Annotated in this window: 54 protein-coding genes (1 of these 54 cut by a window edge); 33 read left to right on the plus strand and 21 right to left on the minus strand. The window is 73.2% G+C overall.

Annotation, left to right across the window (positions count from 1 at the left end):
• Window positions 1-129: 129 nt before the first annotated feature.
• The 3 genes from CG747_RS25565 to CG747_RS25575 form a co-directional block, all read right to left on the minus strand.
• On the minus strand, window positions 130-327 hold the full coding sequence (locus CG747_RS25565; RefSeq protein ID WP_100604182.1) for a DUF6126 family protein: 198 nt from the start codon (window positions 325-327) through the stop codon (window positions 130-132).
• A gap of 61 nt (window positions 328-388) precedes the next feature.
• Window positions 389-1,018 carry a helix-turn-helix domain-containing protein gene (locus tag CG747_RS25570; protein WP_100604183.1) on the minus strand — a complete coding sequence of 210 codons (630 nt, stop codon included), beginning with the start codon at window positions 1,016-1,018 and terminating at the stop codon, window positions 389-391.
• A gap of 69 nt (window positions 1,019-1,087) precedes the next feature.
• A complete protein-coding gene (locus CG747_RS25575) occupies window positions 1,088-1,474 on the minus strand; it encodes a VOC family protein (RefSeq protein ID WP_100604184.1) in 387 nt (128 codons plus the stop codon).
• A 181-nt stretch (window positions 1,475-1,655) separates the two neighbouring features.
• Between CG747_RS25575 and CG747_RS25580 the strand changes: the two genes are divergently transcribed.
• From CG747_RS25580 to CG747_RS25590, 3 genes are all read left to right on the plus strand, one after another.
• The gene (locus tag CG747_RS25580) at window positions 1,656-2,087 is read left to right on the plus strand and encodes a ribonuclease (protein WP_100604358.1); all 432 of its coding nucleotides are present in this window, start codon (window positions 1,656-1,658) and stop codon (window positions 2,085-2,087) included.
• Window positions 2,088-2,428: 341 nt separating this feature from the next.
• Window positions 2,429-3,097: a bifunctional 4-hydroxy-2-oxoglutarate aldolase/2-dehydro-3-deoxy-phosphogluconate aldolase gene (locus tag CG747_RS25585; RefSeq protein ID WP_100604185.1), complete on the plus strand. Its 669-nt coding sequence runs from the start codon at window positions 2,429-2,431 to the stop codon at window positions 3,095-3,097.
• A gap of 138 nt (window positions 3,098-3,235) precedes the next feature.
• Window positions 3,236-4,078, plus strand: coding sequence for a transporter substrate-binding domain-containing protein (locus tag CG747_RS25590; protein WP_100604186.1), 843 nt, complete (start codon window positions 3,236-3,238; stop codon window positions 4,076-4,078).
• 22 nt (window positions 4,079-4,100) lie between these two features.
• Here the strand turns inward: CG747_RS25590 and CG747_RS25595 are convergent, their stop codons facing one another.
• Window positions 4,101-4,481, minus strand: coding sequence for a VOC family protein (locus CG747_RS25595; protein WP_100604187.1), 381 nt, complete (start codon window positions 4,479-4,481; stop codon window positions 4,101-4,103).
• A gap of 68 nt (window positions 4,482-4,549) precedes the next feature.
• Window positions 4,550-5,443 (minus strand): LysR family transcriptional regulator, encoded by an 894-nt coding sequence (locus CG747_RS25600; protein WP_100604188.1) that lies wholly within the window; start codon window positions 5,441-5,443, stop codon window positions 4,550-4,552.
• A gap of 61 nt (window positions 5,444-5,504) precedes the next feature.
• Here CG747_RS25600 and CG747_RS25605 point away from each other — a divergent pair, with 61 nt between their 5' ends.
• From CG747_RS25605 to CG747_RS25680, 16 genes are all read left to right on the plus strand, one after another.
• Window positions 5,505-6,860, plus strand: coding sequence for an MFS transporter (locus CG747_RS25605; RefSeq protein WP_180985705.1), 1,356 nt, complete (start codon window positions 5,505-5,507; stop codon window positions 6,858-6,860).
• 81 nt (window positions 6,861-6,941) lie between these two features.
• Window positions 6,942-7,703, plus strand: coding sequence for an SDR family oxidoreductase (locus CG747_RS25610; protein WP_257980713.1), 762 nt, complete (start codon window positions 6,942-6,944; stop codon window positions 7,701-7,703).
• A 203-nt stretch (window positions 7,704-7,906) separates the two neighbouring features.
• Window positions 7,907-8,626 carry a GntR family transcriptional regulator gene (locus CG747_RS25615; RefSeq protein WP_100604191.1) on the plus strand — a complete coding sequence of 240 codons (720 nt, stop codon included), beginning with the start codon at window positions 7,907-7,909 and terminating at the stop codon, window positions 8,624-8,626.
• A gap of 365 nt (window positions 8,627-8,991) precedes the next feature.
• On the plus strand, window positions 8,992-10,005 hold the full coding sequence (locus CG747_RS25620) for a sugar ABC transporter substrate-binding protein (protein ID WP_100604192.1): 1,014 nt from the start codon (window positions 8,992-8,994) through the stop codon (window positions 10,003-10,005).
• Complete coding sequence (locus tag CG747_RS25625) at window positions 10,002-11,069, plus strand: ABC transporter permease (protein WP_100604193.1); 1,068 nt, start codon at window positions 10,002-10,004, stop codon at window positions 11,067-11,069. The genes CG747_RS25620 and CG747_RS25625 overlap by 4 nt, the downstream gene beginning before the upstream one ends.
• Window positions 11,066-11,875 (plus strand): ATP-binding cassette domain-containing protein, encoded by an 810-nt coding sequence (locus tag CG747_RS25630; RefSeq protein ID WP_100604194.1) that lies wholly within the window; start codon window positions 11,066-11,068, stop codon window positions 11,873-11,875. Before CG747_RS25625 ends, CG747_RS25630 begins: the two co-directional genes overlap by 4 nt.
• A 239-nt stretch (window positions 11,876-12,114) precedes the next feature.
• The gene (locus CG747_RS25635) at window positions 12,115-13,236 is read left to right on the plus strand and encodes an ROK family glucokinase (protein WP_100604195.1); all 1,122 of its coding nucleotides are present in this window, start codon (window positions 12,115-12,117) and stop codon (window positions 13,234-13,236) included.
• Window positions 13,233-13,793: a hypothetical protein gene (locus CG747_RS25640; RefSeq protein ID WP_100604196.1), complete on the plus strand. Its 561-nt coding sequence runs from the start codon at window positions 13,233-13,235 to the stop codon at window positions 13,791-13,793. The genes CG747_RS25635 and CG747_RS25640 overlap by 4 nt, the downstream gene beginning before the upstream one ends.
• Window positions 13,794-13,858: 65 nt before the next feature.
• A complete protein-coding gene (gene pcaC / locus CG747_RS25645; RefSeq protein ID WP_100604197.1) occupies window positions 13,859-15,130 on the plus strand; it encodes a 4-carboxymuconolactone decarboxylase in 1,272 nt (423 codons plus the stop codon).
• 80 nt (window positions 15,131-15,210) lie between these two features.
• Window positions 15,211-15,849: an MBL fold metallo-hydrolase gene (locus tag CG747_RS25650; RefSeq protein ID WP_100604198.1), complete on the plus strand. Its 639-nt coding sequence runs from the start codon at window positions 15,211-15,213 to the stop codon at window positions 15,847-15,849.
• A gap of 30 nt (window positions 15,850-15,879) precedes the next feature.
• A complete protein-coding gene (locus CG747_RS25655) occupies window positions 15,880-16,659 on the plus strand; it encodes an exodeoxyribonuclease III (RefSeq protein ID WP_100604199.1) in 780 nt (259 codons plus the stop codon).
• A 122-nt stretch (window positions 16,660-16,781) separates the two neighbouring features.
• Window positions 16,782-17,222, plus strand: a complete 441-nt coding sequence (locus CG747_RS25660) for a DUF6278 family protein (RefSeq protein ID WP_100604200.1) — start codon at window positions 16,782-16,784, stop codon at window positions 17,220-17,222.
• A 109-nt stretch (window positions 17,223-17,331) separates the two neighbouring features.
• A complete protein-coding gene (locus CG747_RS25665; protein WP_100604201.1) occupies window positions 17,332-18,075 on the plus strand; it encodes an amino acid ABC transporter ATP-binding protein in 744 nt (247 codons plus the stop codon).
• A gap of 13 nt (window positions 18,076-18,088) precedes the next feature.
• On the plus strand, window positions 18,089-19,027 hold the full coding sequence (locus tag CG747_RS25670) for a glutamate ABC transporter substrate-binding protein (RefSeq protein WP_180985707.1): 939 nt from the start codon (window positions 18,089-18,091) through the stop codon (window positions 19,025-19,027).
• Window positions 19,028-19,106: 79 nt separating this feature from the next.
• Window positions 19,107-19,751: an amino acid ABC transporter permease gene (locus CG747_RS25675; RefSeq protein WP_100604203.1), complete on the plus strand. Its 645-nt coding sequence runs from the start codon at window positions 19,107-19,109 to the stop codon at window positions 19,749-19,751.
• Window positions 19,748-20,611: an amino acid ABC transporter permease gene (locus CG747_RS25680; RefSeq protein WP_100604204.1), complete on the plus strand. Its 864-nt coding sequence runs from the start codon at window positions 19,748-19,750 to the stop codon at window positions 20,609-20,611. Before CG747_RS25675 ends, CG747_RS25680 begins: the two co-directional genes overlap by 4 nt.
• Window positions 20,612-20,699: 88 nt before the next feature.
• Here CG747_RS25680 and CG747_RS25685 read toward each other — a convergent pair whose 3' ends face one another.
• Both CG747_RS25685 and CG747_RS25690 read right to left on the minus strand, forming a co-directional pair.
• Window positions 20,700-21,155, minus strand: a complete 456-nt coding sequence (locus CG747_RS25685) for a pyridoxamine 5'-phosphate oxidase family protein (protein ID WP_100604205.1) — start codon at window positions 21,153-21,155, stop codon at window positions 20,700-20,702.
• An 89-nt stretch (window positions 21,156-21,244) separates the two neighbouring features.
• Window positions 21,245-22,852, minus strand: a complete 1,608-nt coding sequence (locus CG747_RS25690) for a CocE/NonD family hydrolase (protein ID WP_100604206.1) — start codon at window positions 22,850-22,852, stop codon at window positions 21,245-21,247.
• 238 nt (window positions 22,853-23,090) lie between these two features.
• Between CG747_RS25690 and CG747_RS25695 the strand changes: the two genes are divergently transcribed.
• Window positions 23,091-23,945 (plus strand): class I SAM-dependent methyltransferase, encoded by an 855-nt coding sequence (locus CG747_RS25695; protein WP_100604207.1) that lies wholly within the window; start codon window positions 23,091-23,093, stop codon window positions 23,943-23,945.
• Between the two features lie 115 nt (window positions 23,946-24,060).
• Here the strand turns inward: CG747_RS25695 and CG747_RS25700 are convergent, their stop codons facing one another.
• On the minus strand, window positions 24,061-24,885 hold the full coding sequence (locus tag CG747_RS25700; protein WP_100604208.1) for an alpha/beta fold hydrolase: 825 nt from the start codon (window positions 24,883-24,885) through the stop codon (window positions 24,061-24,063).
• 132 nt (window positions 24,886-25,017) lie between these two features.
• On the opposite strand from CG747_RS25700, the gene CG747_RS25705 reads away from it, so the two are divergent.
• A complete protein-coding gene (locus CG747_RS25705; RefSeq protein WP_100604209.1) occupies window positions 25,018-26,358 on the plus strand; it encodes a PLP-dependent aminotransferase family protein in 1,341 nt (446 codons plus the stop codon).
• Window positions 26,359-26,452: 94 nt separating this feature from the next.
• Here the strand turns inward: CG747_RS25705 and CG747_RS25710 are convergent, their stop codons facing one another.
• A complete protein-coding gene (locus CG747_RS25710; protein WP_100604210.1) occupies window positions 26,453-27,319 on the minus strand; it encodes an AraC family transcriptional regulator in 867 nt (288 codons plus the stop codon).
• A 95-nt stretch (window positions 27,320-27,414) separates the two neighbouring features.
• On the minus strand, window positions 27,415-28,449 hold the full coding sequence (locus CG747_RS25715; protein WP_100604211.1) for a glutathione S-transferase family protein: 1,035 nt from the start codon (window positions 28,447-28,449) through the stop codon (window positions 27,415-27,417).
• 183 nt (window positions 28,450-28,632) lie between these two features.
• Here CG747_RS25715 and CG747_RS25720 point away from each other — a divergent pair, with 183 nt between their 5' ends.
• Window positions 28,633-29,562, plus strand: a complete 930-nt coding sequence (locus CG747_RS25720) for a hypothetical protein (protein WP_257980714.1) — start codon at window positions 28,633-28,635, stop codon at window positions 29,560-29,562.
• Window positions 29,563-29,710: 148 nt separating this feature from the next.
• Here the strand turns inward: CG747_RS25720 and ligD are convergent, their stop codons facing one another.
• The 3 genes from ligD to CG747_RS25735 all read right to left on the minus strand — a co-directional run bounded on the left by ligD (window position 29,711) and on the right by CG747_RS25735 (window position 33,011).
• Window positions 29,711-30,691: a non-homologous end-joining DNA ligase gene (ligD, locus tag CG747_RS25725; RefSeq protein ID WP_100604212.1), complete on the minus strand. Its 981-nt coding sequence runs from the start codon at window positions 30,689-30,691 to the stop codon at window positions 29,711-29,713.
• Between the two features lie 425 nt (window positions 30,692-31,116).
• A complete protein-coding gene (locus CG747_RS25730; RefSeq protein ID WP_100604213.1) occupies window positions 31,117-32,217 on the minus strand; it encodes a calcium:proton antiporter in 1,101 nt (366 codons plus the stop codon).
• Window positions 32,218-32,267: 50 nt separating this feature from the next.
• On the minus strand, window positions 32,268-33,011 hold the full coding sequence (locus tag CG747_RS25735) for a hypothetical protein (protein ID WP_100604214.1): 744 nt from the start codon (window positions 33,009-33,011) through the stop codon (window positions 32,268-32,270).
• Window positions 33,012-33,253: 242 nt separating this feature from the next.
• On the opposite strand from CG747_RS25735, the gene ggt reads away from it, so the two are divergent.
• Together ggt and CG747_RS25745 are read left to right on the plus strand one after the other, a co-directional pair.
• Window positions 33,254-35,080: a gamma-glutamyltransferase gene (gene ggt, locus CG747_RS25740; RefSeq protein ID WP_100604215.1), complete on the plus strand. Its 1,827-nt coding sequence runs from the start codon at window positions 33,254-33,256 to the stop codon at window positions 35,078-35,080.
• Between the two features lie 181 nt (window positions 35,081-35,261).
• Complete coding sequence (locus tag CG747_RS25745; protein ID WP_100604216.1) at window positions 35,262-36,776, plus strand: amidase; 1,515 nt, start codon at window positions 35,262-35,264, stop codon at window positions 36,774-36,776.
• On the opposite strand, the gene CG747_RS25750 is transcribed toward CG747_RS25745, so the two are convergent.
• Genes CG747_RS25750 through CG747_RS25760 form a run of 3 tightly spaced genes read right to left on the minus strand, consistent with a single transcriptional unit; the run spans window position 36,757 to window position 39,237 of the window.
• Window positions 36,757-37,308 carry an isochorismatase family protein gene (locus CG747_RS25750; protein WP_100604217.1) on the minus strand — a complete coding sequence of 184 codons (552 nt, stop codon included), beginning with the start codon at window positions 37,306-37,308 and terminating at the stop codon, window positions 36,757-36,759. The two genes, CG747_RS25745 and CG747_RS25750, sit on opposite strands and share 20 nt — an antisense overlap.
• Before the next feature lie 37 nt (window positions 37,309-37,345).
• On the minus strand, window positions 37,346-38,809 hold the full coding sequence (locus tag CG747_RS25755; protein ID WP_100604218.1) for an MFS transporter: 1,464 nt from the start codon (window positions 38,807-38,809) through the stop codon (window positions 37,346-37,348).
• Window positions 38,806-39,237 carry a MarR family winged helix-turn-helix transcriptional regulator gene (locus tag CG747_RS25760; protein ID WP_100604219.1) on the minus strand — a complete coding sequence of 144 codons (432 nt, stop codon included), beginning with the start codon at window positions 39,235-39,237 and terminating at the stop codon, window positions 38,806-38,808. Before CG747_RS25760 ends, CG747_RS25755 begins: the two co-directional genes overlap by 4 nt.
• 212 nt (window positions 39,238-39,449) lie before the next feature.
• Between CG747_RS25760 and CG747_RS25765 the strand changes: the two genes are divergently transcribed.
• From CG747_RS25765 to CG747_RS25775, 3 genes are all read left to right on the plus strand, one after another.
• Window positions 39,450-40,292 carry a nitrilase-related carbon-nitrogen hydrolase gene (locus tag CG747_RS25765; protein WP_100604220.1) on the plus strand — a complete coding sequence of 281 codons (843 nt, stop codon included), beginning with the start codon at window positions 39,450-39,452 and terminating at the stop codon, window positions 40,290-40,292.
• Window positions 40,289-41,602: an aspartate aminotransferase family protein gene (locus tag CG747_RS25770; protein ID WP_100604221.1), complete on the plus strand. Its 1,314-nt coding sequence runs from the start codon at window positions 40,289-40,291 to the stop codon at window positions 41,600-41,602. The genes CG747_RS25765 and CG747_RS25770 overlap by 4 nt, the downstream gene beginning before the upstream one ends.
• Window positions 41,603-41,791: 189 nt before the next feature.
• Window positions 41,792-42,277 carry a hypothetical protein gene (locus tag CG747_RS25775; protein WP_146022159.1) on the plus strand — a complete coding sequence of 162 codons (486 nt, stop codon included), beginning with the start codon at window positions 41,792-41,794 and terminating at the stop codon, window positions 42,275-42,277.
• Between the two features lie 285 nt (window positions 42,278-42,562).
• Here CG747_RS25775 and CG747_RS25780 read toward each other — a convergent pair whose 3' ends face one another.
• The gene (locus CG747_RS25780) at window positions 42,563-43,399 is read right to left on the minus strand and encodes a heparin lyase I family protein (protein WP_100604223.1); all 837 of its coding nucleotides are present in this window, start codon (window positions 43,397-43,399) and stop codon (window positions 42,563-42,565) included.
• Window positions 43,400-43,519: 120 nt separating this feature from the next.
• On the minus strand, window positions 43,520-44,404 hold the full coding sequence (locus CG747_RS25785) for an ABC transporter substrate-binding protein (RefSeq protein WP_100604224.1): 885 nt from the start codon (window positions 44,402-44,404) through the stop codon (window positions 43,520-43,522).
• A gap of 334 nt (window positions 44,405-44,738) precedes the next feature.
• Here CG747_RS25785 and hydA point away from each other — a divergent pair, with 334 nt between their 5' ends.
• The gene (hydA, locus tag CG747_RS25790; protein ID WP_100604225.1) at window positions 44,739-46,145 is read left to right on the plus strand and encodes a dihydropyrimidinase; all 1,407 of its coding nucleotides are present in this window, start codon (window positions 44,739-44,741) and stop codon (window positions 46,143-46,145) included.
• 12 nt (window positions 46,146-46,157) lie between these two features.
• On the plus strand, window positions 46,158-47,174 hold the full coding sequence (locus CG747_RS25795) for a TIGR03842 family LLM class F420-dependent oxidoreductase (protein ID WP_100604226.1): 1,017 nt from the start codon (window positions 46,158-46,160) through the stop codon (window positions 47,172-47,174).
• Between the two features lie 27 nt (window positions 47,175-47,201).
• Here the strand turns inward: CG747_RS25795 and CG747_RS25800 are convergent, their stop codons facing one another.
• Window positions 47,202-48,038: an alpha/beta fold hydrolase gene (locus CG747_RS25800; protein WP_100604227.1), complete on the minus strand. Its 837-nt coding sequence runs from the start codon at window positions 48,036-48,038 to the stop codon at window positions 47,202-47,204.
• Between the two features lie 447 nt (window positions 48,039-48,485).
• Between CG747_RS25800 and CG747_RS25805 the strand changes: the two genes are divergently transcribed.
• The gene (locus tag CG747_RS25805; protein ID WP_100604228.1) at window positions 48,486-49,232 is read left to right on the plus strand and encodes an alpha/beta fold hydrolase; all 747 of its coding nucleotides are present in this window, start codon (window positions 48,486-48,488) and stop codon (window positions 49,230-49,232) included.
• A gap of 33 nt (window positions 49,233-49,265) precedes the next feature.
• Here the strand turns inward: CG747_RS25805 and CG747_RS25810 are convergent, their stop codons facing one another.
• Window positions 49,266-49,769 (minus strand): carboxymuconolactone decarboxylase family protein, encoded by a 504-nt coding sequence (locus CG747_RS25810; RefSeq protein WP_100604229.1) that lies wholly within the window; start codon window positions 49,767-49,769, stop codon window positions 49,266-49,268.
• Between the two features lie 123 nt (window positions 49,770-49,892).
• On the opposite strand from CG747_RS25810, the gene CG747_RS25815 reads away from it, so the two are divergent.
• A complete protein-coding gene (locus CG747_RS25815; RefSeq protein ID WP_100604230.1) occupies window positions 49,893-50,873 on the plus strand; it encodes a pirin family protein in 981 nt (326 codons plus the stop codon).
• A 10-nt stretch (window positions 50,874-50,883) separates the two neighbouring features.
• Window positions 50,884-51,225, plus strand: a complete 342-nt coding sequence (locus tag CG747_RS25820; RefSeq protein WP_100604231.1) for a GNAT family N-acetyltransferase — start codon at window positions 50,884-50,886, stop codon at window positions 51,223-51,225.
• A 31-nt stretch (window positions 51,226-51,256) separates the two neighbouring features.
• On the opposite strand, the gene CG747_RS25825 is transcribed toward CG747_RS25820, so the two are convergent.
• On the minus strand, window positions 51,257-54,004 hold the full coding sequence (locus CG747_RS25825) for an AAA family ATPase (RefSeq protein ID WP_180985708.1): 2,748 nt from the start codon (window positions 54,002-54,004) through the stop codon (window positions 51,257-51,259).
• 560 nt (window positions 54,005-54,564) lie between these two features.
• On the opposite strand from CG747_RS25825, the gene CG747_RS25830 reads away from it, so the two are divergent.
• A protein-coding gene (locus CG747_RS25830) for a LuxR family transcriptional regulator (RefSeq protein ID WP_100604233.1) crosses the window boundary here: on the plus strand, window positions 54,565-56,065 show its 5' portion. It continues 1,247 nt past the right edge of the window; 1,501 of the gene's 2,748 nt are visible here — the first part of the coding sequence; it begins with the start codon at window positions 54,565-54,567; its stop codon lies off the right edge, out of view.

The following is a 56,065-nucleotide window of genomic DNA, read 5'->3' on the forward strand; positions in this document are numbered from 1 at the left end:
CAACTCCCGACACGTCTCCCACACATCCGGCCCGACCGTCTCCCCGACCCATTCCCCCATCACCACGAAACAAGTCTGGCCCCGCCGCTCACGCGGCGGGGCCAGAACCCCAAGATCTTCATGAGCCTTCTAGGGCCGCGACTTGGCGACGAGCACCAGCACGCTCATGAAGGCCAGCAGGGCATGGGTGGCGACGACGTAGATGAAGACCCGCACGTACAGGCCGCGCGGTGGCTTGTTCTCGACGTAGCGGCGGGAGGTCGGGGCGTCGGGTGCGCCCTCTGCGGCCGGGGGCGTGGCGGGGGCGGGAGTGGTGTGGTCGGGCATGGCGGACGGTCCTTCCCTTCCGGAACGGTGGCGGTGGACGACGGCTGGCGGACGGCGCGGCTCAGCCGCCGCGGCGGTGCGGGGCGCGGTCACCCAGGCACAGCTCGGCGGCGCCGCTCTGGAGCAGCGTGTGCACGAACAGCAGCTCCGTCCCGCCGCGCGAGGCGGCGGCCAGCCGGTGCGGGGTGAGCGAGTCGAAGTGCGCGGCGTCCCCGGGCTCCAGTACGTGCACCGCCTCGCCGAGGGTGAGCCGCAGCCGTCCGGTGAGGACGTAGAGCCACTCCTCGCCGGGGTGCACCCGCACCAGGTCCCCCTGCGCCCGCTGCGGCACGTGCACCCGCAGGGCCTGCATGGCGCGACCGGCGCCACCGACGGTCCAGTACGTCCAGCCGCCGGCCTCCGAGGGCTCGGCGCGGCCGGCCCGCACGATCGGGTCCCGCTCCGCGGCGGTCTCGCCGAGCAGGTCGGATACCGTGGTTCCGTACGTCCGGGCCAGGGCCAGCAGCATCGGCAGCGACGGTTGCCGCTGACCGGTCTCCAGCCGCGAGAGGTGCGCGGGCGACAGGCCCACCCGCCGGGCCGCGGTCTCCAGCGTCAGTGCGCTGCGTCGCCGCAGCTCACGGAGGCGCGGTGCGACGGTGGACAGCTCCTCCGGGGCGGCGTCGGAGGGCGGATCGGGGAGCTCGGTCATGCTTCCGGTATAGCCAGCCTTCACCTCAGAGGCAAAAAGTTTGCCTCTGAGGCAAAAGCCCCGCGTGCGCTACCGGGCGACGTCCTGGGGGTACCAGCGCAGCTCGACGGTGTTGCCGTCCGGGTCGGCGACGTAGATCGACTGCGCGTCGCCGCGGGCGCCGTACCGGCCGACCGGGCCCTCCAGCACGGTGAAGACGCCGGAGTCGACGACCTCCGGCCAGTCCAGCGGATCGACGACCAGGCAGATGTGGTCCACGTTGGTGCCGGGGCGGTCTCCGGTGATCAGGTCGATGATCGTGGTCGGGGTCACCCGCACCGAGGGGAACGGGGCCTCGCCGGCCCGCCAGGCGTCCACCCGGACCGGCTCCAGGCCGAGCGGCCCGCAGTAGAAGTCCAGGGAGCGCTCGATGTCGCGCACTTTGAGGACGAGGTGGTCGAAGTCTTTGACGCGCATGGGGGTTTCTCCTGTGTGGTGGTCGGTGACGCGGGTCGGGGGCGGTCGATGGCGCGGGCGTGGTGGCGGCGGAACATTCGGGACGACTTGGGGTGACACTGCGGTGTCCGTGTGAACTCCCGGGAAACATCGCCTTCTTGGGATTGACAGGGCCATGTCTACGCGCGTCATGCTGGTGCACATGAGAATCCCCCCACGGATGACCAGGATCGGCGCTGCCGGCGCCCTCGTATCGGCCCTTCTCCTCGGTGGTACGGCGGTCGCCGCGACGCCCGCCGCCACGGCACACCCGGCCGCGGTCCACACCGCGACCGTTCACATCAAGTCGGTCGGCAGCGTCTGCTATTCCAAGCTGCCGTCCCAGGCGCACGACACCCTCGACCTGATCGACAAGGGCGGCCCCTTCCCGTACCCGAAGGACGGCACGGTCTTCGACAACCGCGAGGGCGTCCTCCCCTCCCAGAGCAAGGGCTACTACCACGAGTACACCGTGGTCACGCCCGGCTCGCCGGACCGCGGCGCCCGCCGCATCGTCGCCGGTGAGAAGCAGCAGGAGGACTACTACACCGCCGACCACTACGCGACCTTCAACCTCGTCGACTTCGGCTGCTGAGGCCGACCGACGACGGAACCGCACGAGCGGCTCACACGGCGGCCGGGGTGCCCACGCACCCCGGCCGCCGTCGTGCTCCCCCGGACACCCCGATCCCACCTGCCACTTCCCTCTCTCCTCCGCCCATTCTCGGCAGAAGGGGCGCACAGGGGCGCACCCCGAGAGAGGATTGTCAGTGGTTGCCGGTAGCGTTTCGGCAGAAACGAGGAACGGGCGGGCATCGGCGGCAAAGGGGCCATCAGCGGTCAGCCGGCGCGGCACGCCCCGGAAGTGCTGGGTCAGTCGTGCGCCGCGTCACCGCGGCGGGGGCGTCGGAGAAGAAGGAAGGACGGCGAACTGCCGTGTATCGCTGGGAGATCACCCGGGCCGCACTGGCGCAGCGCGTTTTCGCCATCGTCCGCAGTAAGACCTACGACGAGGCGAGCGCCACCGCCGACACCCTGCTGTCGGCCGGCATCACGAGCCTGGAGATATCCCTCACCACGCCCTTCGCGCTGGAGGCGGTCACCACCCTCACCCGCGAGCTGGGCGACGACGCGGTCATCGGCGCCGGCACGGTCCTCGACGCCGCGTCGGCCCGGATGGCGGTGGACGCCGGCGCCCGCTTCCTGGTCGCCCCGAGCCTGGACGCCGCCGTGATCCGCACCGGCCACCGCTACGGCGTTCCGGTCTTCGCCGGGGTCTCGACACCCACCGAGATCGTGCGCGGCCTGGAGCTGGGCGCGGACGCCCTCAAGCTGTTCCCGGCCGCCGGCCACCACCCGTCCTGGATCAGCGATGTCCGCGCCGCCCTGCCGCAGGCGCCGTTGGTGCCGGTGGGCGGGGTGACGACCGAGACCGCACCGGAGTGGATCGCCGCCGGCGCCGTCGCGGTGGGCATGGGCTCGGCCCTGTCGGAGGGGGACCGCGAGACGGTGGCCAAGCGCGCCGCGGACCTCCTGGCCCGGCTCGCCGACGCGGTGCCCGAGCATGCGGGCGAGGGCGGGGCGACGGACCCGTACGGGGCCTGACGGGGCGTCACGGGGCCCGACGGGACAGCGCGGCGGGCGCGTTCCGGGGCCGTCCCACAGGCCGGTCGGGGGGTTCACCCGGCGGCCGGGCTCTGCCACCCTGAGCGCTTCGGCCACCTGATCAGGAGTCAGCCCACGATGAAGCGCGCCGCGATCCTCCCCGCCCTCGCCTGCCTGCTCGCCGTCACCGCCGCGGCCCCGGCGGCCTCGTACGCCTCCGCCCCGGCCGCCGGCGCCACCGCCTCGGCCGCCGCCCAGCGGGACCGGCGGCCGGCCACGCTCCTGGACGAGGTCCCGCGCCGCGGGGTGCTGCGGGTCTGCACCACCGGTGACTACCGCCCGTTCAGCTACCGCGACCCCGCGACCGGCGGCTACCGCGGCGTGGACATCGACATGGCCCGGGACCTCGCCAAGAGCCTGGACGCCACGCCCCGTTACGTCCCGACGACCTGGGCCGGGCTGGTCGGCGACCTGACGGCCGGCCGGTGCGACATCGCCATGGGCGGCGTCTCGGTCACCCTGGCCCGCGCCCGCTCGGTCGCCTTCAGCGAGCCGACCCGCACCGACGGCAAGACCCCCATCGCCCGCTGCGCGGACCAGGGCGCATACGGGACGCTGGAGCAGATCGACCGGCCCGGCGTCCGCGTCGTGGTCAACCCCGGCGGCACCAACGAGCAGTTCGCCCGCGCCCACATCAAGCGGGCCACCCTCACCGTCCACCCGGACAACACCACGATCTTCGACGAGATCATCGCCGGCCGCGCGGACGTGATGATGACCGACGCCAGCGAGACCCGCTACCAGGCCAAGATCCACCCCGAACTGTGCGCGGTCCACCCGGACCGGCCGTTCACCTTCTCCGAGAAGGCGTACGCACTGCCCCGCGGCGACGAGCAGTTCAGGGCGTACGTCGACCAGTGGGTCCACCTCGCCACCCACGACGGGACGTACCGGAAGTACGAGGACGCCTGGATGAAGTAGCCCGCCGGGCCGGCGGGCGGGGTCAGTCGGCCGCCGGGCGGCCGTGCCCCAGGACGTTGACCACCCGCCCGTCCGGGTCCTCGGCGAAGAAGCGGCGGACGCCCCACTCCTCGTCCTGGAGCGGGTGCACGATCCGCGCGCCGGAGGCCCGGACCGCCTCGTAGGCGGCGTCCACGTCCTCGACCTCGATGCTCAGGTCCGGGGCGACCGGCGCGGTCGCGTCGTGCGTCAGGAAGGTGAGCTGAGCGGTGGGGTTGGCGGGGGAGGCCAGCGTCATCACCCAGCCGTGGTTCATGACCTCCTCGAAGCCGAGCAGGCCGTAGAAGGCGCGGTGGCCGGCCAGCGCCTCCGGGGCGCCTTCCGGGGCGAGATGGAGGTCGGGGACGACGCGGCGCACGGACACGGGGGCCTCCTCGGCGGGCCGGGTACGACGGACCGGTGGCGGGGTGGGGCGCGCCGGTTGAGGGGATGCTACGCGGCCGACCGGGCCCCGCGGACCGCTTCGACGACATCGCGCAGCACCGTCCGGTGGTCGTCCGCGCGCCAGGCCAGCGCCAGCCGACTGGGGCTCAGGCCGCCGACCGGCCGGGCGACCACACCGGGGCGCTGGTAGATCGCCGCGTTCCCGGCGGCCAGCAGCACCACGCCCAGCCCCTCCTCCACCGCCTCGAACGTCTCGTCCGCACCGGCCACCACGGCCCCGATCCGCACCGGCCGGCCGTTCCGCTCGGACACCGCGAGCCAGTGGTCCCGCAGGGCGCCCGCACTCTCCGGAAGCGCGAGGAACGGCTCGTCCAGCAGCGCGGCGAACGGTATCTCGGCGGTGTCCGCGAGCCGGTGCCCGGCCGGCAGCGCCACCCAGCGCGGCTCGGTGGCCACCACCTCGACGGCGAACGCCTCCTGGTCCGGGAACGGCAGCCACAGCAGCGCCAGGTCGGCGGTGCCGTCCGCGAGCCCGGCGGTGGCGTCCTCCCAGGCGATCTGCCGTACCCGGATACGCCAGTTGGGGCGGCGTTCGGCGAACCGCGCCCGGATGGCGGGGAGGAGGCCGCGGCCCACGCTGGTGGAGACGCCCAGGGTCAGTTCGGCGGCCTCGGCGGCGGCCGCGTCGCTCACCGCCCGCTGGGCCTCGTCCCAGAGGCCGACGAGCTCCCGCGCCGTGGGCAGCAGCGCGGCACCGGCCGCGGTCAGCGTCACCGTGCGCCGGTCGCGGTGGAAGAGCCGGACCCGCAGGCCCTCCTCCAGCTGGCGGATCTGCTTGCTCAGGGCCGGCTGCGAGACGAAGAGCCGCTCGGCGGCCCGGGTGAAGTGCAACTCCTCGGCGGTGGCGAGGAAGTAGCGCAGATCGCGGATGTGGGCGTCCATAACCCTTGGCTATCAGAAAAGGACTTGGACGGGGAACGGAGCCCGGATACAGGATCGCCACATGGACCACTCCCCTCAGCGCGAACTCCCCTCCGCCCCGCTCCCGTTGAAGAAATCCGCGGTGCCCGGACCGCCGCCGTCGGCCGCGGCGCCCGCCCGCCGCAGCCACTGGGGACGCCTGGTCGCCACCGTCGTGGTGACCGTCGGGGCCGTCACCCCGGGGCTGATGGTGCCCGCCCTCGCGGCGCCGGTGCCGGGCGCGCCGCACCTGTCCGGTACCGCCTTCGGCGCCGCCGTCACCTGCTTCTTCGCCTGCACCGCGGCGGGCGCCCCGGCGGCCCGCCGGATCGTGCCGCGGCTGCCCGTCCGGGCCGTGCTCGCGACCGTCGCCCTGCTGACGGCCGCGGTCCTCGCCGGGCTGGCGGTGGCCGGGCAGGAGTGGCAGCTCTGCCTGCTGCTCGCCCTCGCCGGGCTCGGCAACGCCTTCACCCAGCCGGTCGCGGCCCGGGTGATCGCCGCCGACATCGCGCCCGGGCGGCACTCCTTCGCGGGCGGACTCTTCGGCGCGTCCCTCGGCGCCGGACCGTTCCTGCCGGGGCTGCTGGTGACGCTGGTCGGCGCGCCGTACGGGTGGCGGCCCGCGCTGTGGACCGCGGCCGGACTGGCCCTGCTGACGCTGATCGCGGCGGCGCTGGCCCGCCCGGCGAGGTCCGGCCCGGCCGCGGCGGAGGCGGGGCGTCCGGAGGTCGCCGCGGGATCCCCGGCGGTCGCGGCCCCCGCGCCGCGCACCGTCGGCCGGATCGTCGTCGCCTGGAGCGCCGCCGCGGCCCTGGCGACCATCGGCAACAACGTCGGCGCGGCGTACTTCATCCAGATCGGCGCTGCCTCCGGGTTCTCCGCCGCCACCGCCGGGACGCTCCAGATGCTGGCCAGCGTGCTCGGCATCGTGGTGCGCCTCGCCTCGGGCGGGCTGGCGGACCGGGCGCCGCACCGGATCCCGTGGACCGTGGCCGGGATGATGCTCACCGGTGCCGTCGGGCTCGGAGTGATCGTCGTGGGCACCCCGGCGGCGTTCGTGGCCGGGGCGGTGCTCGCGGTGGCCGGCGGCTGGGGCTGGACCGGGCTGCTGCTCGCCGCCACCATGCGGCTGCTGCCGGGGGAGAGCGCCCGGGCCGGGGCGGCGATGCAGGGCGGGCTGTTCGCGGGCGCCGCGGTCGGGCCGCTGTCGTTCGGGGTGCTCTCCGGCCACCTCGGCATCTCGGTGACGGTGGGGATCGCCGCGGTCGGTCCGCTGCTGGGCACGCTGCTGCTGGTCACCGGGATCCGTGCGCTGGCGAAGGGCGCGGCGGGCCGGGCGGCCGCGGACGCGCCGCAGGCACCGGCGGCCGTCCGGGCGGACGGTGACCGGCGACGGTGACCGGCTGCCGCTGACCGGCCAGGTATGTCCGCACCGCCACCGCCCACGCTCCCTCGCCCGCGACCGCCGTCAGGAGGCCCCGTGCCGCCTTCCGCCGCCACCCCCACCGAACCCTCCGCCGCCATCTCCTCCGTTTCTCCCGTCTCCCCCGTCTCCCTCGTCACCGGCGCCACCCGGGGCATCGGCCGCGAGGTGGGCCGCCTGCTGGCCGGCCGCGGCCACACCGTGCTGCTCACCGGGCGCGACCCGGAAGCCGCCCGGCGGGTCGCCGAGGAGCTGCGCGCCGGGGCCGGCACCGCCGATGTCCGCCCGCTCCCCCTGGACGTCACCGACGAGCGCAGCGTCGCCCGCGCCGCGGCCCGGGTCACCGAGGAGTTCGGCCGGCTGGACGTCCTGGTCAACAACGCGGCGATCGGCTACGACACCTGGCAGCGGGCCGTCACCGCCGATCTGGCGGTGGTGCGGGAGGCGGCCGAAACCAACCTGTACGGGCCGTGGCGGATGGCCCTCGCGTTCGCGCCGCTGCTGCGCGCCTCCGCGCACCCCCGGCTGGTCAACGTCTCCAGCGAGGCCGCGTCCCTGACGAACATGGGCGGCGGCACCCCCGCGTACTCCGCCTCCAAGGCCGCGCTCAACGCGCTGACCAGGATGCTCGCGGCCGAGCTGCGCGCGGACGGCGTCCTGGTCAACGCGGTCTGCCCGGGCTGGGTGGCCACCGACATGGGCGGGCCGGGCGGCCGTCCGGTCGCGGCGGGCGCGGCGAGCGTCCTGTACGCGGCGACGCTGCCGGACGACGGCCCCACCGGCGGTTTCTTCCGCGACGGGCGCCCGCTGCCCTGGTAGCTCGGCGACCCCTGCGGCAGTGGCCTCAGCGGCCCTTGCGGCACCGGCCTCGGCGGGGATTTCCGGCCCTTCCGGACACTCCGACCGTCCTTGTCCGGACAATGTGACCTCCCGGCTTCCCGTCCTCTGCGCGGGCGGTTACGCTCGCGAGCGTGGGGAAACGCGATACAGAAGCCGCGGGCGCCGAGGCCGTCCAGTTCAGCGTGGACCGGAACAGTCCGGTCCCGCTGTATTTCCAGCTGTCGCAGCAGCTGGAGGCCGCGATCGAGAACGGCCTGCTGGCCCCCGGCAGCCTGCTCGGCAACGAGATCGAACTGGCCGGCCGGCTCGGCCTGTCCCGGCCCACGGTGCGCCAGGCCATCCAGTCGCTGGTCGACAAGGGGCTGCTGGTCCGCCGCCGCGGCATCGGCACCCAGGTCGTCCACAGCCAGGTCAAGCGCCCGCTGGAGCTCAGCAGCCTCTACGACGACCTGGAGGCGGCCGGACAGAAGCCGGCCACCCGCGTCCTGCTGAACACCACCACCGCGGCGGACGCCGAGGTCGCCGCCGCGCTGGGGATCGCCGAGGGAGCGGAGGTCGTCCTGGTCGAGCGGCTGCGGCTGACCCACGGCGAGCCGGTCGCCCACCTGCGCAACCACCTCCCCGCCGGGTTGCTGAAGCTGGAGACCGCCGACCTGGAGCAGACCGGCCTCTACCGGCTGATGCGGGCGGCCGGGATCACCCTGCACAGCGCCCGCCAGGCGGTCGGCGCCCGCGCGGCGACCGCCGAGGAGGCCGGACGGCTCGACGAGTCCGAAGGCGCGCCGCTGCTCACGATGGAGCGCACCACCTTCGACGACACCGGCCGCGCGGTGGAGTTCGGCTCGCATGTCTACCGGGCGTCCCGGTACGCCTTCGAGTTCCAGCTGCTGGTCCGGCCGTGAGGCAGGGCGCCGTACGGTGAACGGCGGGTCCGGACCGCGTCTCTCGCTTTCGTCAGAATGTTCTGACAAACCATTGACGCGGCTCGGCGCGCGCCGCTAGAACTCCTCCAGCCGCAATCCGGCGGCGGGAAGCGAAGGCGGCCCACCATGATCTGCGCCAGCACGGCCCGGCCCGCGAACGGCCGGTCGGGAACCCTGCGAACCCCTACCACCCGGTCCGGATCGACCGGGGCCGGGACCCCATGAACCGGTACAGAACGCCGGTAACGGATACTTGGTCGGTTGCCCGGCCCGGCCGCCGGCCGGCACCGCGGCGACAGCAGACACAGCCGGGACAGCGACAAGAGCGGGAAAGGCAAGTCCTCGTGGCAAGGGTTCGAAGAAGAGGACGCGTCGTTGGCGCCGTTCTGGCAGCGGTGCTCGGCGTCTCCCTGGCGGGGTGCAGCAGCACCGGAGGCAAGCGTGCCGAGGAGGAGCGCGCCGCGCAGGTGGCCGGCGGCAAGTCCGTCGTGCACACCCCCCGGTGGACCTTCGCGATGGTCACCCACTCGGGAGACGGCGACACGTTCTGGGACATCGTGCAGAAGGGCGCCCAGCAGGCCGCCGACAAGGACAACATCAACTTCGTCTACGCGCACGACAAGGAGGCCCAGCGGCAGAGCGAGCTGGTGCAGTCCTACATCGACCAGAAGGTCGACGGGCTGATCGTCTCGCTGGCCAAGCCGGACGCGATGAAGGACGTCGTCCTCAAGGCCGAGAAGGCCGGCATCCCGGTGATCACGGTGAACTCCGGCGCGGAGGAGTCCAAGGCGTTCGGCGCGCTCACCCACATCGGCCAGGACGAGACGGTGGCCGGCGAGGCGGTCGGCGAGGAGCTGACCAAGCGCGGGAAGCAGAAGGCCCTCTGCGTCCTGCACGAGCAGGGCAACGTCGGCCACGAGCAGCGCTGCGACGGGGCCGCCAAGACCTTCAAGGGCGACCTGGAGAAGCTGTACGTGGACGGCACCAACATGCCCGACGTGCAGGCGTCCATCGAGTCCAAGCTCCAGGCCGACCCGTCCATCGACGCCGTGGTCACCCTCGGCGCGCCGTTCGCCGCCACCGCCGTCAAGGCCAAGGAGCAGGCCGGCAGCAAGGCCGAGATCGACACCTTCGACCTCAACGCGCAGGTCGCGAGCGGTCTGAAGGACGGCTCGCTGGGCTTCGCGGTCGACCAGCAGCCCTACCTCCAGGGCTACCAGGCGGTCGACCTGCTGTGGCTGTACAAGTACAACGCCGACGTCCTCGGCGGCGGCAAGCCGGTGCTCACCGGACCCCAGGTGATCACCAAGCAGGACGCCGCGGCGCTCCAGCAGTACACGCAGCGGGGGACCCGATGAGCACCGCCGACGCACCGACCCGGCACCCCGCGCCAGCCGGGGACGCGGGCGACGAGCGGCTGCTGCACCGCTCCCTGGCCCGCCGGCTGATGAGCCGCCCCGAGCTGGGCTCGGTGGTCGGCGCCATCGCGGTCTTCGTCTTCTTCTCGGTGATCGCCGAACCGTTCCTGCGGCCCGCCAGCCTCTCCACGGTCCTGTACGCGTCCTCGACGATCGGCATCATGGCCGTACCCGTGGCGCTGCTGATGATCGGCGGGGAGTTCGACCTGTCGGCCGGCGTGATGGTGGTCAGCTCGGCACTGATCTCGTCGATGTTCAGCTACCAGATGACCGCCAACACCTGGGTCGGCGTCGGGGTGTCGCTGCTGGTCACGCTCGCCATCGGGGTCCTCAACGGGGTGCTGCTGACCCGCACGAAGCTGCCCAGTTTCGTGATCACCCTGGGCACCTTCTTCATGCTGACCGGCCTCAACCTGGGCTTCACCAAGCTGATCAGCGGCACCGTCTCGACCAAGTCCATCGCCGACATGGAGGGCTTCGACTCCGCCCGCGCGGTCTTCGCCTCGCATCTGACCCTCGGGGGCGTCGACATCCAGATCACCATCGTGTGGTGGCTGGTGCTGGTCGCGCTCGCCACCTGGATCCTGCTGCGGACCCGGGCCGGCAACTGGATCTTCGCGGTGGGCGGCAACGCGGACGCCGCCCGGGCGGTCGGCGTCCCGGTCACCCGCACCAAGATCGGCCTCTACATGGGCGTCGCGTTCGCCGCCTGGATCTCGGGCCAGCACCTGCTGTTCTCGTTCGACGCGATCCAGTCCGGCGACGGCGTCGGCAACGAGTTCCTGTACATCATCGCGGCGGCGGTCGGCGGCTGCCTGATGACCGGCGGCTTCGGCTCGGCGATCGGCGCCGCGGTCGGCGCGTTCATCTTCGGCATGGCCAGCAAGGGCATCGTCTACGCGCAGTGGAACCCGGACTGGTACAAGTTCTTCCTCGGCGCGATGCTGCTGCTCGCCACACTCCTGAACGCCTGGGTCCGCAAACGGGCGGAGGACAAGTCATGACGGCACTGGTCGAACTCGACGACGTCAGCAAGTTCTACGGCAGCGTCAAAGCGCTGACGGGCGTGTCGCTGGAGGTGCACGCGGGCGAGATCACCTGCGTCCTCGGCGACAACGGCGCCGGCAAGTCCACCCTCATCAAGATCATCGCGGGGCTGCACCGGCACGACGCCGGCACCTTCGCCATCGAGGGCGAGGAGACCCGGCTCGGCTCCCCGCGCGAGGCCCTGGACCGCGGTATCGCCACCGTCTACCAGGACCTGGCCGTGGTGCCCCTGATGCCGGTGTGGCGGAACTTCTTCCTCGGCTCGGAGCCGACCACCGGCGTCGGCCCGTTCCGGCGGCTCGACGTGCGCACCATGCGCGAGACCACCCGCGCCGAGCTGCTGCGGATGGGCATCGACCTGCGCGACGTCGACCAGCCCATCGGCACCCTCTCCGGCGGCGAACGGCAGTGCGTCGCCATCGCCCGCGCCGTCTACTTCGGCGCCAAGGTCCTCGTCCTGGACGAGCCGACCGCGGCACTCGGCGTCAAGCAGTCCGGGGTGGTGCTCAAATACGTCGCGGCCGCCCGGGACGCCGGGCTCGGCGTGGTGTTGATCACCCACAACCCGCACCACGCCTACCTCGTCGGCGACCGCTTCGTACTGCTCAAGCGCGGCACGATGGCCGGCAGCCACCTCAAGTCGGAGATCGCCCTGGAGGAGCTGACCCGCCAAATGGCAGGCGGCAGCGAGCTGGAACAACTCAGCCACGAACTGGCCCGCACCGGCCCGACGGAGTTCCCCGGCGGTCACCGGCCCGAGTGAACCCGCGCCGCGCCCCGCACCGGCCCCCGGCCGCGGCGGGGTGCGGCGCCCGGCATCGCGGTGCGCCGGACGGCGCGGGTGATGCACAATCGCAGCGGACCATCCAGCGAGGCCCCGGCCTCCCCGACACCCGCAGGGACGAGACGACTCTTGCGCGCACGCAGCCGCCGAGACCGTAACGGCAGCCGCCCCGGCTGTCCCGGCCACCCCACCGGCGACGAGGTCCGAGGGGTGATCCGATGAGCATGTACCGGGACCGGGCGCACCGCGGGAGCGCCCGCGCCACCGTCCTCCGCACCGTCGGCGCCAGAGAGCGCCGCTCCCACCTGACCGCCCCCCGGGTGCCCACCGTCGGCATCGACATCGGCGGCACCAAGGTGATGGCGGGCGTGGTCGACGCCGACGGCACCATCCTGGAGAAGGTCCGCACCGAGACGCCGGACAAGTCCAAGAGCCCCAAGGTCGTCGAGGACACCATCACCGAACTGGTGCTGGACCTCTCCGACCGGCACGACGTGCACGCGGTCGGCATCGGCGCGGCCGGCTGGGTGGACGCCGACCGCTCCCGGGTGCTCTTCGCCCCGCACCTGAACTGGCGCAACGAGCCGCTGCGGGACCGCCTCGCCGACCGGCTGGCGGTCCCGGTCATGGTCGACAACGACGCCAACACCGCCGCCTGGGCGGAGTGGCGCTTCGGTGCCGGCCGCGGCGAGGACCACCTCGTCATGATCACGCTCGGTACCGGCATCGGCGGCGCCATCCTGGAGGACGGCGCCGTCAAGCGCGGCAAGTACGGAGTGGCCGGCGAATTCGGCCACATGCAGGTGGTCCCCGGAGGCCACCGCTGCCCGTGCGGCAACCGCGGCTGCTGGGAGCAGTACAGCTCCGGCAACGCCCTGGTCCGCGAGGCCCGGGAGCTGGCCGCCGCCGACTCCCCGGTCGCGTACAACATCATCGAGCGGGTCGGCGGGCGGGTCGGCGACATCACCGGCCCGCTGATCACCGAGCTGGCCCGGGAGGGCGACGCGATGTGCGTCGAACTCCTCCAGGACATCGGGCAGTGGCTCGGCGTCGGCATCGCCAACCTCGCCGCCGCCCTCGACCCGTCCTGCTTCGTCATCGGCGGCGGCGTCAGCGCCGCCGACGACCTGCTGATCGGCCCGGCCCGGGACGCCTTCCGGCGCCACCTCACCGGCCGCGGCTACCGCCCCGAGGCCACCATCGCCAAGGCCCAGCTGGGCCCCGAGGCCGGGATGGTCGGCGCCGCCGACCTGGCCCGGCTGGTGGCCCGCCGCTTCCGGCGCGCCAACCGCCGTCGCGCGGAGCGCTACGAGCGCTACGAACGGTCGGGCCGCCGATGACCGAACCGGACTCCCCAGCCATGCACGACGACCACCACCCCGGCGCCCGGACCCGCCGGCCCTTCCTGCTGGCGCTGGTCATCTTCCTGCTGATCACGATCCCGGCCGGCTACTTCGTCATCTCCGCCGAGCAGAGCCGGGACAGCGGGTCGGACAAGGAGTCCGAGGCCGCCGCCACCGGCCTGACCAACGCCTTCCCCTCCAAGCTGCAGCAGCGGATCTACAACGTCCCGGTGCCGATCGGCTCCACCCCGGTCTACTACTACGAGACCAACTCCTGGCAGACCAGTTCGCTGTTCGTGCAGTTCCGGACCAACGACTGGGGCCTCGCGCAGTACCTCGCGGCCGTCGGCACCAGCACCGCCGCCCTCAAGAAGGGCGCGATCACCATCCCGCCGGACCAGGCGGCCAAGGTCGGCTGGGACTTCCAGGCCGACTGGCCCTGGCAGGGCGTCGCGGTCGACCGGCCGGCGCCGCAGCCCTCCCAGCGGATCGTGGTCAGCGAGGACGAACCCGGGCACCCGGTCGTTTACACCGTTTCGACCGTGCAGTTCTGATCTGTGACCACCGCTTCCTGACCCGGGTGTCAGGACCGCGTCACGGTGTCGGTTAGCGTGGTCGGGTGAGCGAGAAGACCCTGCAGCACCGGATCGACGGTCCCGATGGCGCCCCCGTCCTCGTCCTGGGGGCCGCCCTCGGGACGACCTGGCACATGTGGGACCGGCAGATCCCCGACCTGACCCGCCAGTGGCGCGTCATCCGGTTCGACCTGCCCGGCCACGGCGGATCACCCGCCCACGCGGTGAGCTCCATCGCCGAACTCGCCGACCGGCTCGTCACCACCCTCGACGCCCTGGGCGTGGAGCGGTTCGGCTACGCCGGCTGCGACATCGGCAGCGCAGTCGGCACCCAGATCGCCCTCACCCGCCCGCACCGCGTCACCTCCCTCGCGCTGGTGTCCTCCTCGCCGCGCTACGGCACCGCCGACGCCTGGCGTCAGCGCGGGGTGGTGATCCGCACCAACGGACTCGACCCGATCGCCCGCACCGCGCCCGAGCACTGGTTCACCCCGGGCTTCGCCGGCGCCCAGAAAGCCATCGTCGAATGGGCCGTCCAGATGGTGCGGACCACCGACCCCGGCTGCTACATCGCGGCCTGCGAGGCACTGGCCGCCTACGACGTGCGGTCCTCCCTGGGCCGGGTCGGCGTGCCCACCCTCGTCGTCGTCGGTGCCGAGGACCAGGTCACGCCCACCACCGACGCCCGCACCCTCGTCGCCGGCATACCGGACGCGAGCCTGGCGCTGATCCCGGACACCTCGCACCTGGCCCCCGTCGAGCAGCCCGCGGCCGTCTCCGAACTGCTCATCCGCCACTTCAGCACCGCCTGGAACGACAAGCCCGGCCCCGCCGCCATCAGCGCGGCCGCCCCGAAGCCGCAGATCGCACCGCCGATGCCGACCCACGCCCCGGCCGCCATCGAATCCGGCCTGTCGCAGCCCGCCCAGGTCCGCGGCGGCACGTACGAGCAGGGCATCAAGGTCCGCCGCGAGGTGCTCGGCGACGCCCACGTGGACCGGGTGGAGGCCGCCACCGACGACTTCAACGCCGACTTCCACGACTTCATCACCCGCTACGCCTGGGGCGAGACCTGGACCCGGCCCGGCCTGGACCGCCGCACCCGCAGCATCATCACCCTCACCGCGCTGGTCGCCCGCGGCCACCGCGAGGAACTCGCCCTGCACACCCGCGCCGCCCTCCGCAACGGCCTCACGCCCGCGGAGATCAAGGAGGTCCTGCTCCACACCGCGGTCTACTGCGGCGTGCCGGCCGCCAACTCCGCCTTCGCGGTGGCCCAGAAGGTCATACACGAGGAGACCACCCCGGAGGCGTGAGGACGGCGGGGTCCGCACCGCGCCCCGACCGCTGTCCACAGGTCGCCCGGGCGGCCGTCCCGGCGCGGCAAGATGGCGCCATGGAACTCACCAAGAAGACCCACGCCTGCGTCCGGATCGAGAAGGACGGGCGGACGCTGGTCATCGACCCCGGGGTGTTCAGCGAGGAGGACGCGGCCGTCGGCGCGGACGCGATCCTGGTGACGCACGAGCACCCGGACCACTTCGACGAGGGCCGCCTGCGCCGGGCCATGGAGGCCGACCCGGCCACCGAGATCTGGACCCTGGCCGGCGTCGCCGACCAGATCTCCGCGGCCTTCCCGGGCCGGGTGCACACCGTCGGCGAGGGCGACGCCTTCACCGCCGCCGGCTTCGACGTCGAGGTGCACGGGCAGCTGCACGCGGTGATCCACCCGGACATCCCGCGCATCACCAACGTCGGCTTCCTCCTGGACGGCACCGTCTTCCACCCCGGCGACGCGCTGACCGTCCCCGAGGGCCGCACCGTCGACACCCTGCTGCTGCCGGTCCACGCGCCCTGGAGCAAGGTCGCCGAGATCATCGACTACGTCCGCGCGGTCGCCCCGCGCCGGGCCGTCGACATCCATGACAGCCTGCTCGCGGACCACGCCCGCCCGGTCTACGACGGCCTGATCGACAAGCTGGGCCGGACCGACCACGGCCGCCTCGCCCCGGGCGCGCGCACCGAGGTGGGCTGACTGTCGGTGCCGCGCTGTAGGTTTACGGACATGCGCATCGCGACCTGGAACGTCAATTCGATCACCGCTCGCCTCCCGAGGCTGCTGGCCTGGCTGGAGCAGTCCGGCACGGATGTGCTGTGCGTCCAGGAGACCAAGTGCTCCGACGAGCAGTTCCCCTACGACGAGCTCCGCGAGCTGGGCTACGAAGCCGCGGTCAACGCCACCGGCCGGTGGAACGGCGTCGCGCTGCTCTCCAAGGTCGGCCTCACGGACGTGGTCAAGGGACTGCCCGGCGGCCCGGAGTACGACGGTGTGCAGGAGCCCCGTGCCGTCTCCGCGACCTGCGGCCCGGCCCGCGTCTGGTCGGTCTACGTTCCCAACGGCCGCGAGGTCGACCATGCGCACTACGCCTACAAGCTCGCCTGGTTCGAGGCACTGAAGGCGGCGGTCGCCGAGGACGCCGCGGCCGGCCGCCCGTTCGCGATCCTCGGCGACTACAACGTCGCCCCCACCGACGAGGACGTCTGGGACCCGGCCGCCTTCGAGGGCCTCACCCACGTCACCCCCGCCGAGCGCGCCGCCCTGGCCGCCCTGCGCGAGGCCGGCCTGTCGGACGTGGTGCCCCGCCCGCTGAAGTACGACCGCCCGTACACGTACTGGGACTACCGCCAGCTCGCCTTCCCCAAGAACCGCGGCATGCGCATCGACCTCGTCTACGGCAACGCACCGTTCGGCAAGGCCGTCTCGGACGCCTATGTCGACCGTGAGGAGCGCAAGGGCAAGGGCGCCTCGGACCACGCGCCCGTGGTGGTCGACCTGGACGTGTGAGCCGGGCGTGCGCCGGCCGGCTGCCCGGTGCGCCGGGGAGGCGCGCGGGGGCGCCGCGGGGGCCCCGGCGCCGTGCCGCGCGCCTGTGGCCGCGGCCCCGGGGCGGGTGGGACCCTCGCACCATGAAGCTGTCTTTCCTGGACAAGTGGCGTAGACGCACGGACGCGGCCGGGTCGGTGCCGCTCGCCGAGTCGGTGCGCGCGGATCCCCAGAGCGTCGTCGAGCTGCTCTCCGAATGCGAGCTGCTGCGCGACCAGGCCGCCACCGCCGGGGTCGAACTCGACGACTCCGTACGGTCGTTGGAGGAACTCGACCAGCTCCAGCCGGTGTGGCGCGACGACCCGGAGGTGCTGCCGTGGCTCGGCAACGACGCCGGGCTCTACCTCGGCACCGTCGTGGTGCGCACGGTCCCGGGCGCGGTCTGGCACGTCTGGCCGGACGGCCAGCCGGTGGTGCGGCTGGTGTCCGGCCGGGAGATCGACGTGGTGGCCGCCGGGCACGCCTGGGCCGACGACGGCGCCCCCGAGCTCTCCCAGGTCTACGCCGAGGTCGCCGAGGACTGACGCACCGGTCCGATCGGCCCGACGCCGCGCGTGTCATCGGCGAAGTGCCCCATTCGTACGGGTAGGTTGCGGTCTCTCCGCGGTACGGATGAGAGGGGCGGGCCGGTCCATGGCGGATGACGCGCTGATCGAGCTGCGCGGGGTCAACAAGCACTACGGGCCGTTGCACGTCCTCCAGGACATCGACCTCACCGTCGGCCGCGGCGAGGTCGTGGTGGTCATCGGCCCCTCCGGATCCGGCAAGTCGACCCTGTGCCGGACCATCAACCGCCTGGAGACCATCGAATCGGGCGTGATCCTGATCGACGGCGTGCCGCTGCCCCAGGAGGGCCGGGCGCTGGCCGGGCTGCGCGCCGACGTCGGCATGGTCTTCCAGTCGTTCAACCTCTTCGCGCACCGGACCGTGCTGGACAACGTGGCGCTGGCGCCGGTGAAGGTCCGCAGGCAGCGGAGACAGGACGCGGAACGGCGGGCCCGCGAACTCCTCGACCGGGTCGGCCTCGCCGCCCACGCGGAGAAGTACCCGGCACAGCTCTCCGGCGGTCAGCAGCAGCGCGTCGCCATCGCCCGCGCTCTCGCCATGGATCCCAAGGCGCTGCTCTTCGACGAGCCCACCTCCGCCCTCGACCCCGAGATGATCAACGAGGTGCTGGAGGTGATGCGGCAGCTCGCCCGGGACGGTATGACGATGGTCGTGGTCACCCACGAGATGGGCTTCGCCCGCTACGCCGCCCACCGCGTGGTGTTCATGGCCGACGGCCGGATCATCGAGGACCGCACCCCGGAGGAGTTCTTCACCGCGCCGCGCAGTGCGCGCGCCAAGGACTTCCTCGCCAAGATCCTCAAGCACTGAACGGGGCGCCGCGATGCCGCACCCTCCCACCCCGCCGTCCCGTCGCCGCCGGGCCCTGTTCGGCGTGCTCCTGCCGGCCCTCCTCGCGCTGGCCGCGGTGGCCTGCGGCCGGCCCGGCAGCCCACCCGTCAAGGGCCCCAAGGCCGCGGACCTGCCCAGTTATCCGGTGGCCAAGAACTTCTCGCTGCCCGAGTCGCCGACCTGGACGGCCGCCAAGCGCCGCGGCCGCCTCGTCATCGGCGTCAAGGAGGACCAGCCCTTCCTCGGCGAACGGGACCCGGCCAGCGGGGCGTACAGCGGTTTCGACATCGAGATCGCCAAGATGACGGCGGCCGCGCTCGGCTTCCCCGAGCACGCCGTGACGTTCCGCACCGTCGCCTCCGCCAACCGCGAGACCGCGCTCCAGAACGGCCAGATCGACCTCTACGTCGGCACCTACACCATCAACGCCAAGCGCAGGCGGCAGGTCGGTTTCGCCGGTCCGTACTACCTGGCCGGCCAGTCCCTCCTGGTGCGCAGCGACGAACACGACATCCACGGCCCGCAGGACCTGGCCGGCAAGCGCGTCTGCTCGGCCGCCGGCTCCACCCCGTACCAGCGCATCGCGGCCGAGTACCCCGGGGCCGTCCTGGTCGCCTACGACACCTATTCGGTGTGTGTGGACAACCTGCTGACCTATCAGGTCGACGCGGTCACCACCGACGACGCGATCCTGCTCGGCTACGCGGCCAAGGTGCCCGACCAGCTGAAGGTCGTCGGCCCGCCGTTCTCCAAGGAGCCGTACGGCATCGGCGTGCGGCGCGACGACGACGCGCTGCGGTTCGCGGTGGACGACGCGCTCGCCGCGGCGGAGCGGAACGGCACCTGGCAGAAGGCGTACCGGGCCACGCTCGGCGTGTCCGGGGTGCCGGCGCCGAAACCGCCCCCGATCGACCGCTATCCGGCGGGTTGAGCACCCGCGCGGCGCGGGACCGCGCGGCCGGAACGCCCGGACGACCCGGAACGACCAGGAACTGGAGCAGCGCCGCGCCATGAACGTTCTCCTCGACAACCTCTCCCTCTACGGGCGCGGTCTGCTGGGCACCGTGGAACTGACCGTCTACGCCGCCCTGCTCGCCCTCGCCCTCGGCTTCCTCACGGCGGCCTTCCGGGTCGCGCCGGTCCGCTCGCTGCGGGTCTTCGGCACGGCCTGGGTGACGGTGCTGCGCAACACCCCGCTGACGCTGCTGTTCTTCGCGGTGCTGCTGGGGCTGCCGCGCTTCGGCCTGGTGCTGCCCTTCACCGTCTTCGCAGTGCTGGCGCTGGGCTGCTACACCTCCGCGTTCATCTGCGAGGCGGTGCGCGCCGGTATCAACACCGTGCCGGCCGGGCAGGGCGAGGCGGCCCGCAGCCTGGGCATGACCTTCCGACAGACGCTCGCCCTGGTGGTGCTGCCGCAGGCGTTCCGCTCGGTCATCCCGCCGATCGGCTCGACGCTGATCGCGCTCGCCAAGAACTCCGCGATCGCCGGGTCGTTCAGCGTCGTCGAACTCCTCGGCGTCTACAAACCGCTCAACGAAATGGGCTACGGCATCATCTGGTCCTTCGTCTGGATCGCGGTCGGCTACCTCCTCGTGACCCTGACCATCAGCGCGCTCTTCAACGCGCTGGAGAAGCGCTACGGAGTCGCCCGATGACCACCGTCCTCTACGACCTGCCGGGCCCGCGGACCCGGCGCCGGCACCGGTACTTCGGGCTCGCCGGGACGGTGGTGCTGCTCGCCCTGGCCGGCTGGACGCTGACCCTCCTCTTCCGCACCCACCAGTTCACCGCGGCGAAGTGGACCGCCTTCACCTACCAGGGTATCCAGGAGCTGCTGCTCACCGGACTGGGCAACACCCTGCGGGCGTTCGGGCTGGCGGCGGCGGGGTCGCTGCTGCTGGGCGGGGTGCTGGCGGCCGGGCGGCTCTCCGCGCACCGGCCCCTGCGGTGGGTGTGCACCCTGCTGGTGGAGTTCTTCCGGGCCATGCCGGTGCTGGTGATGATCTTCTTCATCTACGTCGCGCTGCACGCGGAACCACTGGTGGCCCTGGTCAGCGGCCTGACGCTGTACAACGGCTCGGTGCTGGCCGAGGTCTTCCGCTCGGGAGTCGGCGCCGTCGAGCGCGGCCAGGGCGAGGCCGCGTACGCGCTGGGGATGCGCAAGACCCAGGTGATGGTGCACGTGCTGGCGCCGCAGGCGGTCCGGACGATGCTGCCGGCGATCATCTCCCAGCTGGTGGTCGCCCTGAAGGACACCTCGCTCGGCTTCCTCATCACCTACGAGGAGTTCCTGCACGCGGGCAAGCTCATCGCGTCCAACCTCGACTACGACCTGCCGTTCATCCCCGTCGTCATGATCGTCTCACCGATCTACATCGGGATGTGCATGCTGCTGTCCTGGCTGGCCACCTGGGCCGCCCGGCGGCAGCGGCGCAATCCCAGGGTCGAGGCGGGCGAGGTGGCCGCCCCGGAGCCGGCGACGCTCCGAGCGGAGGACCACCGGGCGCGGGGCTGAACGGGCGCGGGGCTGAACGGGCGCCGCCGGGCGGCCCGTTCAGCGGATCCGGCGGGTTCCGGGCGCGCTCCCGGGGACGGGAGGGGCGTCAGACCCGCCAGACGCCGTCCCGCATCAGCTCCCGCCCGGCCAGTTCGTTCTCCTCGCGCCAGACCAGCAGCCGGTGCGGGGTGAAACGGAGGAAGACCCACGGAGCGCGGCCGCGCGGGTTCCAGCCGAGCTTGACGGCCAGCGCGTCCGACGCGTCCAGCGGCAGGGCGTCGTTGGCCAGCACCTCCACGGTGCAGTCGGCGAGCACCACGTCCCGGGTGGTCCCCAGCGCCACCCGGCTCTCCCCGCGGGCGGCGAGGTTGCGGGCGGTGGGGTTGCTGCCCTTGGTGGACATCACCAGGCGCTCGCGGTGCCAGACGAACGACAGCGGCACCAGGGTGGGCGTGCCGTCGGCGGAGGCGGACGAGATCCAGGCGTCCTCTTCCGTCTGCAGCAGCCGGAGAGTGTCCCGTTTGCGTTGTGCGGCGTCGCGTGGTGGGGGAAGGGGTCTCATGGCCGGGAGCGTAACGAGCCTGCCCCGCCCGCCGCTTCGGGCGGGAGCCGTAGGGCGGCGGTCGTAGGTCCGCACCGCCGCCCTACGGCTCAGTCGCGGACCGGCACCGACACGTACGACGGGTCGTGTGCCGGGGAGGAGAACGACAGGTGGGCGCCGGCGGGGTTCTGGGCGATGTAGAGCGGGTCGACGGTGTCCACGACCACCGCGAGCCGGTGCCCGGCGGGCACGTCGTAGGCGGTGGCGAAGAGGTCCAGGTCGACGCCGAACGGCCGGCCCGGGGCCTTGCCGTGGAAGGTGAACGGCGCGTGGGTGACCAGTTTGCCCAGGCCGAGCGGGCCGACGTCGTAGAGGTAGGCGATGGCGGTGCCGCTGGTGGCGGTGGGGGTCACGGTGGTGTGCAGGCGGGTGGTGCCGCGCACCCGCTGCCCGCTCTCGTACGGCGCGGACTGCCAGACGGCGGCGACCGAGCGCGGCAGCAGCGGGATGGAGGCCATCGGCGGCAGCCGGAGGAACTGGTCCAGCATGCTGGAGAGGAAGATCAGGCCGCCGTCGGCGCCGGAGTCGATCCCGGTGCGGATGCGCTGGGTGCCGCCCAGGGCGATCCGGCGGTGTGCGGAGGGGACGTCCTGCCAGCTCTTGTAGCCCTCGTAGGCGCCGGTGGAACGGGACTTGAGGAGGACCGGGGACTCGCGGTCGATGCCGTTGTCCGCGCCCTGGAGGTAGTGGTCGAACCAGCGCTTGGTGTCGTTCCAGGTGTCGTCGGGCAGTCCGAGCAGGCCCAGTCCCTCGGCGGTGGCGTGGTCGCCGGGGCGGAACTCCAGCCGCTTGGGGCCCTTGAGCTTCTCGAAGAACGCCGCGTACTGGTCGGGCGGGAAGAGGGAGTCGCCCCAGGCGTTGCCGAGCAGGATCGCCGCCCCGTTGGCGTTGATCCGGTCGACGTAGGTGGCCGGGGAGCGCTTCCGGCCCCACGCGATCATGTCCTTCTCCTTGGACATGTCGGCGCTGAGGAAGTCCTTGAGGATCCGCTGGAGTTCGGGGCTGGGCCGCCCGGTCAGCGCGCCCAGGCCGCCGAGCGTGGCCGCGGCCTGGAGGTGCGGGGTGCGGCCGCTGTAGATCGAGCCGATCAGGTCGGCCCAGCCGCTGAGTGCCGCGACCACCTTGATCCGCTTGTCGGACGCGGCGGCCAGCAGGCTGATCCCGGCGCCGTAGGAGACGCCGGCCATACCGACCTTGTGGGGGTCGGCGGGGGTGTGCGCCAGCGCCCAGTCGACGACCTTGGAGGCGTCGGCGACGTCCTGCGGCCCGGCGGTCTCTATCTGCCCGCCCGACTGCCAGAAGCCGCGTGAGTTGTAGCCGACCACGACGTAACCGGCCCCGGCCAGCTTGCGGGCCTGCGCCAGGTATTCGACCTGGGGCATCGCCCAGCTGGTGGGCAGCACGATCAGCGGGTGACGCCGGTTGCCGTCGGCGCCGGCCGGGGTGAAGACGTTCGCCTTGAGGGTGATTCCGCCCGCGCCGGTGATGTCGACGAACCGCAGGGTGGGGGAGTCCGCGGCCGCCGGCCGGGCGGCGGCCGCGCCGCGGGCGGGGGCGGGCGCGGCGCTCGCCGGGGCGCCGGTGAGGACCGTGGTGGCGAGCACCGCCGCGGAGACGGTGCCGATCGCGGCGCGCAGAGTGGTGCGGGAGGGCGTCATCTTCTGCTCCAGATCTCGACGCGAGCCGCACGGGACGCTGTCCTGGGGACTTCAAGGACAGGAGGGGCGCCCGGCGGCTCGTTGTGACTGGAGGGTAAGGTCCACCGCTTACCTCTGGTAACCCGTCAGTAGGTTACGGCTGGGTAACACCAGGGTGAGCGCGGAGAGTTCGGCGCGGTCCGGGACGTTGGCGGAGTGCACGTTACGGAACGAGGCGCAGGGGAAAGGCGGGACGAGCGTGACGGACGCGGGGGAGGGGCGGGGCCCCGAGGCGGCGCAGACGCCGTTCGATGCCAGTGAGCGACGGGCCTGGGCCGGCCGGGCCGCGGCATACGCGGCGGGGTTCGGCCGGCTGTGCGCGTATACGGTGCCGCGGCTGCTGGACGCCGCCGGTGTCACCGGGGGCACCCGGGTGCTGGACGTCGGCACCGGCACCGGCACCGCCGCGGCGGCGGCCTGCGCCCGCGGGGCCCGGGTGACCGCCGTCGACGCCGAACCCGACATGGTGCGCAGCGCCGCGGCCGCCGCCCCCGGGGCCGCCGTCCAGGTCGCCGCGCTCCCCCGACTCCCCTTCCTCGACGGCGCGTTCGACGCCGCCGTCGGCAACTTCGTGCTCAACCACGTCGGGCGGCCCGGCGCGGCCCTCGCCGAGCTGCGCCGGGTGACCCGGCCGGGCGGCCGGATCGCGCTGACCATCTGGTCCGCACCGCCCGCACCGGGCCAGGCGCTCCTCGGCCGCGCGGTACGGGCGGCCGGTGTGCCCCGGCCGCCGGACATCCCCGCCCTCGCGCCCGAGGACGACTTCCCGCGCACCGAGGACGGCCTCGCCGAGCTGCTGCGCACCGCCGGCCGGCTGACCGGGGTGCGGTGCGCCACGGTGTCCTGGGAGCACCGCACCACACCGGAGGAATGGTGGCGCGGCCCGGCGGCCGGTGTGGCGACCATCGGCCGGGTCGTCACCTCCCAGGGGCCCGCGACCGCGGAGCGGATCAGACGCCATTTCGTCGACCTGGCCACGGAGTTCACCGCACCGGACGGGCAACTGGTGCTGCCGCACGCGGCGTTGCTGGCGTCCGGGCGGGTCGGCGCGTAGTCGGGGCGCGGGCCGTGGCCCGCGCCGATCGCCGGTCGGCCGGGCGTCCGCGGGCGCCGGCGCGGTGCGGCGCGGGCGGAGGGGTGGGGGCCGCGGCCCGCCCGCCGGGTCGCGCTCAGCCCGCCGAGTCGTGCTCAGCCGGGTCCGGCAGTGTGCTCAGGAAGTCCGCCAGCGCCGCGTTGAACTCCTCCGGGCGCTCCAGGTTCGGCATGTGACCGGCGTTCTGAATGACCTTCAGATCCGCGCCGGGCACCGCCTCGTGGATCAGCCGGGCGTCGGCGACCGGGGTGAACTCGTCCTCGGCGCCCACCACGACCAGGGTGGGCACCGTGATCCGCGGCAGCAGCCCGGTGTAGTCCCGCCGCTCCGCCCGGCCGCGCAGGGCGGCCGCGGCGCCCTCGGGGGAGGCGTTCCGCATCATCCCCAGGACGTGCTCGGCGACCGCCGGCAGCGCCGTGACGTTGGCCGCCGAGATCATCTTGGGCAGCACCTCCTGCGCGTACCCGGCCATCCCCTCGGTCAGCAGCCGCTGCGCGGTGCGCAGGCGCACCGCCCGGCCCTCCTCGGTGTCCGCCGCCGCGAAGGTGTCGGCGAGCAGCAACGCCCGGATCCGCTCCGGGAACTGCCGGTAGCACTCCATGACGATCTGCCCGCCCATCGACAGCCCGCCCAGTACGCAGCGCTCGATGCCGAGCCGGTCGAGCAGGCCGGCCACGTCCCGGGCGAAGGTCTCCAGCGGGGTCTTGCCGGGCACCACCGAACTGCCGCCGTAGCCGCGGAGGTCCGCTGCGATCACCCGCATTCCGGCGCGGCTGAAGTGCGTGATCTGCGGGCGCCACATGGAGCGGTCGAAGGGGTGCCCGTGGACGAGCACCAGCGGCTCGCCGCTGCCCTCGTCCTCGTACTCCACCGTGATCCCGTCATATTGCACCGATGCCATGACACACCTCTCCCAGCCGCACTACCTGCGGCCCTGCTGCACAAGGGGGTTGACGGATCGATGCTATGAGGGGCATTGTCTCGGCACAATAGGAATAATGTGCTCGGTGCAATGTGGGGGAGGGGAGCGCATATGTCGGGGGACGACTACCGCGCCATCGCCGACGAACTGGCCGCGGCCATCGCGGCCGGCCGGCTGCGCCCGGGGGACCGGCTGCCGCCGCTGCGCAGGTTCGCCCGGCGGCGCCAGATCGCCGACTCGACCGCGGCCCGCGTCTACCGCGAACTGGGCCGCCGTGGCCTGACGGTGGGCGAGGTCGGCCGCGGCACCTTCGTCCGCACCGCGCCGCCGGCGACCGAGCCCGCACTGGCCGAACCCGGCGGCCACCGCATCGACCTGGAGCTGAACTTCCCCGTCCTGCCCGGGCAGCCCGCACTCCTCGCGCGCAGCCTCGGCCGGCTGCTCCAGCAGGACGACGCACGGGCCGCGGCGCTGCGCCCGGCCGGTGCCGCCGGCACCCCGGCCGCCCGGCAGGCCGCCGCCGCCCACCTCGCCCGGGCCGGCTGGGCCCCCGACGCCCGGCGGCTGCTCTTCGCGGGCAGCGGTCGGCAGGCCCTCGCCGCGGCCTTCGCCACCCTGGTCCCGCCCGGTGAACGCCTCGGCGTCGAAGCGCTCACCTTCCCCGTCGTCAAGGGCATCGCGGCCCGCCTCGGCATCACCCTCGTCCCGCTGGCCATGGACGAGCACGGCGTCACCCCCGACGCGCTGCGCGCCGCCGCCCCGCTGCGCGCGGTCTACCTCCAGCCCGCTCTGCACAACCCGCTCGGCACCACCATGCCCGGCCCGCGCCGCGCGGAACTCGCCGCGACCCTGCGCGCGTTGGACCTGTACGCGGTCGAGGACGCCGTCTACGGTTTCCTCCGACCCGACCTGCCGCCGCTCGCCGCCCTCGCGCCGGAGCGCACGGTGCTCGTCGACAGCCTCTCCAAGCGGCTCGCCCCCGGGTTGACCCTCGGGTTCCTGGTGCCCCCCGACCACGACGCCGCCCCGGACTTCGCCGCCGCGCTCCGCTCCGGTGCCTGGACGGCCGCCGGCTTCGCGCTGGAGGCGGCGGTCTGCTGGCTGGGCGACGGCACCGCCACCGCCGTCGAAGCGGACAAGCGCGCCGACGCGGCGGCCCGCCAGCGGATCGTCGCGGACCGCCTGGCCGGCCAGCGGCTCCGTGCCGACCCGCACGCGTACCACTGCTGGTGGGAGCTGCCCGAGCCGTGGCGGGCCGACACCTTCGTGGCCGCCGCGGCCCGCCACGGCATCGCGGTCACCCCGTCCGGCGCCTTCGCCGCCGGCGCCGGCCACGTCCCCAACGCGGTCCGGCTGGCCCTGGCCTCCCCGCCCGCCGACGTCCTGTCCGACGCCCTCGACGTCCTGGCCGGGCTGGTCCGCCGGACCCCGGAGGATGCCGGTACCGAGTAGCGCGTGGCCTCAACTCCCTTCACGAAAAGGGGAGTTCGTTGTAGCGAGTGGTTCGGGCTCCGCCGCTCCCGTGGGTGCGGCGGAGCCCGGTCCCTCACACCGGCGTCCGCTCCACCGGTATCCACAGCTCCGAGGTCGCCGTCGTCCCGTCCGGTGCCATCCGGGTGCGCAGGATCTCCGGTCCCGGCCGGCTGCGGTACGGGTTCGACGGGAACCACTGGGCGAAGATGTCCGCCCACAGGGTCTGCAGTGCCTGCGGGTACGGTCCGGTGTTGGTGAACACCCCCCAGGCCCCGGGCGGGACGGTGAGAGTGTCCATGTCCGGCGGCACTGGGGCGTTCGTCACCACCGCGTGGTAGTAGTCGAGTTCGGTGCCCTCGGCGCGGTTCGGGTCGAGGCCGTCGCAGACCGCCACGATCCCCTCCGGGTCCTGGTCGGACAGGGCGTGGATCCGCTGCACCATCTCCGTGCCCAGACCCTTGACGAACTCCACGATGGCCGGGTTGGCCCCCTCGTACACCAGCGGTACCCGGGCCTTCTTCCCGACCACCCGGAACTCCTTCTTCGCCACGATCCGGTACTCCATGGTGCTGCTCCCTTCGACGACGAGGCGGAAGGTCATCCGGGGCTGGGAGCGCAGCGCCGCACCGGTCCGCCGGGCCTCGCCCGGTCCCACGCCGTGCAGTCCCCGGAACGCCCGGGCGAACGCCTCGCCCGAGCAGTAGCCGTACCGCATCGCGATGTCCAGCAGCGTCCGCTCGCCGGCCAGCACCTCGGCGCCCGCGACGGTCAGCCGCCGGCGCCGCAGGTACTCCGACAGCGGCATCCCCGCCAGCGTGGAGAACATCCGCCGGAAGTGGTAATCCGACGTCATGGCGATCCGCGCCAGTTCGCCCGTCCCGACCGGACGGTCGAGATGGCGTTCGATGTGCTCCATGGCTTCGTTCAGCCGCTCCAGCACCTCGGTCTCCTTCCCTTTCGATCCCTCACGCTAGGGAAGGTCCACCCTGCCGCACCCGACAATCGGTGCCCACTACTGTCGGGTGGATCGGGGGATCAGGGGCGCCCCGACGGCGGGACCCGTTCAGCCGGCGGGACCGGACCCGGCGGTGTGCCGTCGCCGAACGGCCGGCCGCCCAGCTCCTCGCGGTGGTGCGGGGTCAGCCAACCGGACAGGTCCGGGCCGAGCGGGACGATGCCGGTGGGGTTGATGCCGGTGTGCACCCGGTAGTAGTGCTGCTTGATGTGGTGGAAGTCCACCGTGTCGCCGAAACCGGGCGTCTGGAAAAGGTCCTTGGCGTACGCCCACAGCACCGGGTCCTCGGCCAGCTTGAACCCGTTGCACTTGAAGTGGCCGTGGTAGACGGGGTCGAAGCGGACCAGCGTGGTGAACAACCGGACGTCGGCCTCGGTGATCGTGTCACCGACCAGGTACCGCCGGTCCGACAGCCGGTCGGAGAGCTGGTCCAGCCGCCGGAAGAGCGTCTCGAACGCCTCGTCGTACTCGCTCTGGCCGGTGGCGAAACCGGCCCGGTACACCCCGTTGTTGACGTCCCGGTAGACGTCCGCCATCACGGCGTCGATCTCCGCGCGGTGCGCCTGCGGGTAGAGGTCGGGCGCGCCGGGCCGGTGCAGCGCCGTCCACTCGGTCGCGAAGTCCAGGGTGATCCGCTGGAAGTCGTTGGTGACCAGCTGCCCGGTGGGGACGTCCACGAGTGCGGGGACGCTGACGCCGCCGGGGTAGCCGGTCTCGCGGGCGTCGTACGCCTCGCTGAGGAAGCGGATGCCGAGGACCGGGTCCCGGCCGTCCGGATCGAGGGTGAAGCGCCAACTGCGGTCGTTCTGGAGGGGGTCGACGACGGCCAGTGACACGGCGTCCTCCAGGCCGAGCAGCCGTCGGGAGATCACCGCGCGGCTCGCCCAGGGGCAGGCGCGGCTGGCCACCAGCCGGTAGCGGCCGGACGCGACCGGCCAGCCGTCCCGGCCGTCGGCGGTGACGCGGTCGGCGAAGTGGCTCCGGGAGCGCTTGAAGGGCCGGTGGCCGTACTCGGGGTTGCCGTCGTCGCCGGGGGCGGGGTCGGGGGCGGGCATCGCCGGTTCCTTCCGTCGGGGCCGAGGGGCGGTGTCCCGAAATGCCTTCCCGCGTCGCCGGGCGATTCTCCGTTGCGTCAGCCGCCCGGCGCACGGTGAATCCTGACGGAATGTCCGGCGGCGGCCGGGAAAACAAAAAAGCCAACTCACCGGTAATTGACGGAATTCACCTACCATCGCCCGATGATCAAGAAGGCAATAGGTGTGGCCCTCGTCGGCGTCGCGTTGCTTGCGCCGACGACGGCCACCGCACAGGAGCGGCGTCCGGCCCCCGTGGCCCATCTCGGCGGGACCGACTGGCAGCGGGTCGGGGACGGCATCACCGCCGGTATCAGCGGCCTGGCCGTCGAGGGTCGGCACGGTGCCGCGATCGACGTCGTCGGGGTCCGCGACAACAAGAAGCCCGGCCAGAACCGGCTGGTCGCGATCGGTCTCCGCCCGGGCGCCGCGCCGCGGGTGCGGCCGCTGGACTGGGTCGGCGAGCTGCCGGTGGACCTGGAGGCGATCGACGCGGTCCCCGGCCGGCCGCACGAGTTCGTGGCGCTGGCGAGCGGCGGCACCGCCTACCGCGTGGTCCGGGAGAAGGACACCGTGCGGGTGCTCGCCGCATTCCGCCTGCCCGGTATTTCCCCGGACGCCAACAACGAGGGATTCGCGCTCTCGGTCGTCCACGGGAAAACCGTCGCGGTCTGGGCGGACCGCGGCCAGGACGACCGTCCGGGGACGCTGTCGGCGGCCGAGTGGAATCCGGCGGACAACTCCTTCGGAAAGCCGGTCTCGGCGGAATTCCGGACGCCGTACCCGACGGAGCACGTCCGGCACGTCTCGGACGTGAAGCTCGCCGCCGACGGCCAGCTGACCGTGTCGTCGGCGTCCGACCCGGGCGACGACGGCCCGTTCGCCTCCGCGCTCCACGACGCCGGGCGGGTCACCGTCTCCCGGGACGGCCGCGTCCGGCTGACGGTGTCCGACCGGCCGCACCGGCTCGCGACGGTCTCCGGGCGCAAGGTCGAGGCGCTGGCCTGCCTGCCCGGCTCCCGGGACGGGATCCTCGGCTCGGACGACGAGAACGCCGGCGGCTCGGTCGCCGTCGCCGCGTTCTGCCGCCCGTGACGGCACCGGGCCGCGGATGCGGTGAGCCGCCCGTGACGGCACCGGGTCGCGGCTGAGACGAGCCGCCCGGTGGCCACGGCCGTGCCGTCCCACGGCCGTCGCCCGCCGCGGCGCGTCCCACCGCTCGCCCGGCCCGTGGCGGGCCGGCTCAGTCCAGCCGGGTCAGATCGGGCCGCAGCCGGTGCCAGACCGGATGCCGGATCCGGCCCGCCGCGGTCCAGCCGCTGAAGGCGATCTCGGCCACCAGCCGGGGCTCGACCCAGTGCGCCCCCGCCAGGTCCACGGGGTTGACGAACGGCGAGCGGTCCAGTGGGATCGCGCTCAGGTAGTGCGCCAGTTCCCGCCGCTCGTGGTCGGAGAGTCCCGACCCCACCGCCCCCACGAACCGCAGCCCGCCCGGTTCCGCCACGCCCGCCAGGACCGACCCGGGCAGCCCGCCGAGCGCCCCGTGCCCTTCCGTCCAGCCGCCGATGACGACGTCCAGCGTCTCCACGTACTTCGTCTTCACCCAGTCGGGTGAGCGCACCCCCGGGAGATACGGCGAGTCCAGCCGCTTGGCCAGCACGCCCTCCAGGCCACCGCGCAGCGCCGTCTCCCACGCCCGGTCGCCGTGCCCGGCCACGTACCCGGGCACCGACCAGTTGGGTCCGGCCAGCCCCAGCCCCGCCAGCACCGCCCGCCGCTCGTGGTACGGCGCGCCCAGCAGCGACCCGCCGAGGTACATCACGTCGAAGAGGACCAGCTGAACGGGCAGCTCCATCGCCAGTCGGGCGGTGCGGCGCGGGTTGAGCACCCCCATCCGCCGCTGCAGCAGCCCGAAATCGGGCCGCCCGGCGGGGTCCAGCACCACCACCTCGCCGTCCAGCACCGCGGGCCGCCCGCGCAGCTGCTGCCCGAGCGGGCCCAGTTCGGGGTAGGTCGTGGTGACGTCGTTGCCGGCCCGGGTCACCAGGCTGACCGTGCCGTCGCCCGGTGTGTTGACCAGGCACCGGGCCCCGTCCCACTTGGCCTCGAACGCCCAGTCGGCCTGCTCCGGCTCGGGCGGCAGCGGCCCGAACACGGCCAGCATCGGCCGGATCACCGGATACGGGGGCGGGGCAGTGCCGCCGCCCCCGGGGGTCAGGGCCATACTCCGATGATCGGCGGAGCCGGTGGTCCTTGCAGGACGGCCGCGGCGGCCCGAGGCGCGGCCGCTCCCTCCTTCTTCCGGGCCGCCGTCGGCAGCGCACGGGCGGCCACCGCACGACGGTCACGGGGATCGCGGGCATGGCGCCGGGGGAGCGAGCGGGGCGGTCCGGCCGCGGGCGTACGGGGCGGGACGCCGCCGTACCGGGCACAGGAGAGGGGGGAAGCCCCGGCCGGACGGGGGAACCCGGCCGGGGCGGATCGAGGGGCGCGGCCCATTGGGCGCGCTGCCAATTGAACGATAAACCATTTTGGGGCGTTCCGGAGCCCGGGGTGACCGCTCTCACGTGCCGGTCGCCGGCCGGGCCGGCTCGGCGCGGGACGGGGTCTCCGGCGCCGTCCGTCAGGGCCGGACCGCCGGCACCGGCGTCAGGGGCTGACCGCCAGCACGAGGTACGCCGCCAGCAGCGTCAGGTGGACGCTGCCCTGGAGCACGGTGGCCCGGCCGGGCACCACCGTCAGGGTGCCGACGACGACGGTGAGCGCCAGCAGCACCATGTGGCTGGCCCCCAGGCCCAGGACCAGCGGACCCTTGAGCCAGATCGTGGCCAGCGCGACCGCGGGGATCGTCAGGCCGATGCTGGCCATCGCCGAGCCCAGGCCGAGGTTGATGCTGGTCTGCATCCGGTCCCGGCGGGCCGCGCGGACCGCCGCGATGGTCTCCGGGAGCAGCACCAGCAGCGCGATCACCACGCCGACCACGGACGACGGCAGGCCCGCCGCGGCCACCCCGGACTCGATGGTGGGCGAGACCGCCTTGGCCAGCCCCACCACCGCGACCAGCGCCAGCACCAGCAGCCCCAGACTGCTCAGCGCGGCCCTGAGGGACGGCGGGTTGGCGTGGTCCTCGGTGTCGATCACCTCGCCGGCCGTGGTGAGCGGCAGGAAGTAGTCCCGGTGCCGGATGGTCTGGGTGGTGACGAACAGGCCGTACAGCGCCAGTGCGGCGCTGGCCGCGAAGATCAGCTGCGGACCGGAGAACTGCGGCCCGGGCGTGCTGGTGGTGAAGGACGGCAGCACCAGGCTCAGCCCGGCCAGCGTGGCCACCGACGCCAGCTCCGCCCCGGTGCCCTCGGCATTGAAGACCGCCACCCGCCGCTTGAGCGCACCGATCAGGAGGCAGAGCCCGACGATGCCGTTGCAGGTGATCATGACGGCCGCGAAGACCGTGTCCCGGGCCAGCCCGGCGCTCTTCTCCCCGCCGTCGACCATCAACGTGACGATCAGCGCCACCTCGATGATGGTCACCGCGACCGCCATTACCAGCGATCCGAACGGCTCGCCCACCCGGTGCGCGATCACCTCCGCGTGGTGGACCGCGGCCAGCACCGCCGCGGCCAGGAACAGCGACACCGCGCCCACCAGCGCGCTGGGCAGCGACCGGCCCCAGACGAGGGCCAGCAGCACCACCGCCGCGACCGGCAGCACACCGGTCCAGTGCACCAGGGGCGTGCGCGGGCGGGGAGTCATGCCCCGAGCTTGGCAGAGAAGTCGGACCCCCGCCCGTCGGTGAGGCCGCCTCAGGACGTGGCCCGGTGCTGCCCCTTGGTCTCCGCCGGCGCCAGCGCCGTCTTGCTGACGTCGGCCACCAGCTCCACCACATCGGGCCCGTACGCCTGGGAGTTGACCACCTTCAGCAGCAGCGCGAACTGACCGTCCGTCCCGTACCGACGGGCCAGCCGGGCCCGGTTGCGGACCAGGTGGCGGACCGCGGCCCGGTGGGTGACCGGGCGCTGACCGGCCGCCAGGAAGACCGGCCGGCCGCCCTCCCCGGCCGTCAGCCGGGCCAGCAGTACGTACTCCGCCGTCCCCGGCTCCAGCCGGTACGCCGTCCCGCCGACGGTGAAGGTGCCCCGGCCGGCGCCGGTCGCGTCACCCGGGTGGACCGCGACGCCCGGCAGCAGGTTCGCCATGTGGGCCGCCAGCCGGCGGTGCGCGGTCGGGTCGCCGACGCAGAACTCGGTCCGCGCCCCGAAGCCCTGGAGGCCGGTGTCGTGCGGGGCGACCTCCGGGTGCGCGCCGCAGTTCTCGATCACGGAGGCCAGCCCCAGCAGTGCCAGCGCGTCGTGCCGCGGGATGCTCCACTGGGCCGAGGCGCTGTCCCGGTGGGTGACCAGGACGCACTCGGAACCGTCGGGCAGCCCGAAGAAGCCCTGTTCGCGGGCGAGCTTCCGGCGGGCCACCGCCGAGAGTCCCGCCCAGCCGGCGGCCAGTCCCACGAGGAGGGCGACCACCGCGGTCAGGAGCAGCAGGGTGTCGTTCATGGCGGGCGAGCGTACCGGCTGTCGGGCGGGTGTTCGAGGTCGGGTCGCCGGTCCGTGCCGCTTGCCCGGATCCGTCCCGGTACGGCGGGACCGTACGACTCGGCCCGAAACCGTCCCGGCCTCCGCGCCGCCCCCGGAAGGCAGCCGGACACCCGAAATACCCCCTGTCGGCGCGCTGTTGCCCCCGGTAGGCTCCGGCCCCTGCCGCCCCCCGACGCGCTGCCCTTGGAGGAAGTCCAGGTATGTCGAACGCCCGACGTCTCACCGTCCTGGGAGTCACGGCCGCACTGGCCGGTTCCCTGATGGCCGTCCCGGCCGCCGCCCGGACCGCGGCACCCCGACCAGGCCCCGCGGCCCAGGACCCCGCCACCCCCGCCAAGACCCCGGTCGCCGTCGGCTACGGCGGAGCGGTATCCAGCGTCGACGCGGACGCCTCGGCCGCCGGCATCGAGGTGCTCCGCAAGGGCGGCAACGCGGTCGACGCGGCGGTCGCCACCGCCGCGGCCCTCGGCGTCACCGAGCCCTACTCGGCCGGCGTCGGAGGCGGCGGCTACTTCGTCTACTACAACGCCAAGACCAGGACCATCCGCACCCTCGACGGCCGCGAGACCGCCCCGCGCACCGCCACCAAGGACCTGTTCCTGGAGAACGGCAAGCCGATACCCTTCGACGACGCGGTCACCAGCGGGCTCGGCGTCGGCACCCCCGGCACCCCCGCCACCTGGGACAACGCCCTCAAGAAGTGGGGCAGCCGGTCCCTGGCGCAGGTGCTCAAGCCCGCCGAGAAGATCGCCGCGAACGGTTTCACCGTCGACGCGACCTTCCGCCAGCAGACCGCGGACAACGAGGCGCGGTTCCGCGACTTCCCGGCCACCGCCGACCTCTTCCTGCCCGGCGGCAAGCTCCCGGTCGTCGGCTCGACGCTGAAGAACCCCGACCTGGCGCGCACCTACCGGGAACTGGGGGAGAAGGGCGTCGACGCGCTCTACCGCGGCGGGATCGGCCGGGACATCGTCCGCACCGTCCAGCAGCCCCCCGTCCGCTCCGGCGCCACCCGCAAGGTCCGCCCCGGCGACCTGACCGCCACCGACCTGCGCGCCTACCGCACGCTCGACCACCCGCCGACCCACACCACGTACCGCGGTCTGGACGTCTACGGCATCGCACCGTCGTCCTCCGGCGGCACCAGCGTCGCCGAAGCGCTCAACATCCTGGAGAAGAGCGACCTCTCGCACCTGACCGAGAAGCAGTTCCTGCACCGCTACATCGAGGCCAGCCGGATCGCCTTCGCCGACCGCGGCCGCTGGGTCGGCGACCCCGCCTACGAGAACGTCCCCGTCAAGGGCCTCACCTCGAAGCGGTTCGCCGCCTCCCGGGAGTGCCTGATCAACGACGACAAGGCGCTCACCAGCCCGCTCGCGCCCGGCGACCCGCGCCACCCGACGCCCTGCGGCACCACCGGCCAGGCCGCCCCGACGACGTACGAGGGTGAGAACACCACCCACCTCACCGCCGCCGACAAGTGGGGCAACGTCGTCGCCTACACCCTCACCATCGAGCAGACCGGCGGCAGCGGCATCACCGTCCCCGGCCGCGGCTTCCTGCTCAACAACGAGCTGACCGACTTCTCCTTCGCGCCCGCCGCCCCGGCGGTGCACGACCCGAACCTGCCCGGCCCCGGCAAGCGGCCCCGCTCGTCCATCTCCCCGACCATCGTGCTGCGCCACGGCTCGCCGGTGCTGGCACTGGGCTCGCCCGGCGGCGCCACCATCATCACCACGGTGCTGCAGACCCTCGTCAACCACCTCGACCGCGGGATGCCGCTGGTGGACGCCATCGCCGCGCCGCGCGCCAGCCAGCGCAACGCCGCCGCCACCGAAATCGAACCGGCCCTGTGGAACAGCCCGCTCCGCAAGCAACTCGAAGCCCTCGGCCACACCTTCAAGCTGAACCCGGAGATCGGCGCGGCCACCGGCGTGCAGCGGCTGCCGGACGGCCGCTGGCTCGCCGCGGCCGAGAAGGTCCGGCGCGGCGGCGGTTCGGCGATGGTCGTCGACCCGGCGCCGTAACCCGCCGCGCGGGGCGGTTCGCCACCCCGACGGCACCCCGATGCCACCCGGACGGGCCGTGTGTGCCGTCCGTGTGTCGTCGATGTGCCGCGCCGCGCGGCATCGTTGCCGCCTCCCGCGGGTCCGATTAGCCTCCTGGGACCGTTCGTTCGAATGAGCGGTCCCAGGGAGGGCACGCAGCGTGAGCGTTGACGAGAGCCAGGAACGCCGGGCCGGGTCGTCCCCGGATCGCCCTCGCAGCCCGGCATCCCCGACGGGGCACCTGGACGGCCAGTGGGAGGGGCTCGCCGAGCAGGCCCGGGCCCTGGCCGACGGACGGGTCACCGCCACCGCCCTGGTGCAACGGTCCCTGGACCGCATCGAGGCCACCCAGGACACCGTCAACGCCTTCCGCCGGGTCCGGGCCGAGGCGGCACTGGCCGAGGCCGCGGAGGCGGACCGCCGGCTCGCCGACGGGGAGCGGGCGCCGCTGCTCGGCGTGCCGGTCGCGGTCAAGGACGACACCGACGTGGCGGGCGAACCCACCGCGTTCGGCTGCGCCGGGGTGTTCCCGCCCAAGCAGCACGACGCCGAGGTCGTCCGGCGGCTGCGCGCGGCCGGCGCGGTCATCGTCGGCAAGACCAACGCCTGCGAACTCGGCCAGTGGCCGTTCACCGAGGGCCCGGCCTTCGGCGACACCCGCAACCCCTGGAACCTCGCGCACACCCCCGGCGGCTCCTCCGGCGGTTCGGCCGCCGCGGTCGCCGCCGGACTGGTCCCCGCCGCCCTCGGCACCGACGGCGCCGGCTCGGTCCGGATCCCCGCCGCCTGGTCCCACCTCGTCGGCATCAAACCCCAGCGCGGCCGGATCTCGACCTGGCCGGACCCCGAGGCGTTCCAGGGCATCACCGGCATCGGCCCGCTGGCCCGCACCGTCGAGGACGCCGCGCTGCTGCTGGACGTCGCCAGCGGCAACCACGCCGGCGACCTGCACCGGCCGCCGGCCATCGCGGCCCACGAGGCGGCCGGCCGGGACCCCGGGCGGCTGCGCATCGCGCTGTCCTGGCAGGCCGCCGCCACCTTCACCCGCAAACCGCTGCACCCGGACGTCCGGGCCGCGGTGACCGCGGTGGCCCGTACGTTGGCCGGCCTCGGTCACTTCGTCGAGGAGGCCGAACCGGACTACGGACTCGTCGGGCTGGCCTTCGTCCCGCGCGCCACGGCCGGCGTCGGGGAGTGGGCCGCCCGGGTCCCCGACCCCCGGCTGCTGGACCGCCGCACCCGGGAGGCGGCGCGGCTGGGCCGGCTGCTCGGCGGACCGCTGCTGCGCGGCGCCCGGGCCGCGGAGCGCCGCCAGCAGCGCCGCATCGGCGCGCTGTTCGGCCGCTACGACGTCCTGCTGACGCCGACCACCGCGACCCCGCCGCCGCGCGTCGGCACCCTCGCCAGGCTCAGCGGCTGGCAGACCGACAAGGCCATGATCGCGGCCTGCCCGTACGCCTGGCCGTGGAACGTGCTGGGCTGGCCGGGGGTCAGCGTCCCGGCCGGCTTCAGCGCGGAGGGGCTGCCGCTCGGCGCCCAGCTGCTCGGCCCGGCACACGGCGAACCGCAGCTGATCTCGCTGGCCGCCCAGCTCCAGGACGCCCTGCGGTGGCACGAGCGGCGCCCCGACCCGCAGCCCGCACCGGCCGCCGGCCTCAGCCCAGGAGACCGATGATCGCCTCCGTGGTGTCGGTCTCGCCCAGCCGCGGGAAGATCCGCTGAACGCTGTTGCGGTGCGCGTCCGCGTCCAGGTCGGTCACCGCGTCGACGGCGATCGTGACGTGGTAGCCGTGCTCGTACGCGGCGCGGGCGCTGGACTCCACCCCGATGCTGGTGGCGATCCCGCCGAAGACGATCTGGGTGACCCCTCGGCGGCGCAGTTCGGCGTCCAGGTCGGTGCCGTGGAAGGCGCCCCACCGCTCCTTGGTGACGAGGATGTCGCCCGGCCGGCGGTCGAGTTCGGGGACCAGCTCGGCCCAGTCGGCCGGCGGGGTGCCGCCCGGCCGCCGGGCCTCCGTACGGCCCGGCGCCCCACCGGTGACGTTCACCAGGACGACCGGCAGTCCGCGGGAGCGGAACGCCTCGGCCAGCCGGGCCCCGCGGGCCACGACCTCCGCGGCGGGGTGGACGGTGGGCAGCCCGGTGATGCCCTTCTGAAGGTCGACCAGGACCAGTGCGGTGGTCCGGTCCAGAGTGCTGGCAGGCACGGTAACTCCTATTGGTGGAACGGAAAGTGAGGGGTCGTCAGCCGAGGGTGCGGCGGCCCGTGGTGCGCAGGGTCCGGTCGGCGAGGGTGAGGGCGAGCAGCAGCGCGCCGCAGACCGCACCGGCCAGTGCGATCGCGTGCAGCCCCGCGTCCGTGGCGCGCTGCCCGTACTCCAGCCCGATCAGGCTGGAGGCGGTGATCGCGCCGAGGTACTGGCCGGTGCGCTGGAGCCCGGCCGCCGCGCCCACGCCGTCGGCCGGCGCCTGGGCGTAGACGGCGGCCTGGTTGCCGGTGGCGGCCAACCCCTGCGGGATGCCGAACAGCGCCCCCGCGACCAGCAGCACCGGCAGCGAACTGGTGTCGCGCAGCAGCAGGAAGACCGCACTGCCCGCGAGCAGGCAGCCCGCGGCGACGGCCAGCGGGGCGCGGATGCCCTTCGTCCGGGCGCCGGCCAGCGAGCAGAGCGCGGCCGCGCCGGACATCGGCAGCATCACCAGCCCGGCGTGGAAGGACGAGAAGCCGTGTGCCTGCTCCAGCCACTGGCTGAACCCGTAGAGCACGGAGTAGATGACCAGATAGGCCAGCCCGTGCCGTAGGTAGGTCAGCACCAGGGCGCGGTTGCGGGCCAGCATCCGCAGGTCGAGGAAGGGCTGCGGATGGCGCAGCTGCCACCACACCAGGGCGGCGGTCAGCGCCGCGGTCGGCGCGAGCAGCGGCCACCGGGGTGCGTCCAGCCGCAGCAGGAAGAACATCGCGCAGGTCAGCGCGGAGGCGAAGAGCGCGATGCCGAACGGGTCGAGGGAGCCCCGGGCCGCGGTGCCGGACCCGTCGGACGCGGCCGCCGCCCGGCCGTCCCGGTCGGCCGGGAGCCAGACCAGCGCACCGCCCAGCGTCAGGAGCGCGAGCGGGACGTTGACCGCGAAGACCGCCCGCCACCCCGCGGTCGCGGCGAGCAGGCCGCCGAGGGTGGGGCCGACCGCCGCACTGGTCAGCGCGGCCAGGGAGATCCGCCCGAGCACCGACCGGGGCGTGGGGCGCCCCACCCGTCGCGACTCGGCACGCAGCATCGCCATCGCCGCCGGGTAGGCGGCCGCGGTGCCGACGCCGAGCAGGATCCGGGAGGCGACCAGCAGCGCGAAGGTCGGCGCCAGCGTGCCCAGCAGGCCGGCCGCGCAGACCGCCACCGCGCCGGCGACGAAGACCCGCCGCGGCCCGATCCGGTCGGCGACCCGGCCGAGCGACGGCTGCCCCACGGCGCTGGCCAGGTACATCGCAGAGATCAGCCATGCGGTGTCGGCGGCGCCGACGTGGAAGTCCCGGCCGATCGCCACCAGCGCGGTGGCGATCATCGTGGAGTTGATGGGATTGAGGAGCGACCCCAGTAACAGCGGGGTCATCAGCCGGGCGCCGAAGCCGCGGTCGCCGGCGGGGAGCGGGTCGGGCCCGCCGGCCGGCGCGGTGGTGCGGCCGGGCGCCCGCCGCGGGGCGTCGGGGGCGCTCATTCCTCGGTCAGCCGTCGTATCAGCGCGGTCGCCTCGGCCAGCGTCCGCTGCTCGTCGTCGGTCAACCGCTCGGCGATGGCCACGGCGAGCCAGTTGTTCTTGGCCGCCCGGACGTCGGTGAGCACCTGGCGGCCCTCGTCGGTGAGCGAGAAGACCACCTGGCGGCCGTCGGTGGGGTGCGGGCTGCGGGCGAGGATCCCGCGCTCCTCCAGGACGCCGACGATCATCCGCATCGACTGCGGACGCACCAGTTCGGCGCGGGCCAGCGCCGCGATGGTGGACGGCCCGTCGCCGTCGACCCGGGCGAGTACCGCGCGCTGGGTGGGGGTCAGTTCACCCTGCGGGGAGGCGGCGCGCAGCCGGCGCATCAGCAGGGACACGGTCGCGCCGAGGTCGGTGCCGAGCCGTTCGTGGTCCTTGGTGGGCATGTTTCGAGCGTAGGAGGTCGACAGGGAAACTTGCAAGTTTACCTGTCGTTCTTGTCGTGCCGGCGCCCGCCCGCACGCCCCGCGCGCCGCCGGGCGCCCCGCCGCGCCGCGCTGAGAGATGGTCTTGCCACGGTCGGTGACGGGGCCTACGGTCGCCTCCACACGCGTAGATCCGCGCCCCGCAGGCTGACGCATCGACAAAGGAGCAGCTCATGGCCGATGTTGTGCGTGCCGCACTGGTCCAGGCGACCTGGACCGGCGACACCGAATCGATGATCGCGAAACACGAGGAGCACGCCAGGGCGGCGGCCGCGCAGGGCGCGAAGGTGATCGGCTTCCAGGAGGTCTTCAACGCCCCGTACTTCTGCCAGGTCCAGGAGCCGGAGCACTACCGCTGGGCGGAGCCGGTACCGGACGGCCCGACCGTACGGCGGATGCAGGACCTCGCCCGGGAGACCGGAATGGTGATCGTCGTCCCGGTCTTCGAGGTCGAGCAGGCCGGCTTCTACTACAACACCGCCGCCGTCATCGACGCCGACGGCACCGTCCTCGGCAAGTACCGCAAGCACCACATCCCGCAGGTCAAGGGCTTCTGGGAGAAGTACTACTTCCGCCCGGGGAACGCCGGCTGGCCGGTCTTCGACACCGCCGTCGGCCGGATCGGCGTCTACATCTGCTACGACCGGCACTTCCCCGAGGGCTGGCGGCAGTTGGGCCTCAACGGCGCCCAGCTCGTCTACAACCCGTCCGCCACCTCGCGCGGGCTGTCGGGCTACCTGTGGAAGCTGGAGCAGCCCGCGGCGGCGGTCGCCAACGAGTACTTCGTCGCGGCGATCAACCGGGTCGGCGTGGAGGAGTACGGCGACAACGAGTTCTACGGCTCCAGCTACTTCGTCGACCCGCGCGGCCAGTTCGTCGGCGGGCCCGCCAGCGACACCGAGGAGGAACTGGTCGTCCGCGACCTGGACTTCGGCCTGATCGACGAGGTCCGCCGGCAGTGGGCGTTCTACCGCGACCGCCGACCGGACGCCTACGACGGGCTGGTGCAGCCGTGACGCACGACACCGGCAGCCTGCACGCCCGCCACCGGGCGGTGATGCCGTCCTGGCTGAGCCTCTACTACGAACGGCCCCTGGAGCTCACCCACGGCGAGGGCCGGCACGTCTGGGACGCCGAGGGCAACCGCTACCTCGACTTCTTCGGCGGCATCCTCACCACCATGACCGCGCACGCCCTGCCCGAGGTGACCAAGGCGGTCACCGAGCAGGCCGGCCGGATCCTGCACACCTCCACGCTGTACCTCTCCCGCCCCATGGTCGAGTTGGCGGAGCGGATCGCCACGCTCTCCGGCATCCCCGACGCCCGGGTCTTCTTCACCACCTCCGGCACCGAGGCCAACGACGCCGCACTGCTGCTGGCCACCACCCACCGCCGCTCCAACCAGGTGCTGGCGATGCGCAACAGCTACCACGGCCGGTCCTTCTCCACCGTCGGCGTCACCGGCAACCAGAGCTGGTCGCCCACCAGCCTCTCGCCGCTCCAGACCCTCTACGTCCACGGCGGCGTGCGGTCCCGCGGCCCGTACGCCGACCTCGGCGACGTGGAGTACATCGCGGCCTGCGTCGCGGACCTGGAGGACATGCTCCAGCAGACCGCGGGCGGCGTCGCCGCGCTGATCGCCGAACCGGTGCAGGGCGTCGGCGGGTTCACCGCGCCCCCGGACGGGCTGTACGCGGCGTTCCGCGAGGTGCTGGCCCGCGAGGGGATCCTGTGGATCAGCGACGAGGTGCAGACCGGCTGGGGCCGCACCGGCGACCACTTCTGGGGCTGGCAGGCGCACGCCGGGAACGGCCCGCCGGACCTGCTCACCTTCGCCAAGGGCATCGGCAACGGCATGTCCCTGGGCGGGGTGGTGGCCCGCGCCGAGGTCATGGACTGCCTGCCCGCCAACTCCATCTCGACCTTCGGTGGCAGCCCGATCACCATGGCCGCGGGCCTGGCCAACCTCGGCTACCTCCTGGAGCACGACCTCCAGGGCAACGCCCGGCGGGTCGGCGGACTGCTCATCGAGCGGCTGCGGGCGGTGGCGGCCGGCCTCGACGTGGTGCGGGAGGTCCGCGGACGGGGGTTGATGATCGGGGTCGAGCTGGTCCGGCCGGGCACCGACGAACCTTCCCCGGAGGCCGCCACGCTGGTACTGGAGGCCGCCCGCGACCGCGGTCTGCTGGTCGGCAAGGGCGGCTGGGGCGGCGCCTCGCTCCGCATCGCGCCGCCGCTCACGCTCACCGTCGCCGAGGCGGAACACGGCGCGGAACTCCTCGCCGACGCCCTGCGGTGGACGCAACAGCAACTCGTCGCGGGCTAGCCGACCCGGATGCGCCGGACCCGAGGGCCCTTGTCCGGCGCATCCGGGTCGGCCCGTGCCGTTTCCGTCCCCGGAGAGGTGCTCTCCGGGGTGCGGCGCGCGTCGACCGGAGAGCGCCGTGCTCCCTCGTGCGCGTGGTTCCCCGGCGTGTTGCTTGTCCGGCCGGGGCGGGATCGGGACGGTGGGACCGTGCGTACCCCTCATCTCCTCGCCCTGACGGCCGCGATGCTGGCGACGGTCACCGGCTGTGTGTCCGTCTCCGCCCCGACACCCCGGACGGCACCGTCCGGGCCCCATCCGGCCCCTTCCGTACCCGAACGCCCCGGTGCCCGGGCGCCGTCGGAGGCGGCCCCGCACGAACAGGTGGTGTCCGCGAAGCACCCGGCAGCGCCCGGGGACGCCGCGGCCCCGGAAGCGGACGGGGCGGCGGACGCATCGGCCCCGCGCCGAGGACGGCACCCCGACGCGGCGCATCCGCACCCCGCGCGGCCGGCGCCGCCCCGCCACGGGGAGCCGCCGCGTTCCGGGTACGCCGCACCGCCCCGGCACCACCCCGCCCTAGGGCCGCCGGGCGCGCACGGCACCATGGACTCGCGGATGATCTGCGGGATGGCCGCCGGCAAGGTGCGGCCGGACGTGTTGACCCTGTGTCAGGGCGCCTTCTTCGGGCAGTGACGCGCCGGGCGGGTGCCGTCCGGTACGAGAAAGGGTCCCCGCTCCATGAGCGGGGACCCTTCGTATGGAGCGCCCGGCAGGCCTTGCACCTGCATTTCCCACCGGTTGGTGGACGTCTTTCCTTGGACCACAGACGCGTGACTCCCGCCCGCGGGCCGGAGTTGCAAGATGATCATACAGGATCGACGGGGCGGGCGCGCGCCCATGGGTCGGCCGTCCGCGTGGTGGCCGCGGCCCGGTGCGCCCCGGACCGCGAGCGCGCCCAGGGGGACGTCGCGCGGCGCGTCAGTCCTTGGGTGCCGCATCCTGGTAACTCCTGCCCACAGCAGGGCTGTTGAGCAGGGCGGTGGCCGGTCCCTTGACGCCGTCGGAGCGGTAGACGCCCCACTTGTCGGTGACCCAGTCGCCGCGCAGGGTCGCCGCGGGGTACTGCTCGGTGCCGCCGGGCAGCTTCTGGGCGGTGCCGTCGTGCCAGAGCCGCACCCAGCCGCGCGCCGGGTCCTTCGAGACCTTGATGCCGAGGACGAAGTCGTGCCAGGTGCCGAGGGCGATCGGGGCGTGCCAGAGCTGCGTGGTTTTCAGCTGCGGGTCGCAGTACTCCAGGTCGACGGTGCCGTCGCCCCGGGCGCGCAGCGACAACGGCGGGGTGGCGGCACCCGAGCCGTAGTCCTTGAGCTGCCACAGGACCACCCACTCGCCCTTCTTCGTCGGCAGCGGGCCCCACATCGAGCGCCAGCCGATGTAGAAGACGTCGCCGTCCCGGGAGTAGCGCAGCGGGCCGCTGCCGGTGCGGTGGCCGCGGGTCTCCACCCGCACCCGGGTGGGTCCGTCGATCTTGTCTCCGGAGGTGTGCAGCGCGAAGGACTTCCCGTGCTGTCCGGCCGGGTCGTCGACCACCTTCACCGTGCCCGGTTTGGTCTCGGTGCCCTCGAAGTCGGCGGTGCCCCTGGCCGGGTCGGCCTGCCACAGCGCGGCCGCGCGGGGACCGGCGGCCGGGTGCGCGCCGCCGGGCCGGAGCGCGGACGGGGCCTGCCCGGCGGTCGCGGAACAGGCGCCGGTCAGCACGATTCCGGCGACAAGGGCAACTCCCCATCGGAGGTGGGGGATCAGGGGTCGCTTCATGGGGGGACTCCCGGCGTGTGGGGGGGGCAGGGGACGGGAGTGAAAGTTAGGTTTGTTGCCAGTTGCCGTCAAGGGGGTGGCCGGGCGGCCGTCGTCCGGTGCATCGCGAGATCCCGGGCGCTATTTCCGGGCCGCGGCCGCGCGCACCGCGCCGGCCACCTCGGTGAAGAAGCGGGTGTGGGCGCGCCGGCTGACCGGGGCCTCCGGGTTCCACGGCAGCAGTCGGGCCCGGGCCTCGATCGCCCGCCAGTTCTCGTCCGTACGCAGCGCCTCGATCCGGGCGGCGTTGACCCGGGCGTCCACCAGGACGACGTCCGGGGCGAGCGCGGCGGCCTCCGCCCAGCCGACCGTCGACCAGTTCGCCCCGGCGCCGGCCGCCGGCTCCGGCAGCTCCGCGCCGTGCTCGGCCAGGGCCCGCAGGTCCGGCCAGGTGCCCGGCCGGGCCAGGTGCACCCGGTCCGGCCCGGCGGGCGACAGCGCCACCACCCGCGGCCGCGCCGGACCGCCGGTGGCCTGCCGCAGCTCGTCCTCGGCCGCGTCCAACTCCTTTGCCATGGACAGTGGTTCGCCGTGCCCCAGGGAACCGGCCAGCGCCGCGAACCGCTCCCGCACCTCGGGCAGGCTGCGCCCCGGGCCCACCGCGACGGTGGCCACCGGGACCTGTTCCTCCAACTCCTGCGCGATCTTCGCTTCCAGGCCGTAGACCTGCTCCCCGTCGTAGGTCACCGCCACCACGAGGTCCGGGCGGGCCTCCAGCAGGGTGTCCGGGTGCAGCGCGCTGCCCGAGCCGAGGTACCGGATCTCGGCCAGCGGAAGCTCACCGGCCTTGGCCGGGTCGGCCGCCACCCCGTCGTGCTGGGATCCGAACAGGCCCACGGGGCGGATGCCGTGGTCCCACAGCGTGGCTCCCGCCTGTATGTAGGCCACGATCCGTGCCGGTCGGGTTCCGGCCACCACCAGGCGCCCGCGGTCGTCGGAGAACTCCCACGGTGTGCTCTGCTCCATGGCGCATCGCCTTTCTGTCGTCATGTGTGTCTTTTGACGTCCTCGGTGCCGATTGTGAAGGCGTGGTTCCGTCATGACTTTCGAAGTTGTGGGTTCGGGGTCTGTTACCTGCCCATCCGGCTGCCCCCGCACCCCTCCCGGCCCACGCCCCCGGCGCCCCTCGCGCACCCCCTGTTCAACCACCCGGCTGACCGCCGCCGCGACACCCGTCCGGTGGCCGATCTTCCGTCACCGTATTGCCACGGTGGGTGACATGCTTCTACGGTGTCTCCTTCCCGTCCGGAATCTACGGGTGTAGACCAGCTTGTGACGTAGCGTCAGGTAGGGAGCCGAGATGAGCCGTACGGTCGTCCGGGGCGGACTGGTCATCACCGCCGCCGAGGAGATGCACGCCGACGTCCTGATCGAGGACGGCCGGATCGCCGCCCTCGCCGCACACGACAGCGCGACCGCCGAGGGCTGGACCGCCGGCGCCGACCGGGTCCTGGACGCCACCGGAAGGTACGTCGTACCGGGCGGCGTCGACGCCCATACCCACCTTGAAATGCCGTTCGGCGGGACGACCTCGTCCGACACGTTCGCGTCGGGCACCCGCGCGGCCGCCTGGGGCGGCACCACCACGATCATCGACTTCGCGATCCAGTCGGTCGGCCAGTCGCTGCGGCAGGGCCTGGACGTCTGGCATGCGAAGGCCGACGCCCAGTGCGCGATCGACTACGGCTTCCACATGATCCTCTCCGACGTGAACGACGCGACGCTGCGGGAGATGGACGGGCTCGTGGGCGAAGGGGTGACCTCGTTCAAGCTCTTCACCGCCTACCCGGGGGTCTTCTACAGCGACGACGGGCAGATCCTGCGGGCGATGCAACAGGCCGCCGGCAACGGCGGGTTGATCATGATGCACGCGGAGAACGGCATCGCGATCGACGTGCTGGTGCGACAGGCGCTGGAGCGGGGCGAAACGGATCCGCGGTACCACGGCGAGGTGCGCAGGGCGCTGCTGGAGGCGGAGGCGACGCACCGGACGATCCAGCTCGCGCGGGTGGCGGGTTCCCCGCTGTACGTGGTGCACGTGGCGGCGCAGGAGGCCGTCGCGGAGCTGACGGCGGCCAGGGACCTGGGGCTGCCGGTCTTCGGCGAGACCTGCCCGCAGTACCTGTACCTGTCCACCGACAACCTCGCCGAGCCCGACTTCGAGGGCGCGAAGTACGTCTGCAGCACACCGTTGCGACCACGTGAACACCAGGCCGCGCTGTGGCGGGCCCTGCGCACCGACGACCTCCAGGTCGTCTCCACCGACCACTGCCCGTTCTGTTTCGTGGGACAGAAGGAGCTGGGCCGCGACGACTTCTCCAAGATCCCCAACGGTCTGCCCGGAGTGGAGAACCGTATGGATCTGCTCCACCAGGCGGTCGTGGACGGGCGGATCAGCCGCCGCCGCTGGATCGAGATCGCCTGCGCCGCCCCGGCCCGCATGTTCGGGCTGTACGGCAAGAAGGGCACGATCGCGCCGGGCGCGGACGCCGACGTGGTCGTCTACGACCCGGCCGTCGAGCAGGTCATGTCGGCGGCGACGCACCACATGAACGTCGACTACTCGGCGTACGAGGGCAGGCGCGTCACCGGCCGGGTGGAGACGGTCCTGTCGCGCGGCGAACTCGTCATCGACCAGCGGAAGTTCACCGGGCGCGCCGGCCACGGCCAGTACATGCCGCGCGCCACCTGCCAGTACCTGAACTAGGAGGCTCCACCCGTGGATTTCGGAATCGTGCTGCAGACGGACCCGCCCGCGTCGACCGTCGTCGACCTGATGCGGCGCGCGGAGCACAACGGCTTTCGCTACGGCTGGACCTTCGACTCGGCAGTGCTCTGGCAGGAGCCCTTCGTCATCTACAGCCAGATTCTGGAGCACACCACCGCGTTGACGGTCGGACCGATGGTGACGAACCCGGGGACGCGCACCTGGGAGGTGACCGCGTCGACCTTCGCGACGCTCAACGACATGTTCGGCAACCGCACGGTGTGCGGCATCGGCCGGGGCGACTCGGCGATGCGGGTCGCCGGACGGAAGCCGAACACCCTGGCCACGCTCGGCGAGGCGATCCACGTCATCCGTGATCTGGCGGAGGGACGCGAGGCGCGGGTGGACGGGCGGACGCTGCGGATTCCCTGGGTGCGCGACGGGCGCCTTCCGGTGTGGATGGCGGCGTACGGCCCGAAGGCGCTGGCCCTGGCCGGTCAGCTGGCCGACGGCTTCATCCTCCAGCTGACCGACCTGTATCTGACGGAGTGGATGGTGAAGGCGGTACGGGACGCGGCGGCCGCCGCCGGCCGCGACCCGTCCTCGGTGACGATCTGCGTGGCCGCGCCCGCCTACCTCACCGCCGACACCTCGCCCGCCGCGCTTGCGCACGCACGCGAGCAGTGCCGCTGGTTCGGCGGCATGGTGGGCAATCACGTCGCGGACCTCGTCGCCAGATACGGCGAGCACTCCGATGCCGTCCCCGAGGCCCTCACCGCCTACATCAAGGACCGCGACGGCTACGACTACGCCCATCACGGCCGCGCCGACAATCCCGACACCGCCTTCGTACCCGACGAGATCGTCGACCGCTTCTGCGTCCTCGGCACCGAGGAGCAACACCTGGAGAAGCTGAGGGCGTTGCGGGCGCTGGGCGTCGACCAGTTCGCGGTCTACGCCATGCATGACGCCAGGGAGGAGCTCATCGACGGGTACGGGTCGGGGATCATCCCTGCTCTGCGGGGCTGATCCCCGACCCACGGGGCCGCGGCGGGGTCACTTCCCCAGGAAGGCGAGGAGCGCGGTGTTGACCTCTTCCGCGTGGGTCCACAGCAGGCCGTGCGGGGCGCCCTCGATCTCCACGTAGTCGGCGGACGGCAGCGCCTTGCGGAACGGCCGCGCGGTCCCCTCGACGGGCAGGATCCGGTCGCCCGTACCGTGCAGGATCAGGGCCGGCACGTCGATGGCCGGGATGTCGGCCCGGAAGTCGGTGTACCAGGTGGACGGCGCGGCGGCGGCCGCGTAAAAGCCGCCGCTCGCCGCGACGTTCCAGCTGTTGCGGACCGCTTCCTCGCTGATCCTGGTGCCGAGGTTCTCGTCCAGGTTGTAGAAGTCCCGGTAGAAGTCCGTGTAGTACGCGTAGCGGTCCGCCTTCACCGCCGCGACGACGCCGTCGAAGAACTCCTTCGGGGCGACCCCGTCGGGGTTGTCGTCCGTCTTGAGCAGGCAGGGTTCGAGCGAGGCCAGGAAGGCGACCTTGGCGACCCGGGCGGAGCCGTAGGCGGCCACGTAGCGGGCGACCTCGCCGGTGCCCATCGAGAAGCCGACCAGGACGGCGTCCCGCAGGTCGAGGGTCTCCATCACCGTGTTCAGGTCGGCCGCGAAGGTGTCGTAGTCGTAGCCGGTGGTCGGCTGGCTCGACTGCCCGAAGCCGCGTCGGTCATAGGTGATCACGCGGTAGCCCGCGTCCAGCAGCACGGCGGTCTGCCGCTCCCAGGAGTGGCCGTCGAGCGGGAAGCCGTGGATGAGGACGACCGGCTGCCCGGTGCCGTGGTCCTCGTAGTAGAGGTCGATGGCGGTGGAGTTCTCTTGGCCCACGGTGATGTACGGCAAGGTCTCGTTCCTTCTTGCGGAGTGACGGGCGCGCGCAGGACCATGACCCGTCCCGATGAGGGAGGGCGCGGCACGGACGGCATCGGCGGATCGGCCGGCGGCGTCCGGGCGTACACGGCGTTCACGGCATGCGCGGCGCTGATTGCCAGCACGCTAGGGCCGGTGTTCCGCCGGGTGTTGTCGTCGAGCGCACCTCCTCTTGCCCGGGAGTGCCAGGACGCGGCGTGTTCGGTATTCCGGCGCGCTGCTGTGCAAGGGGCCTCGAAGGCGCCGCTCGCCCGCGGGCGCGGACAGACCACAGGTGATGCATCGACAGGCAAGCCGGCTCCTTCGGCCACCCCTAATGTGCTGTTCGTGCCCGCGGTCCGGCCCCGGCCCGGACGCCGTTCCCGACCGCCCGGCCGCGCATTGCCAGCCACCACGACATCATCAGCAGGGAGTTGTGCCTTGTCGTCCCGTTCGGACAGCCCGACCGTCGTCCTGGTCCACGGCGCCTTCGCCGACGCCTCCGGCTTCGCCCGGGTCATCCCGGAGCTGCTCGCCCGCGGCCTGGACGTGGTGGCGCCCGCGGTGCCCAACCGCAGCCTGCTCGGCGACTCCGCCTACGTCGCCTCGATCGTCCGCCGGATACCCGGACCGGTCGTCCTGGTCGGGCACTCCTACGGCGGTGCCGTCATCACCGTCGCAGGAGTGGAGGAGAACGTCAGAGGGCTGGTCTACCTGGCCGGTTACGCCCTGGAGGAAGGCGAGAGCCTGGGCGAGCTGCAGGGCGGCTTCCCCGACTCCGACCTCGCCGCCGCGCTCGTCCACACCTCCTTCCCGATCGAGGGCTCCGCTGCTCCCGGTACCGAGGTGTCGGTGCGGATCGACAGGTTCCCGGACGTCTTCGCCGCCGACGTCGACCCCCGCCTCGCCTCCGTACTCGCCGTCTCCCAACGTCCGCTGGCCGCACGGGCCTTCAGCGAGAAGGCGCCGACGGCGGCGTGGCGGACCAAGCCCTCGTGGGGTCTGGTCGCCACAGCCGACCGCACCATCAATCCGGATGTGGAGCGCCATGGCTACCGGAGGGCCGGGATGACCACCGTCGAGGTCGACTCCTCGCACCTGGTGATGCTCGCCCGCCCCGAGCGCGTCGTCCAGCTGATCGAGGAGGCCGTGCGGGCCACCGCCGCCGACGGACCCGGCCGGTCCTGAGGTGTCCGGCTCGCGCGCCGCCCCCGGCGGCCGTCACCCGTGTGCGGACCTGCTGTCCGGGGACGCCGTGACGGGGTGCTTGCTCAGGATGGAGACCCGGTTGAACGCGTTGATGGTGATCGCCACCCAGATCACCGCGGATATCTCGTCGTCGTCGAAGACCTGGCGGGCTGTTGCGTAGGCGCGTTCCTGCAGGGCGGCGTCGGCGGGTTCGGTGGTCGCCTCCGCCAGGGCGAGTGCCGCCCGCTCCCGTTCCGTGAACAGCCCGGTGTCGCGCCATGCGGCCAACACGCCCAGCCGCTGCGGGGTTTCGCCGGCGCGCGACGCGGCCCTGGTGTGCACGTTGAGGCAGTAGGCGCAGCCGTTGATCTGTGACACCCGGAGGTTGATCAGCTCGACCAGGGCGTGGTCCAGCCCCGCCTCGGCGGCGGCGGTACGGACCGCTTCCGCCGTCTCGACCAGCGCGTGGTAGGGCTTGGGGCTCTGCTTGTCGACGAAGATCCGCCGGGTCGCCGGATCTGCGGTGGTGTCACTCAATCTGGACTCCTTCACGGCCGCCCCCGACCGCCGCTCGCGCTGCCGCGTATGCGGGGGGACACGGAACACTCTCAGGCATTATTGTTGAATATGAAACCACATTCGGATGTGAGAGGGCGCTCGATGACCGACGTCGAAGTGAATCCCCCCGCGCAGCGCCACGCTGCCGGCGACCACGGCCGGCCCGCCCCGCAGGTCGACGTGTTGCCCGCGCGGGACGTCCCGTTGGGAGGCCCGAGGGCGATGACGGTGCGGCGCACGCTGCCGCAGCGGGCCCGGACGCTGATCGGCGCCTGGTGCTTCGTCGACCACTACGGCCCGGACGACGTCGCCGACACCGGCGGCATGGACGTCGCCCCCCATCCGCACATCGGTCTGCAGACCGTGAGCTGGCTGTTCAGCGGGGAGATCGAGCACCGCGACAGCCTGGGCAGCCACGCCTTCGTACGGCCCGGCGAGCTGAACCTCATGACGGGCGGGCACGGCATCAGCCACTCGGAGGTCTCCACCGCCGGCACCACGATCCTGCACGGCGTCCAGCTGTGGGTGGCCCTGCCCGAAGAGCACCGGCACACGGGCCGTGACTTCCGGCACCACGTGCCGAGCCCGGTGCGGACGGGCGGCGCGGAGATCAGCGTGTTCCTGGGATCCCTCGCAGGTGACACCTCTCCGGTGCCGACGTTCACGCCGCTGCTCGGCGCCGAACTCGTCCTCGATCCGCGCTCGACGACCACACTCGCGGTGCGTACCGACTTCGAGCACGGCCTGCTCGTCGACCAAGGGGACGTCCGCATGGCCGGAACGCTCCTGCGCCCGGCGGAACTGGGCTACGTCGGCACCGGAAACGACACGCTGACGTTGGTGAACGAGACGGACGCCCCCGCTCGGGCGGTCCTGCTGGGCGGGACGCCGTTCGAGGAGCAGATCGCCATGTGGTGGAACTTCATCGGCCGCAGCCACGAGGACATCGTCGAGGCCCGGCAAGCCTGGGAGGACGCTTCCGACCGCTTCGGCACCGTCGACGGCTACGACGGCGCCCGGCTTCCCGCGCCCGCCCTTCCGAACGCCACCATCACACCGCGCAAGAACCCGACGCACCACTGAAAGGCTCACGATGACCCAGCCCGCCACCGCCCGGACCGTCCAGCGCGTCGACGCCAGGCACCGGTACGAGATCCTGGTCGACGGCACGACCGCCGGCTTCACCGCGTACCGCGACCGCGACGACCGGCGCGTCTTCTTCCACACCGAGATCGACGACGCCTTCGCCGGGCAGGGCCTGGCCTCGATCCTCGTCCGGCAGGCCCTGGACGACGTACGCGCCTCCGGGAAGCGCTTCGTGCCGGTCTGCCCCTACGTGGCGAAGTTCCTCAAGAGCCACGACGAGTTCGCCGACCTGGCCGACCCCGTGACCCCCGAAGTCCTGCAGTGGCTGGAGACCGTGTTGGCGCGGTGACCTCCGCGCCGCCACCTGTTCCCCGGGCTGCTCAGTTCGCGGCCAGTTTGTCCCTCAGCTGGCCGCGAGAGGTGATCCCGAGCTTCGGGAAGATGCGGTACAGGTGCGCGCCGATCGTGCGCGGTGACAGGTACAGCTGCTGGCCTATCTCCTTGTTGGACAGGCCGTCCGCCGCGAGCTGGGCGATCTGCAGCTCCTGAGGCGTGAGCAGGTCCCAGTCGGTGCGGTGTCGGCGCTTGCCGCCCTCGCCCGCCGAGCGGAGTTCCCGGCAGGCCCGTTCGGCCCACGGCTCCACGCCGAGGGACGCGAAGGACTCCCGGGCGATCCGCAGCGGAGTGCGGGCTTCCATCACGCGGCGGCGCCGTCGCAGCCAGGCGCCGTGGGCGAGCATCAGCCGGGCGCGAGCAAAGGGGGCCCGGGACATGTCCAGATCGAGTGCCGCCCGGAAGTGCTCCTCCGCGTGCTCGTCGTCGGCGAGCAGGGCATGGGCGAACGCCAGGTTGATCCGGGTCAGTTGAGCCCCGCTCGCCCCGGCGGACGCCACGAGCCGTTCCAACGCGGCCTTCGCCAGGGCTCGTTGCTCCTCGCCCGTGGCGGCCTCGGCCAACTCCGCGATGGCGATGGTCTGGAGGAACGGATGGTGGGCCGGGTCGACCGGGTCGAAGACCCGCCAGACGCAGTGGAACGCCTCGGCGTGGTCACCGGCGGCGAGGCCGATGAGGCCGCGCGTGATCTGGATGAAGGCGAGATTGGAGGGGTGGGCCGCGGACAGCCCCTGGCGCTCCGCCTCGCCGATGACGGCGAGCGCCGTGTCCAGATCCCCGTGCAACGCGGCGAACTGCGCCTTCGCGATCCGCGCACCGGTCAGCCAGCGCGGCTGGGCGTTCTCCTCGGCCAGCCGCATCGCCTCGGCCACGGCCGGGAGCCCGGTCTCCCAGTCGACGGTGTGCACGGCGCTGAAGGCGAGGGACACCAGAGTCTGGGCCAGCAGGCCCAGACGGCACTGGCCGCGCAGGCCGGCCGCCGCGTGCCGGAGGAACCCGGTGGCGCGGTCGTACGCGTTCGCCATCGTGGCCGCCGTGCCCAGGGTGGCGGCGGCCTGGACGTCGTACCCGCCCTGGCGTTCGAGGCGCTCCAGGCGGTCGAGTACCGTCGCCGCACGCTCCAGCGGGGCGGCCGCCGCCAGCGTGTACACCAGGTCCGGGTGGAGTTCCGAAACGGGCAGCCGCTCGGCCGCGGCCACCACGCGTTCCCGCAGTTCCCGCCCGGGGTCCGACCACCAGCACCGCCGCGCGGCCGAGCGCAGCAGCTGCAGGGCCAGTTCGGGATCGCCGGCCTCGGCGGCCCGCTCCGCTGTGGTGATCAGCAGATGGAGCCGGGGTGTGTTCGTGGCCACATCCCCTTCGAGGCCCTCGCGCAGCTGGAGCAGGCGCGCCTGCTCCAGCACGCCGAGCTCCAGCTGTTCGGCCTGCCGCAACAGGCGTGCCGCGTGGTCTGTCCGGCCGAGTTCGAGGCCCAGTTCCGCGGCGCCCAGAAGGCGGGCCACTCGTCCGGAAGGGACTTCGCTCAGTGCTGTGGCGCGTTCCAACGCCGTCAGGGCGACCGCGGCCGCGCCACGCCCCTTCGCCCGGAGAGCCACCTGGTCCAGTTGCCGCGCCACCGCCTCGTCGGGACGGCCGATGGCCGCCGCCCGGTGCCATGCCTGCCGATCGGGCTGTCCGCGGAGAGTGCGGGCAAGCGCGCCGTGGGCGGCCAGACGTTGCGCGAGCGTTGCCGAGCCCAGAACCGCGGAGCGCACCAAGGGGTGGGTGAAGCCGATGCGGAACTCGTCGGCGGAGACCAGGCCCGCGGTCATCGCGGGCTCCAGGGAGCGTGCGGAGATCTCGGTGTCCGCCAGTGCCGAGGCGGCGGCGAGCACTTCGGGCAGCCCGCCGTCGTCGTCGGCGGCGGTGATGAGCAGCACATGGCGTGTGTCGGACGGAAGATCGGCCAGCCGCGAGGCGAAAGCACGTTCCAGCCGGGCAGTGAGGGGGAGCGCCGCCGACACCGCGGACTCGGAGGCCGCTCCGTCCGCCCCCAGGGTGATCGGGAGCTCGATCAGCGCCAGGGGGTTGCCGGCGGACATCTCCGCGACAAGGCGGCGTACCGCCGGGTCGAGGGCGGGGTTGCGGGCGTCCAGCAGCGCGTCGGCCGCGGTCGGCTCCAGAGGTGCGAGGTGCAGTTCGCGGACGCCGGGGGCGGCCGGCCATGCCGTGCGGCCCGCACTGCCGGCAAGGAGCAGGCCGAGGGGTTCGGCGCCCACGCGGCGCGCGAGGAACCCGAGCACGTCCAGGGTCGGCATGTCGAGCCACTGGGAGTCGTCCACGACCAGCAGCACGGGGGCTTCGGCGGACGCCTCGCCGAGCAGGCTGAGGGTGGCCAGGGCGATCATGAAGAACCGGGGCGCGGAGGCACGGGGGGAGGGCTCCGCCATGCCGAAGGCGCCCAGCAGCGCGTCCGCCTGAGCGGGGGGAAGGTGCGCGACGCGATCCGTCATGGTGTGGGTCAGCTGGTGCAGCCCCGCGAACGGCAGATGGGTCTCGGCCTGCACCCCCGATGCCGTGAGGACGGTGAATCCTGAGTTCCGGGCCCGGGTGACGGCGTGCTCCAAGAGGGCGGACTTGCCGATTCCGGGGGCTCCCCGAATCAGCAGCGCACTGCCGCGCCCGGGCAGTCCGTCGACGAATCCGTCGACGGTCGCCAGCTCCTCGTCCCGCCCGAACAGTGTGGTGGCCGACATCCTTCGTTCCTCTGCGCCGCTGTTCTGACCTGGACCGTCGCAGTCTACGTGCGCGCGGTGAACGCCAGAGCGTGCCGAGCGTCGGATGCCGCTCGGCGCACCGCGCGGCCACAGTCGCTTCGCAGTCATCGTGCCGACGACGTAAGTCATCCCGTGTTCCACGCTGGAAGCAGTGCCGGGCCGGCTCCTCGTGCGGGGGTGGGGCCCGGCACCCGACCGGCGGGAGGGCGCCCATGACATCCGTGATAGAAACGGCCGGATTCCCGGACGACGGGAAGACGGTTCGCCGGGGGAGCCGGGCACGTGCTGTGGTGCGGCCGGCCGGACGGGCGGCCGAGCTCGCCGCCGTGCCGCGACTGCGCCGTGCCCCGTCCGGTCACGAGCGGCCCGACGGGCGCACCGCGGTGCCGAACCACTCGCATACAGTGGGCCTGACCTGCGGCGATGCGCCAAGCCATGGCGTGCCCGCGGGAAGCCGCCGGCTGCGGGAGGGCGGGGTCGCCAGTCGGCGCGGGCCGAGCCCGGCTTCGGCGGCCGAGTGCGGACAGGACGGAGCATAAGTGGCGGGGTCAGGCGGTCCGCTGTCCCGTAGCGGTCTGCGTGGCAGGGAGGACGAACTCGAAGAGCTCCAGGCGCTGATCGCCTCGGTGGCCCGTACCGGAAGCGGCGGGTTGGCCCTCATCCAGGGGGAACCGGGCATCGGCAAGACCACGCTGCTCGCCGAGGCCGTCGCCACGGCCAGGGCGGCGGGGTTCTCCGTCGGCGTCGGCAAGGCCGATGAACTGCATCACATCGTGCCGCTCTCGTCGTTGGCGGCCTGCGTCCTGCACGGCGATCGGCCGCTGCTGTCCGACGATGCCTTCGTCGATCTCGCCCGCCATCACGATCAGCGGATCTGGCTGGTGGAGCGCCTGGCGGAGGCGATCGAAGCCAGAGCGGGCAGCGTGCCGGTGCTGATCGGCCTGGACGACGTGCAGTGGGCCGATCCGCTGAGCCGGTTCGCCCTGCAGCAGCTTCCGACCCGCCTGCGGACTTCGCCGGTTCTGTGGATGCTGACCGGGCGACGGGAGCCCGCGGGCCCGGCGGAAGAGGTCGTCGCGGCCGCGACCGGCAACCTTCCGGCGGTCACCGTGTCCCTGGGGCCGCTGTCCGGCGCGGCCATCGACCAACTGACCAGCGACACACTCGGGGCAGTGGTCGACGAGCGGGTACGGGACCTGCTCCACGGAGCCGGTGGGAACCCCTTTCTGGCGGTCGAGATGCTCGCGGGACTGTGGAGCGCCCGGACGTCGGACGAACCCGTGCCCCCAGGGCTCGTGGTGGGTGTGCGCGCCAGACTCAGGTCCCTGCAGCCCGGCACGCTGCGCTTCCTCCAGATGGGGGCGGTGCTGGGACGCAGTTTCGGCTTCCGCGACGCCGCCGCGCTCTGCGGCGGACCGACCGCCGTATCCATCGCGGCGCTGGAGGAGGCCGTGCGTGCCGGACTCCTGGACGACGACGGCGATCACCTGGTCTTCCGGCATGACCTGCTGCGCCAGGCGGTCTACGTCGACATCCCGCCGTCGGCCCGGAAGGCTCTGCATCGAGAGGCCGCCCACCACCTCGTGGCCGCGGGCCATCAGCCGGTCGACGCGGTGCCGCACATCCTCCGGGGAGCCCTGCCCGGAGACGAGGAAGCCGTGGAGCTGCTGCGGCGGGCGGCCGACGACATCCTGCCGGTCACGCCGGACCTCGCGGCCGACCTGATGACGCGTGCACTGGAACTGGTGCCGTCGGCACGGCCGCTGAGGTTCGCGGTGGGGGAGCAGGCGATCCTCTGCCTGACCCGGGCCGGCCGGAACCGGGAGGCGCTGTCGACGGGCGACCGGCTGCTGGCCGGCCGGCCACCGCTGGAGACGTTCAGCCGGCTGCAGGCCGCCCTCGGCGGGACGCTGTGGAACATGGATCTCGCCGGCGAACTGCGCCGCCGGGCCGAAACCGCCCTCGCCCTGGGGGGTGCCGCCCCGGAGATCGGGGCGAGGCTGGCGGCCCTGCGCGCACGGGCCCTGTCCCGGGACCACG

It is taken from the genome of Streptomyces sp. CB02959 (assembly GCF_002803155.1).
Lineage (GTDB): Bacteria > Actinomycetota > Actinomycetes > Streptomycetales > Streptomycetaceae > Streptomyces.

What these genes read in the sequence shown, in the direction of transcription:
- CG747_RS25690 (WP_100604206.1), bottom strand. Translation starts at nt 22,852, where the DNA reads ATGACGCCCTCCCGCACCACTCTGCGCGCCGCGATCGGCACCGTCTCC.
- CG747_RS25815 (WP_100604230.1), top strand. Translation starts at nt 49,893, where the DNA reads ATGACCGACGTCGAAGTGAATCCCCCCGCGCAGCGCCACGCTGCCGGC.
- CG747_RS25715 (WP_100604211.1), bottom strand. Translation starts at nt 28,449, where the DNA reads ATGCCCGCCCCCGACCCCGCCCCCGGCGACGACGGCAACCCCGAGTAC.
- ggt (WP_100604215.1), top strand. Translation starts at nt 33,254, where the DNA reads ATGTCGAACGCCCGACGTCTCACCGTCCTGGGAGTCACGGCCGCACTG.
- CG747_RS25640 (WP_100604196.1), top strand. Translation starts at nt 13,233, where the DNA reads ATGACCGAACCGGACTCCCCAGCCATGCACGACGACCACCACCCCGGC.
- CG747_RS25675 (WP_100604203.1), top strand. Translation starts at nt 19,107, where the DNA reads ATGAACGTTCTCCTCGACAACCTCTCCCTCTACGGGCGCGGTCTGCTG.
- CG747_RS25655 (WP_100604199.1), top strand. Translation starts at nt 15,880, where the DNA reads ATGCGCATCGCGACCTGGAACGTCAATTCGATCACCGCTCGCCTCCCG.
- CG747_RS25605 (WP_180985705.1), top strand. Translation starts at nt 5,505, where the DNA reads ATGGACCACTCCCCTCAGCGCGAACTCCCCTCCGCCCCGCTCCCGTTG.
- CG747_RS25575 (WP_100604184.1), bottom strand. Translation starts at nt 1,474, where the DNA reads ATGCGCGTCAAAGACTTCGACCACCTCGTCCTCAAAGTGCGCGACATC.
- CG747_RS25570 (WP_100604183.1), bottom strand. Translation starts at nt 1,018, where the DNA reads ATGACCGAGCTCCCCGATCCGCCCTCCGACGCCGCCCCGGAGGAGCTG.
- CG747_RS25820 (WP_100604231.1), top strand. Translation starts at nt 50,884, where the DNA reads ATGACCCAGCCCGCCACCGCCCGGACCGTCCAGCGCGTCGACGCCAGG.
- CG747_RS25650 (WP_100604198.1), top strand. Translation starts at nt 15,211, where the DNA reads ATGGAACTCACCAAGAAGACCCACGCCTGCGTCCGGATCGAGAAGGAC.
- CG747_RS25680 (WP_100604204.1), top strand. Translation starts at nt 19,748, where the DNA reads ATGACCACCGTCCTCTACGACCTGCCGGGCCCGCGGACCCGGCGCCGG.
- CG747_RS25635 (WP_100604195.1), top strand. Translation starts at nt 12,115, where the DNA reads ATGAGCATGTACCGGGACCGGGCGCACCGCGGGAGCGCCCGCGCCACC.
- ligD (WP_100604212.1), bottom strand. Translation starts at nt 30,691, where the DNA reads ATGGCCCTGACCCCCGGGGGCGGCGGCACTGCCCCGCCCCCGTATCCG.
- CG747_RS25765 (WP_100604220.1), top strand. Translation starts at nt 39,450, where the DNA reads ATGGCCGATGTTGTGCGTGCCGCACTGGTCCAGGCGACCTGGACCGGC.
- CG747_RS25625 (WP_100604193.1), top strand. Translation starts at nt 10,002, where the DNA reads ATGAGCACCGCCGACGCACCGACCCGGCACCCCGCGCCAGCCGGGGAC.
- CG747_RS25600 (WP_100604188.1), bottom strand. Translation starts at nt 5,443, where the DNA reads ATGGACGCCCACATCCGCGATCTGCGCTACTTCCTCGCCACCGCCGAG.
- CG747_RS25565 (WP_100604182.1), bottom strand. Translation starts at nt 327, where the DNA reads ATGCCCGACCACACCACTCCCGCCCCCGCCACGCCCCCGGCCGCAGAG.
- CG747_RS25670 (WP_180985707.1), top strand. Translation starts at nt 18,089, where the DNA reads ATGCCGCACCCTCCCACCCCGCCGTCCCGTCGCCGCCGGGCCCTGTTC.
- CG747_RS25580 (WP_100604358.1), top strand. Translation starts at nt 1,656, where the DNA reads ATGAGAATCCCCCCACGGATGACCAGGATCGGCGCTGCCGGCGCCCTC.
- CG747_RS25685 (WP_100604205.1), bottom strand. Translation starts at nt 21,155, where the DNA reads ATGAGACCCCTTCCCCCACCACGCGACGCCGCACAACGCAAACGGGAC.
- CG747_RS25735 (WP_100604214.1), bottom strand. Translation starts at nt 33,011, where the DNA reads ATGAACGACACCCTGCTGCTCCTGACCGCGGTGGTCGCCCTCCTCGTG.
- CG747_RS25590 (WP_100604186.1), top strand. Translation starts at nt 3,236, where the DNA reads ATGAAGCGCGCCGCGATCCTCCCCGCCCTCGCCTGCCTGCTCGCCGTC.
- CG747_RS25660 (WP_100604200.1), top strand. Translation starts at nt 16,782, where the DNA reads ATGAAGCTGTCTTTCCTGGACAAGTGGCGTAGACGCACGGACGCGGCC.
- CG747_RS25755 (WP_100604218.1), bottom strand. Translation starts at nt 38,809, where the DNA reads ATGAGCGCCCCCGACGCCCCGCGGCGGGCGCCCGGCCGCACCACCGCG.
- CG747_RS25730 (WP_100604213.1), bottom strand. Translation starts at nt 32,217, where the DNA reads ATGACTCCCCGCCCGCGCACGCCCCTGGTGCACTGGACCGGTGTGCTG.
- CG747_RS25720 (WP_257980714.1), top strand. Translation starts at nt 28,633, where the DNA reads ATGATCAAGAAGGCAATAGGTGTGGCCCTCGTCGGCGTCGCGTTGCTT.
- CG747_RS25700 (WP_100604208.1), bottom strand. Translation starts at nt 24,885, where the DNA reads ATGGCATCGGTGCAATATGACGGGATCACGGTGGAGTACGAGGACGAG.
- hydA (WP_100604225.1), top strand. Translation starts at nt 44,739, where the DNA reads ATGAGCCGTACGGTCGTCCGGGGCGGACTGGTCATCACCGCCGCCGAG.
- CG747_RS25780 (WP_100604223.1), bottom strand. Translation starts at nt 43,399, where the DNA reads ATGAAGCGACCCCTGATCCCCCACCTCCGATGGGGAGTTGCCCTTGTC.
- CG747_RS25665 (WP_100604201.1), top strand. Translation starts at nt 17,332, where the DNA reads ATGGCGGATGACGCGCTGATCGAGCTGCGCGGGGTCAACAAGCACTAC.
- CG747_RS25630 (WP_100604194.1), top strand. Translation starts at nt 11,066, where the DNA reads ATGACGGCACTGGTCGAACTCGACGACGTCAGCAAGTTCTACGGCAGC.
- CG747_RS25760 (WP_100604219.1), bottom strand. Translation starts at nt 39,237, where the DNA reads ATGCCCACCAAGGACCACGAACGGCTCGGCACCGACCTCGGCGCGACC.
- CG747_RS25705 (WP_100604209.1), top strand. Translation starts at nt 25,018, where the DNA reads ATGTCGGGGGACGACTACCGCGCCATCGCCGACGAACTGGCCGCGGCC.
- CG747_RS25785 (WP_100604224.1), bottom strand. Translation starts at nt 44,404, where the DNA reads ATGGAGCAGAGCACACCGTGGGAGTTCTCCGACGACCGCGGGCGCCTG.
- CG747_RS25825 (WP_180985708.1), bottom strand. Translation starts at nt 54,004, where the DNA reads ATGTCGGCCACCACACTGTTCGGGCGGGACGAGGAGCTGGCGACCGTC.